At 72.2% G+C, this 53,610-nt stretch carries 52 protein-coding genes; 17 read left to right on the plus strand and 35 right to left on the minus strand.

Features of this window, described 5'->3' with window-relative positions:
* Positions 1 to 67 precede the first annotated feature (67 nt).
* The 5 genes from Msi02_RS44690 to Msi02_RS38235 form a co-directional block, all read right to left on the minus strand.
* The gene (locus Msi02_RS44690; protein WP_204052652.1) at positions 68 to 433 is read right to left on the minus strand and encodes a ClpX C4-type zinc finger protein; all 366 of its coding nucleotides are present in this window, start codon (positions 431 to 433) and stop codon (positions 68 to 70) included.
* A gap of 117 nt (positions 434 to 550) precedes the next feature.
* Entirely contained in the window at positions 551 to 835 is a 285-nt protein-coding gene (locus Msi02_RS38220) for a hypothetical protein (RefSeq protein WP_204052653.1), read from the minus strand.
* Positions 836 to 1,040: 205 nt separating this feature from the next.
* A complete protein-coding gene (locus tag Msi02_RS38225) occupies positions 1,041 to 2,474 on the minus strand; it encodes an MFS transporter (protein ID WP_204052654.1) in 1,434 nt (477 codons plus the stop codon).
* 76 nt (positions 2,475 to 2,550) lie between these two features.
* The gene (locus tag Msi02_RS38230) at positions 2,551 to 3,036 is read right to left on the minus strand and encodes a MarR family winged helix-turn-helix transcriptional regulator (RefSeq protein WP_204052655.1); all 486 of its coding nucleotides are present in this window, start codon (positions 3,034 to 3,036) and stop codon (positions 2,551 to 2,553) included.
* 68 nt (positions 3,037 to 3,104) lie between these two features.
* Positions 3,105 to 3,971, minus strand: coding sequence for a 4-hydroxy-tetrahydrodipicolinate synthase family protein (locus Msi02_RS38235; RefSeq protein ID WP_204052656.1), 867 nt, complete (start codon positions 3,969 to 3,971; stop codon positions 3,105 to 3,107).
* 103 nt (positions 3,972 to 4,074) lie between these two features.
* On the opposite strand from Msi02_RS38235, the gene Msi02_RS38240 reads away from it, so the two are divergent.
* Positions 4,075 to 4,974, plus strand: a complete 900-nt coding sequence (locus tag Msi02_RS38240; RefSeq protein ID WP_204052657.1) for a LysR family transcriptional regulator — start codon at positions 4,075 to 4,077, stop codon at positions 4,972 to 4,974.
* 15 nt (positions 4,975 to 4,989) lie between these two features.
* Here Msi02_RS38240 and Msi02_RS38245 read toward each other — a convergent pair whose 3' ends face one another.
* Positions 4,990 to 6,012 carry a hypothetical protein gene (locus Msi02_RS38245; RefSeq protein WP_079315752.1) on the minus strand — a complete coding sequence of 341 codons (1,023 nt, stop codon included), beginning with the start codon at positions 6,010 to 6,012 and terminating at the stop codon, positions 4,990 to 4,992.
* Between the two features lie 81 nt (positions 6,013 to 6,093).
* Positions 6,094 to 7,047 carry a DMT family transporter gene (locus Msi02_RS38250; RefSeq protein ID WP_204052658.1) on the minus strand — a complete coding sequence of 318 codons (954 nt, stop codon included), beginning with the start codon at positions 7,045 to 7,047 and terminating at the stop codon, positions 6,094 to 6,096.
* On the opposite strand from Msi02_RS38250, the gene Msi02_RS38255 reads away from it, so the two are divergent.
* The 5 genes from Msi02_RS38255 (at position 7,046) to Msi02_RS38275 (ending at position 11,607) form a co-directional block, all read left to right on the plus strand.
* A complete protein-coding gene (locus Msi02_RS38255; protein WP_204052659.1) occupies positions 7,046 to 8,461 on the plus strand; it encodes an aminotransferase-like domain-containing protein in 1,416 nt (471 codons plus the stop codon). The genes Msi02_RS38250 and Msi02_RS38255 overlap by 2 nt on opposite strands.
* Positions 8,462 to 8,527: 66 nt before the next feature.
* On the plus strand, positions 8,528 to 9,340 hold the full coding sequence (locus Msi02_RS38260; protein WP_204052660.1) for a hypothetical protein: 813 nt from the start codon (positions 8,528 to 8,530) through the stop codon (positions 9,338 to 9,340).
* Between the two features lie 44 nt (positions 9,341 to 9,384).
* Complete coding sequence (locus Msi02_RS38265) at positions 9,385 to 9,930, plus strand: CGNR zinc finger domain-containing protein (RefSeq protein WP_204052661.1); 546 nt, start codon at positions 9,385 to 9,387, stop codon at positions 9,928 to 9,930.
* Between the two features lie 38 nt (positions 9,931 to 9,968).
* On the plus strand, positions 9,969 to 10,571 hold the full coding sequence (locus Msi02_RS38270; protein ID WP_030510708.1) for a GNAT family N-acetyltransferase: 603 nt from the start codon (positions 9,969 to 9,971) through the stop codon (positions 10,569 to 10,571).
* Positions 10,572 to 10,734: 163 nt separating this feature from the next.
* Positions 10,735 to 11,607 carry a 1,4-dihydroxy-2-naphthoate polyprenyltransferase gene (locus Msi02_RS38275; protein ID WP_079315756.1) on the plus strand — a complete coding sequence of 291 codons (873 nt, stop codon included), beginning with the start codon at positions 10,735 to 10,737 and terminating at the stop codon, positions 11,605 to 11,607.
* A 12-nt stretch (positions 11,608 to 11,619) separates the two neighbouring features.
* On the opposite strand, the gene Msi02_RS38280 is transcribed toward Msi02_RS38275, so the two are convergent.
* The 3 genes from Msi02_RS38280 to Msi02_RS38290 form a co-directional block, all read right to left on the minus strand.
* Positions 11,620 to 12,846, minus strand: coding sequence for an FAD-dependent monooxygenase (locus Msi02_RS38280; RefSeq protein ID WP_204052662.1), 1,227 nt, complete (start codon positions 12,844 to 12,846; stop codon positions 11,620 to 11,622).
* 35 nt (positions 12,847 to 12,881) lie between these two features.
* Complete coding sequence (locus Msi02_RS38285) at positions 12,882 to 15,782, minus strand: ATP-binding protein (protein WP_204052663.1); 2,901 nt, start codon at positions 15,780 to 15,782, stop codon at positions 12,882 to 12,884.
* Positions 15,783 to 15,849: 67 nt separating this feature from the next.
* Positions 15,850 to 16,629, minus strand: a complete 780-nt coding sequence (locus Msi02_RS38290) for an SDR family NAD(P)-dependent oxidoreductase (protein WP_204052664.1) — start codon at positions 16,627 to 16,629, stop codon at positions 15,850 to 15,852.
* 143 nt (positions 16,630 to 16,772) lie between these two features.
* Between Msi02_RS38290 and Msi02_RS38295 the strand changes: the two genes are divergently transcribed.
* Positions 16,773 to 17,231: a GNAT family N-acetyltransferase gene (locus tag Msi02_RS38295; RefSeq protein WP_204052665.1), complete on the plus strand. Its 459-nt coding sequence runs from the start codon at positions 16,773 to 16,775 to the stop codon at positions 17,229 to 17,231.
* 17 nt (positions 17,232 to 17,248) lie between these two features.
* On the opposite strand, the gene dapB is transcribed toward Msi02_RS38295, so the two are convergent.
* The 13 genes from dapB to rimP all read right to left on the minus strand — a co-directional run bounded on the left by dapB (position 17,249) and on the right by rimP (position 31,471).
* Entirely contained in the window at positions 17,249 to 17,989 is a 741-nt protein-coding gene (gene dapB, locus Msi02_RS38300; RefSeq protein WP_079315759.1) for a 4-hydroxy-tetrahydrodipicolinate reductase, read from the minus strand.
* An 87-nt stretch (positions 17,990 to 18,076) separates the two neighbouring features.
* Complete coding sequence (locus Msi02_RS38305) at positions 18,077 to 19,387, minus strand: M16 family metallopeptidase (RefSeq protein WP_079315760.1); 1,311 nt, start codon at positions 19,385 to 19,387, stop codon at positions 18,077 to 18,079.
* Entirely contained in the window at positions 19,384 to 21,705 is a 2,322-nt protein-coding gene (locus Msi02_RS38310) for a polyribonucleotide nucleotidyltransferase (protein WP_204052666.1), read from the minus strand. The genes Msi02_RS38305 and Msi02_RS38310 overlap by 4 nt, the downstream gene beginning before the upstream one ends.
* A gap of 314 nt (positions 21,706 to 22,019) precedes the next feature.
* Positions 22,020 to 22,289: a 30S ribosomal protein S15 gene (gene rpsO / locus Msi02_RS38315; RefSeq protein ID WP_204052667.1), complete on the minus strand. Its 270-nt coding sequence runs from the start codon at positions 22,287 to 22,289 to the stop codon at positions 22,020 to 22,022.
* A gap of 193 nt (positions 22,290 to 22,482) precedes the next feature.
* Positions 22,483 to 23,427, minus strand: a complete 945-nt coding sequence (locus Msi02_RS38320) for a bifunctional riboflavin kinase/FAD synthetase (RefSeq protein ID WP_204052668.1) — start codon at positions 23,425 to 23,427, stop codon at positions 22,483 to 22,485.
* A 125-nt stretch (positions 23,428 to 23,552) separates the two neighbouring features.
* Entirely contained in the window at positions 23,553 to 24,452 is a 900-nt protein-coding gene (gene truB, locus Msi02_RS38325; protein ID WP_204052669.1) for a tRNA pseudouridine(55) synthase TruB, read from the minus strand.
* The gene (locus Msi02_RS38330; protein WP_204052670.1) at positions 24,449 to 25,465 is read right to left on the minus strand and encodes a DHH family phosphoesterase; all 1,017 of its coding nucleotides are present in this window, start codon (positions 25,463 to 25,465) and stop codon (positions 24,449 to 24,451) included. Before Msi02_RS38330 ends, truB begins: the two co-directional genes overlap by 4 nt.
* Complete coding sequence (rbfA, locus tag Msi02_RS38335) at positions 25,462 to 25,950, minus strand: 30S ribosome-binding factor RbfA (protein WP_204052671.1); 489 nt, start codon at positions 25,948 to 25,950, stop codon at positions 25,462 to 25,464. Before rbfA ends, Msi02_RS38330 begins: the two co-directional genes overlap by 4 nt.
* Before the next feature lie 48 nt (positions 25,951 to 25,998).
* Positions 25,999 to 26,298: a DUF503 domain-containing protein gene (locus tag Msi02_RS38340; protein ID WP_079315765.1), complete on the minus strand. Its 300-nt coding sequence runs from the start codon at positions 26,296 to 26,298 to the stop codon at positions 25,999 to 26,001.
* 69 nt (positions 26,299 to 26,367) lie between these two features.
* Complete coding sequence (gene infB, locus Msi02_RS38345) at positions 26,368 to 29,460, minus strand: translation initiation factor IF-2 (RefSeq protein ID WP_204052672.1); 3,093 nt, start codon at positions 29,458 to 29,460, stop codon at positions 26,368 to 26,370.
* Positions 29,461 to 29,644: 184 nt separating this feature from the next.
* Positions 29,645 to 29,947, minus strand: coding sequence for a YlxR family protein (locus Msi02_RS38350; RefSeq protein ID WP_079319843.1), 303 nt, complete (start codon positions 29,945 to 29,947; stop codon positions 29,645 to 29,647).
* The gene (gene nusA / locus Msi02_RS38355) at positions 29,931 to 30,920 is read right to left on the minus strand and encodes a transcription termination factor NusA (RefSeq protein ID WP_204052673.1); all 990 of its coding nucleotides are present in this window, start codon (positions 30,918 to 30,920) and stop codon (positions 29,931 to 29,933) included. The genes Msi02_RS38350 and nusA overlap by 17 nt, the downstream gene beginning before the upstream one ends.
* A gap of 23 nt (positions 30,921 to 30,943) precedes the next feature.
* On the minus strand, positions 30,944 to 31,471 hold the full coding sequence (gene rimP, locus Msi02_RS38360; protein WP_204052674.1) for a ribosome maturation factor RimP: 528 nt from the start codon (positions 31,469 to 31,471) through the stop codon (positions 30,944 to 30,946).
* Positions 31,472 to 31,646: 175 nt separating this feature from the next.
* Here rimP and Msi02_RS38365 point away from each other — a divergent pair, with 175 nt between their 5' ends.
* Positions 31,647 to 32,174: a hypothetical protein gene (locus tag Msi02_RS38365; RefSeq protein WP_204052675.1), complete on the plus strand. Its 528-nt coding sequence runs from the start codon at positions 31,647 to 31,649 to the stop codon at positions 32,172 to 32,174.
* A complete protein-coding gene (locus Msi02_RS38370; protein WP_204052676.1) occupies positions 32,167 to 32,748 on the plus strand; it encodes a ferritin-like domain-containing protein in 582 nt (193 codons plus the stop codon). The genes Msi02_RS38365 and Msi02_RS38370 overlap by 8 nt, the downstream gene beginning before the upstream one ends.
* A 51-nt stretch (positions 32,749 to 32,799) precedes the next feature.
* Here the strand turns inward: Msi02_RS38370 and Msi02_RS38375 are convergent, their stop codons facing one another.
* Positions 32,800 to 34,542 carry a proline--tRNA ligase gene (locus Msi02_RS38375; RefSeq protein WP_179155494.1) on the minus strand — a complete coding sequence of 581 codons (1,743 nt, stop codon included), beginning with the start codon at positions 34,540 to 34,542 and terminating at the stop codon, positions 32,800 to 32,802.
* 132 nt (positions 34,543 to 34,674) lie between these two features.
* Positions 34,675 to 35,208, minus strand: coding sequence for a hypothetical protein (locus Msi02_RS38380; RefSeq protein ID WP_204052677.1), 534 nt, complete (start codon positions 35,206 to 35,208; stop codon positions 34,675 to 34,677).
* A gap of 224 nt (positions 35,209 to 35,432) precedes the next feature.
* Between Msi02_RS38380 and Msi02_RS38385 the strand changes: the two genes are divergently transcribed.
* Entirely contained in the window at positions 35,433 to 36,755 is a 1,323-nt protein-coding gene (locus Msi02_RS38385; RefSeq protein ID WP_204052678.1) for an FAD-dependent oxidoreductase, read from the plus strand.
* A gap of 45 nt (positions 36,756 to 36,800) precedes the next feature.
* Here the strand turns inward: Msi02_RS38385 and Msi02_RS38390 are convergent, their stop codons facing one another.
* Positions 36,801 to 37,445 carry an NYN domain-containing protein gene (locus Msi02_RS38390; RefSeq protein WP_204052679.1) on the minus strand — a complete coding sequence of 215 codons (645 nt, stop codon included), beginning with the start codon at positions 37,443 to 37,445 and terminating at the stop codon, positions 36,801 to 36,803.
* 186 nt (positions 37,446 to 37,631) lie between these two features.
* Between Msi02_RS38390 and Msi02_RS38395 the strand changes: the two genes are divergently transcribed.
* Both Msi02_RS38395 and Msi02_RS38400 read left to right on the plus strand, forming a co-directional pair.
* A complete protein-coding gene (locus Msi02_RS38395) occupies positions 37,632 to 38,822 on the plus strand; it encodes a DUF6986 family protein (RefSeq protein ID WP_204052680.1) in 1,191 nt (396 codons plus the stop codon).
* 99 nt (positions 38,823 to 38,921) lie between these two features.
* Positions 38,922 to 40,508: an FAD-dependent oxidoreductase gene (locus tag Msi02_RS38400; protein WP_204052681.1), complete on the plus strand. Its 1,587-nt coding sequence runs from the start codon at positions 38,922 to 38,924 to the stop codon at positions 40,506 to 40,508.
* A 17-nt stretch (positions 40,509 to 40,525) separates the two neighbouring features.
* Here Msi02_RS38400 and Msi02_RS38405 read toward each other — a convergent pair whose 3' ends face one another.
* The 3 genes from Msi02_RS38405 to Msi02_RS38415 all read right to left on the minus strand — a co-directional run bounded on the left by Msi02_RS38405 (position 40,526) and on the right by Msi02_RS38415 (position 42,889).
* A complete protein-coding gene (locus tag Msi02_RS38405) occupies positions 40,526 to 41,206 on the minus strand; it encodes a copper homeostasis protein CutC (protein ID WP_079319836.1) in 681 nt (226 codons plus the stop codon).
* Between the two features lie 51 nt (positions 41,207 to 41,257).
* Positions 41,258 to 41,920 carry a GNAT family N-acetyltransferase gene (locus Msi02_RS38410; protein ID WP_204052682.1) on the minus strand — a complete coding sequence of 221 codons (663 nt, stop codon included), beginning with the start codon at positions 41,918 to 41,920 and terminating at the stop codon, positions 41,258 to 41,260.
* A gap of 216 nt (positions 41,921 to 42,136) precedes the next feature.
* Positions 42,137 to 42,889 carry a GntR family transcriptional regulator gene (locus Msi02_RS38415; protein ID WP_030510734.1) on the minus strand — a complete coding sequence of 251 codons (753 nt, stop codon included), beginning with the start codon at positions 42,887 to 42,889 and terminating at the stop codon, positions 42,137 to 42,139.
* Between the two features lie 525 nt (positions 42,890 to 43,414).
* Between Msi02_RS38415 and Msi02_RS38420 the strand changes: the two genes are divergently transcribed.
* From Msi02_RS38420 to Msi02_RS38430, 3 genes are read left to right on the plus strand one after another with little or no spacing between them, the layout of a single operon-like run.
* Complete coding sequence (locus Msi02_RS38420) at positions 43,415 to 43,948, plus strand: flavin reductase family protein (RefSeq protein WP_204052683.1); 534 nt, start codon at positions 43,415 to 43,417, stop codon at positions 43,946 to 43,948.
* 32 nt (positions 43,949 to 43,980) lie between these two features.
* Positions 43,981 to 44,736 (plus strand): SDR family oxidoreductase, encoded by a 756-nt coding sequence (locus Msi02_RS38425; RefSeq protein WP_204052684.1) that lies wholly within the window; start codon positions 43,981 to 43,983, stop codon positions 44,734 to 44,736.
* 26 nt (positions 44,737 to 44,762) lie between these two features.
* Entirely contained in the window at positions 44,763 to 45,254 is a 492-nt protein-coding gene (locus Msi02_RS38430) for a TIGR00725 family protein (protein ID WP_204052685.1), read from the plus strand.
* On the opposite strand, the gene Msi02_RS38435 is transcribed toward Msi02_RS38430, so the two are convergent.
* From Msi02_RS38435 to Msi02_RS38445, 3 genes are all read right to left on the minus strand, one after another.
* Complete coding sequence (locus tag Msi02_RS38435; protein WP_204052686.1) at positions 45,244 to 46,068, minus strand: ATP-grasp domain-containing protein; 825 nt, start codon at positions 46,066 to 46,068, stop codon at positions 45,244 to 45,246. The two genes, Msi02_RS38430 and Msi02_RS38435, sit on opposite strands and share 11 nt — an antisense overlap.
* Before the next feature lie 46 nt (positions 46,069 to 46,114).
* Positions 46,115 to 47,602 carry a glycoside hydrolase family 3 protein gene (locus Msi02_RS38440; protein WP_204052687.1) on the minus strand — a complete coding sequence of 496 codons (1,488 nt, stop codon included), beginning with the start codon at positions 47,600 to 47,602 and terminating at the stop codon, positions 46,115 to 46,117.
* Positions 47,603 to 47,676: 74 nt separating this feature from the next.
* Positions 47,677 to 49,053 (minus strand): alkaline phosphatase D family protein, encoded by a 1,377-nt coding sequence (locus tag Msi02_RS38445; protein ID WP_204052688.1) that lies wholly within the window; start codon positions 49,051 to 49,053, stop codon positions 47,677 to 47,679.
* Positions 49,054 to 49,139: 86 nt separating this feature from the next.
* On the opposite strand from Msi02_RS38445, the gene Msi02_RS38450 reads away from it, so the two are divergent.
* Both Msi02_RS38450 and Msi02_RS38455 read left to right on the plus strand, forming a co-directional pair.
* Positions 49,140 to 49,820 carry a TetR/AcrR family transcriptional regulator gene (locus Msi02_RS38450; protein WP_079319830.1) on the plus strand — a complete coding sequence of 227 codons (681 nt, stop codon included), beginning with the start codon at positions 49,140 to 49,142 and terminating at the stop codon, positions 49,818 to 49,820.
* A complete protein-coding gene (locus Msi02_RS38455) occupies positions 49,817 to 50,497 on the plus strand; it encodes a DNA alkylation repair protein (RefSeq protein ID WP_204052689.1) in 681 nt (226 codons plus the stop codon). The genes Msi02_RS38450 and Msi02_RS38455 overlap by 4 nt, the downstream gene beginning before the upstream one ends.
* Positions 50,498 to 50,512: 15 nt before the next feature.
* Here the strand turns inward: Msi02_RS38455 and Msi02_RS38460 are convergent, their stop codons facing one another.
* The 3 genes from Msi02_RS38460 to Msi02_RS38470 form a co-directional block, all read right to left on the minus strand.
* Positions 50,513 to 51,910: an aldehyde dehydrogenase family protein gene (locus Msi02_RS38460; protein ID WP_204052690.1), complete on the minus strand. Its 1,398-nt coding sequence runs from the start codon at positions 51,908 to 51,910 to the stop codon at positions 50,513 to 50,515.
* Between the two features lie 10 nt (positions 51,911 to 51,920).
* Complete coding sequence (locus Msi02_RS38465) at positions 51,921 to 53,324, minus strand: NAD(P)/FAD-dependent oxidoreductase (RefSeq protein WP_204052691.1); 1,404 nt, start codon at positions 53,322 to 53,324, stop codon at positions 51,921 to 51,923.
* Positions 53,321 to 53,610, minus strand: a 290-nt coding sequence (locus Msi02_RS38470; protein ID WP_275414214.1) for a nucleotide disphospho-sugar-binding domain-containing protein, incomplete at its 5' end; no start/stop codon positions are given. The genes Msi02_RS38470 and Msi02_RS38465, both read right to left, overlap by 4 nt.

The raw sequence follows: 53,610 nt of genomic DNA on the forward strand, positions 1-53,610 counted from the left end.
TTCGCGCCCCCGACATTTCAGTGTCGCTCGCAGAGCCGATCAGGCCTTGGACGGATCTTTAGCGAGCTCACTCCTCGCCGGAGAACCTCTCCCAGGCGGACTGGCGGGTCATGCCGAGCGCGGCGCCGATCCTGGCCCAGGTGGCGCCCCGGTCGCGGGCCCGATGCACCCACACCCGCAGGCTGTCCTCGACCTGCGCGCTCACCTCGGCGACGCGCGGAAGGAGCTCCAGGATCTGCTCGACGGTCATGCTCTCGGTGTAGGAGATCTCCGGAGTCCCGACGGACTCCGCCGCCAGGATCTCGGCGCAGAGCCCGACACACTCGTTGCAGATGTAGACGCCGGGGCCGGCGATCACCTTGGCCACCTCGGTCTTGGACTTCGAGCAGAACGAGCAGCGGATGTCCTGTTCCGCCAGAGAAGGAGCCGGCATGTCGCCTCCAGGGGATGTCTTGTCAGGCTGTCCTTGACACTCAACGGCAAGACTAGACCGTCAGGAGCAGCCTGACAATGGCTCATCCGGAAAGCGGGCTTTCCCGCGCCCTATAGCTCAGCTCTTGGGGCCGAAGGCGTGCGGGACCTCTCCCTTACGGCCGCAGCGCGGGCAGGGCCGGTATCGCCCGGACCACCAGGTGGCCTTGAGCGTGCCGCTCCCCTTGCACTTGGGGCATTTGGACAGGTAGTTGCGTACGTAGTCGGAGACGAGCCAGATGCCGAAGAAGGCTCCGGCGAGGACGATGAAGGTCTGGGAATCCACCATGGCTCCGTAGTCGGGGGACAGATCGGCGACGAACGCGTCGCCGTACGGAAGCCGGTCGCGCGGGGGCGCGGTCACCGTCACTCACCGGCCGGGCGAGCCCGTGCGGGAGGCGGGCGCGGTTCGTCACCCGCACCGAAGGTGCGCGCATGGCCTGCGAGGGGACGCGCATCACTGCCTCCGTGAACACTGGTCGCACGGGAGAGGACGCCGCACGGCCTCCGGCCGGTGACAGCCGGGGGCCGTTTGGTTGGAGTCACAGGACCCTGGGTCGCGGCGGCCCTCAGACCCGCTCGGGCTGGAGCTCCGCCGCCTGCTCCACACCACCCGTCCGAGGCCGGCGCAGGACGACGTACGCGGCCACGAGGGCGCTGACCAGCAGGACCAGGGAGACCGTGAAGGCCAGCCGGTAGCCGCCGGTCAGCGCGACCGCCTCGCTCGCGCCGCCCGCCAGCAGCCCCTCCGTACGGGAGGCGGCCAGCGTGGACAGCAGCGCGACGCCGGCGGCCATGCCGACCTGCTGGGTCGTGTTGAAGAACCCCGAGACCAGGCCCGCGTCGTCGGGGCGGGCGTCGGACATGCCGAGCGTGGTCAGCGCCGGGAGCACCAGGCCGCCGCCCATGATGAGCACCATCACGGGGAGCAGGTCGGTCACGTAGCGGGCGTCGACCGGGACGCGGGTGAGCCAGGCCATCGCGCCGATCAGGAGCGCCAGGCCGCCCAGCAGCACGGCACGCGCGCCGAAGCGGGTGCTCAGCCGCGGGGACACGAACAGCGACACCCCGGCGATGGCCAGCGCCGCCGGGAGCATGGCCAGACCGGTGTCGAGCGCGCCATAGCGGAGCACCTGCTGCATGAACAGCGCCACCATGACCTGGAAGGCGAACATCGCGCCCAGGGTCAGGACCTGCACCAGGTTGGCCCCGGCGACGGCGCGCGAGCGGAGGATCCGCAGCGGCATGAGCGGGGTCCTGGCGGTCGCCTGACGGACGAGGAACGCACCCAGCAGCACGAGCGACACCGCGCCGAACCACAGGGAGCGCAGGCCGTACCGCTCGATCTGGACCACGGCGTAGATGCCCAGCATGAGACCGGCCGTGACCAGCAGGGCGCCCAAGGCGTCCGCGCCCGCCGACAGGCCGAGTCCCCGCTCGGCGGGCAGCGCCCGGACCGCCAGCGCGATCGTGACCACGCCGATCGGCACGTTGATGAGGAAGATGTAGTTCCAGCCCAGCGCGTCGGTGAGGATCCCGCCGAGCACCTGGCCCAGCGACGCCCCGGCGGCGCCGGTGAAGCTGAAGACGCCGATCGCCTTCGCCCGCTCCCCCGCGTCCGTGAAGGTCGTCACCAGGATGCCGAGCACGACCGCCGAGGCCATGGCGCTGCCGACGCCCTGGAGGAACCGGGCGCCGATCAGCATCCCCGGACTGGCGGCGGCTCCGGCCAGCAGCGACGCGGCGGCGAAGACGGCGTTGCCCGCCAGGAACATGGCCCGGCGCCCGATCAGGTCGCCCAGCCGGCCGGCCAGCAGGAGCAGTCCGCCGTACGCGATGAGGTAGGCGTTGACGGTCCAGCTCAGCTCGGCGGGCGCGAAGCCGAGATCCCGCTGGATGGCGGGCATGGCCACGGTCACGATGCTGCCGTCGAGCACCGTCATCAGCATCGTGGCGGACAGCACGCCCAGCACGAGCCAACGAGATCGGGATATACGCGACATGGGTCGCCTCCTGTTCATGAGGAACAGGAACGACCGTAGCAGATAGTTCCGTTACAGACGATCCCTTATGGACCTATCAGCCTCGCTGACGCGCCCTCCGCACCGCCTGCGGCATCTCCACCGGAGTGGCCAGATGCCCCGTGACCAGCCGGTTGAGCGCACGCACGAGCACCTCCGCCTCCTCCTCCGGCAGCGACCCGAGAGCGGCCCGATGGACCCCGTCGACGATCTCCTGGCTCCGTTTCGCGACCTCCGCGCCCTTCTCCGTGACCGCGACGATCCGGGCGCGCCGGTCGGTGCTGGACGGCCGGCGCTCGGCGAGGCCGGCCTTCTCCAACGCGTCGATCGTGACCACCATCGTGGTCTTGTCCATGTCGCCGAGCTCGGCGAGCTGGATCTGCGTACGCTCCTCCTCCAGGGCGTGGACGAGCACGCAGTGCATGCGGGCCGTCAGGCCGATCTCGGCGAGGGCCGCCGCCATCTGCGTTCGCAGCACGTGGCCGGTGTGGTCGAGCAGGAAGGACAGGTCGGGCTCGTCACGCGAGGGTGCCATGGCGGTCATGCACCCAGGCTATCAATTCGTCCGCTTGCGGATTATCTTCAAAAGACCTTGCCGGCGACCGCCAGAAGTCACAGTGTCCGCAGGGCCGCCTCGATCGACGCCTGACTCGCCGGAACGAGCGGGAGCCGTACGGCGGCGGTGGGAATGCGGCCCCGCGCGTGCAGGACGCCCTTCAGGACGGTCGGGTTGGGTTCGGCGAACATGGCCGCCGACATGAGCGACAGCCGGTTACCGAGGGCACGGGCGTGCTCGACGTCTCCGGCCCGCCACGCCTGGACGAGCTCGGCGAATTCGCCGGTGCGCAGGTGTGCGGAGGCGAGGATGCCGCCGGAGGCGCCCAGGGCGAGCAGTGCGGACAGGAACGGGTCGTCCCCGGCCAGCACCGCGAAGTCCGCCGGTGGGTCGGCGAGCAGGGCGACCGTGTCGAGGTCGACGCCGCCGACCGCGTGCTTGACCCCGGCCACCATGGGCAGCTCGCCCAGCCGCCGCAGCGTGGCCGCGCCCACCGACTGCCCGGTCCGGTAGGGGATGTTGTAGACGACCAGCGGCACCGGGGTCTGCTCGGCCAGCGCGGTGAAGTGGGCGAGCACGCCGGCCTCGGACGGGCGGACGAACGCCGGAACCGTCACCAGCGCCGCGTCCGCCTCCCCCTTGAGGGCGCGCAGCGCCTCGGCCGTGCTCCGCGTGTCGGCCGATCCCGCGCCGACGGTGAGCGTGGCGCCCCGTTCGCGGCAGACGCGGCCACAGATCTCGATCACCGCGCGCCGTTCCTCCTCGGCCAGCGTGGCGACCTCCGCGGTGGTGCCGAGCGCGACGAGCCCGGACGCGCCGTCGTCGAGCACGGCGTGGGCCAGGTCTTCGAGCGCCTCGAACGCGATCTCGCCGTCCTCGGCGAACGGGGTGATCAGCGGGACATGGATGCCGGAAAGAGTCATACCGCGATCCTTCCGGCGAGCGACCATGTAGGTCCAGTTCGCCTTTCTGTCGAAACCGTTAAGCTGTACTGATGCTCGATGTCCGCAGACCCCTTTTGCACTGATGCTTGACGTACGCAGGCTCCGCCTGCTTCGTGAGCTCGCCTACCGGGGCACGATCGCCGCGGTGGCCGAGGCGCTGACGTTCACCCCCTCGGCCGTCTCCCAGCAGCTCGCCGCGCTGGAACGCGAAGCGGGGGTCGCCCTGCTGGAGCGCACCGGACGCCGGGTCGTGCTCACCCCCGCCGGGGTGGCGCTGGTGCGGCACGCGGAGGCCGTGCTCGAACGGCTGGAGCAGGCGGCGGCGGAACTCGCCGCGGCCAGGACCGACCTGTCCGGAACCAACCTGGCCGGGACCGTGCGGATCGGCGCCTTTCCCACGGCGACCCGCGCCATCCTCCCCTCGGCCCTGGCGGCGCTCGCCCGCAGTCACCCGGGCCTGGATCCGATGGTGGACGAGGTCGACCCGGCCGAGGTCGCGCCGCGCCTGCGCGCCGGTGAGCTCGACGTGGCCCTGGTCCACGAGTACGACTTCGTCCCGGCCGAGCCCGACCTCGCCCTGGACGCCGTCCCTCTCCTCGACGAACCCATGTACCTGGCCACCATCCGCCCAGTCACCGGAGAGGGGGACGCGGCCACGCTCCTCGCCTGCCGCGACGCGCCGTGGATCGTCTCCACTCCGGGCACGCTCTGCCACGCGATGACCGTGCGCGCCTGCCAGGCGGCCGGTTTCTCCCCTCGCGTACGCCACCACATCGACGACTTCGCCACGGTCCTCGCGATGGTCGCCGTCGGGCAGGGCGTGGCGCTCGTGCCGGAACTGGGAGCCGCCGACCCGCCCGGAGGCGTCACGCTGACCGCGCTGTCCATGCGCCGCCGCACCCGCGTCGCCTTCCGCCGGGGCGCCGGAGGTCACCCCGCCGTCGTCGCCCTGATCGCGGCCCTGCGTTCTGCCGTCGAATAGAACGTCGAATAGGACTCAGAAGACCGGGATGATGTCCTCCGGGTCGATGACGTCGACGTTCACGCCGTCGATGTCGAGTTCGGGGATCGCGGGGAACTCGATCCCCCACCGCTCGACGATCGCGCGTACGCGGGCCATCGCCAGCCGCCAGTTGTCGGCCTGCTCCTCGTACGAGAGCACGCCGAGGCCGCCCTCCCGCGCGTGGTCCATCAGCACCCGATGGTTGTGCAGGAAGTACGGCGGAAGCTCCCAGAACCCCTCGGGCGGCTCCCAGAGGATCATCGACAGGAACACGAACCCGGCGCGCAACTGCCGCGTGATCAGGCCGCGTACGTCGTCGGTGAGGCCGGGCCACTCGTTCTCCAGGATCGTCATGCAGATCTGGAGGTGCCGCGACTCGTCCCGTCCGATCTTGTGGAACATGTCCGAGAACAGGGGGTGCTCGGTGCCCGAGGCCATTCCCCGGAACAGCGTCGAGGCCGCCATCTCCCCCATCATGAAGCTCGTGAACAGCACGGCGAGCGAGTACTTGCCCACGGCCGCGTTGTAGCCGTTCCAGTAGCGCCCGCCGTTGTGGTAGAGCCAGCCGATGTTGTTGTGCGCCGCGCGCTCCAGGTCGGTGGAGGGCTGCCAGTCGAGCGGGCCCCCCGGCCACAGCCGCGCGATCGTACGCTGGCAGCACTCCTCGTGGTTCATCTCGTCACGGGTGATCGAGAAGAAGCACTTGCGGACGGGATCCTCCTCGTGCTTCTCGAACGCCTGGATTGTGGCGCGGGCGAAGACCGCCGGACCCGAGGCGTCGAAGTTGGCCAGCACGGAGAACCAGTACATGATTCCCAGCCGCTGCTCGGCCGTGAAGTCCCCGGGGTCGAGCAGGTCCCACGGCAGGTCGGCGGGGTTCCAGACCATGCGCTTGGACTTCTCGTAGATCGCCGCGAGCTTCTCGGTCTCCACCCGCCACTCCATCGGGTAGATGTTGGGCTGCGGGATCTCGGGAGCCGGCCAGAAGCCACCCTCAGGAACCACGACGTCCGACATCGCCTCACCATCCCGCGTGCGTGTGACCCGCCTCACCTTGTAACACCGTCAGCCTCATCCTGCGCCGTGCCGTCACACCAATCAAGTGCCCACACCGCGCCGCCCGCGGCTGGCTTGCGTGACCGCCACGCACACGAGCACGGCCAGGGCCGCCGTGATCGTCGCGACGCCGATCTCCTCGTGCAGCAGCAGCCAGGCCCACACCAGCGTGATCAGCGGCTGGGCGAGCTGGATCTGCCCGGCACGGGCGATCCCGCCCATCGCGAGCCCGGCGTACCACGGGATGAAGCCGAGGAACATCGACACCAGCCCGACGTACGCGAACCCGGCCACCGACTCCGCCGAAGGCTCCATGGGCGTGGTGACCGCCAGCACCGCCGTCACGGGCACGGTGAGCGGGGCCGCGAGCACCAGGGCGTACGAGATGACCCGCCAGCCGGGCGTCTCCCTGGCCAGGCGCCCGCCCTCGGTGTAGCCGACGGCGGCCGACAGCAGGGCGAGCACGAGCAGCACGTCGGCCCCGGCGAAGCGGCCGGTCCCCCGGGTCAACGTGAACATGGTGATCGACAGCGCGCCGGCCGCGCAGGCCACCCAGAACAGGGGTCTCGGCCGCTCCCCCGCCCGCAGCACGGCGAACGCGGCCGTGGCGGCCGGGAGCAGGCCGATGACGACGGCCGAGTGGGCCGTGCTCGCGCCGCCGTCCAGGGCCAGGCCGCTGAACAGCGGGAAGCCGAGGACCACGCCCAGCGCGATCATCGCGTACGACCGCAGGTGGGCGCGGGGCGGCAGGAGCGGCGCCCCTGCGGCCTTGAGGCAGATCACCGCAGCGAGCGCCGCGAGCGCCGCGCGCCCGATCGCGACCAGATACGGATCGAACCCCCGCATCGCGAACACGGTCGCGGGAAACGACCCCGAGAACGACAGGACACCCGCGCCCGCCAGGAGGCTGCCCCGCCACGCCAGGCGGCGAGGGGCATCCGCGGCGGGGGCGTCCGCTATCGGGAGGATGTCGATAGCGCTATCGTCAGCTTTCATGCACGACGATAGCAGTATCGCGCGTCTCGCCGCGATACTCCGGGAGGAGACGGAACGGTCGCGGCCGGGCGAACGCCTGCCGTCCAGCAGGGAGATCATGCGCCGCCACGGCGTGGGCCCGGTGACGGTCTCGCGGGCGATCGCGCAGCTCGCGGCGGAGGGGCGCGTCGTCACCCGTCCCGGCGCGGGCGTGTTCGTGGCCCCGGCCCGGCGGCCGGTCGCGGAGACGCCCGACCTGTCGTGGCAGACCGTGGCCCTGGGCGACCGGGTGGTGGACGACTCGGCGACGGCGAGCCTGCTGGCCCAGCCGCCCGACGGCGTCGTGCCGCTCACCGGCGGCTATCTCAACCCCGAGCTGCGCCCGGTGAAGGCGCTGGCCGCGGCGGCGGCGAGAGCCGTACGCCGGCCGGAGACGTGGAGCATGCCCCCGCTGAACGGTCTGCCGGAGCTGCGCCGGTGGTTCGCCACGGAGGTCGGCGGCGCGGTGACGCAGAACGACGTGCTCGTGGTGAGCGGCGGGCAGTCGGCGCTCACCCTCGCGTTCCGCGCGCTGGCGGCTCCCGGCTCGCCGATCCTCGTCGAGACCCCGACCTACCCGGGAGCGCTCGCGGCGGCCAGAGCGGCCGGACTGCGGGCGAGCGCGGTGCCGATCGACCGGGACGGCGTACTGCCCGACCTGCTGGCGGAGGCGTTCGCGATGACGGGGGCGCGGGTGTTCTACTGCCAGCCGACCCTGCACAACCCCACGGGGGCGACGCTGACCCGCGAGCGCAGGGAGCAGGTGCTCGCCGTGGCCCGGGCGGCGGGGGCGTTCGTGATCGAGGACGACTACGCGCGATATCTGGCCACAGGACCCATCCCGCCGCCCATGGTGGCCATGGACGCCCACGGCACGGTGGTCCACATCCTGTCGCTGAGCAAGATCACCTCACCCAGCCTGCGGGTGGCGGGCCTGACCGCGCGGGGCCCGGCCGCCCACCGGCTGCGGGCCTGCCAGGTGGTGGAGTCGTTCTTCGTCGCCCGGCCCCTGCAGGAGACGGCCGTCGAGTTCGTCGGCTCCACCGCCTGGCGGCGCCACCTCGGCACCGTCCGCCAGGAGATCGGCGTACGGCAGGCCGCGCTGCTGGCGGGGCTCGCCCGCCACGCGCCCGCCGCCGAGGTGCACCTGGCGCCTCCCGGCGGCCTGCACGTCTGGGTACGGCTGCCGCCCGGCGCCGACGAGGCGGAGGTGGCCGAGGCGGCCCAGGCGCGGGGCGTGCTGGTGAGCCCGGGGCGCATCTACTACCCCTCCGAGCCCCCGGGGCCACGGCTGCGGCTGACCCACACGGCCACGACCGGCCTGGCCGAGCTGGAAGAGGGCATCCGCCGCCTCGCCCCGGTCCTGTCCCATCAGCCACATGAGTCCCAGCAGTGAACCTTCGCCCCGGTTGAACCGTCTTTTCTCTGTCGCCCTTCATCCCCCCTTCACAGAGGAGACATTGTGCGCATCCGTTCACTGCTGATCGCGTTATGCGCCGTGCTCGCGTCAGCCGGCCTGCTCGTCGTCCCGTTCGCCGCCGAGGCCGCCTCCGCCGGGGCCTCCTCCGCCTCGGCGGGCTGTTACCGCCAGGTCGGGGATCACTGGGAATGCGTCACTCCCGGCGCGTTCTGCCCGGCGGCGGCCCACGGCAGGAACGGAACCTCGGAGGACGGCGACTCCTACCGGTGTGTGCAGGACGGCTCCTCCTGGCGGTGGAAGCCGGCCGGCTCGTCGGGCGGCTCGGCCCCGGAGCCGACGGCCAAGCCGACCCCCAAGCCGACACCGACTTCGAAGCCCACACCGACCCCCAAGCCCACGGCGACTTCGAAGCCGACGGGGGCGAAGTGCTCCCGGAGCTACCTGCCGCTGCCGGACCCGAAGTGCCAGCCGGGGGCGCGTAACCCCGCCGTCACCCAGGAGACGATCAAGTCGACGATCTGCGCGCCCGGCTACAGCAGGAAGGTGGCGCCTCCGGCGAGCTACACCAACGCCCTGCGGGTCACGCAGATCGCCCAGTACGGCTACGCGGACAGGAAGCCGTCGCACTACAAGGAGGACCACCTCATCCCGCTGTCCCTGGGCGGGTCGCCGAAGAGCGTGAAGAACCTGTGGCCCCAGCCGGTTCTCGCGGGCAAGGGGAAGACCCCGGCCGACAAGGACGCGGTCGAGCTCACCCTGTGGAGGGCCGTGTGCCACGGCGAGGTGTCGCTCGCCAAGGCGCAGCAGGCTGTCGCCAAGAACTGGCGGACCGCGGTGCGGCGGCTCGGGCTCTAGGCCACCTCCGACTGTCGTACAGTGGTCACGAGGGGTGATCGATCATGACGGGCCCGGCGGAGCTGCTCCGCGACTTCGTGAACACCTACGACGTCGAGGGAGACGCCGACGAGCTGGCCTCGCCGGCCGAGCTGTCCGTCTGGCTGCGCGAACGCGGGCTGATCGGCGACGACGACCGCGCCGCCGACGAGGACCTCGCGGTGGCGACCCAGCTGCGCGAAGGACTGCGGGCCGCGCTGCGCGGCAACCACGACGGGGGTCCGTACGAGGTTCCGGAGGGGCTGGACGCGGCGCTGGCGGGACTGCCGGTCCGCGTAACGCTCTCGGCGGGGACGCCGGCGCTCGATCCCGTGGGGTCCGGAGTGGCGGGCGGGCTCGCGCGGCTCGCCGCGCTGATCCCGGCCGCCCACGCCGACGGCACCTGGTCACGGCTGAAGGTCTGCGCCGAGAGCACCTGTCAATGGGCGTTCATCGACTCCTCGAAAAACCGGTCTCGCTCCTGGTGCTCCATGCGCGTCTGCGGAAACCGCACAAAAACCCGGGCATACCGGGCACGACGCCAGGCGGAAGGTACGCCGAGGCCCTCCTGACCAGTACGGTGTTACAGGCTAAGAAAGGAGCCCGCCGAATGGGTGTTAGAGCTGCCCGCCTCGAGGACGTCGACGCGGTGACCAGCACCCAGATCCGGGCGTGGAAGGCGGTTTATCGCGACTTCCTGCCACCGATCCCGTTGGAGCAGATGACTGGGCCGGCGGCGGAGAAGATGTGGCGCCGCCAGTGGGAGGAGGCGATCCTCTCGCCGCCCACGCCGCGTCACCGTCTGCTCGTCGCCGTCGAGCGGGTGGTGCCCGACACCGACGCGTTCACCGCGCTCGGCCCCGGCGGCATCCTGGCGACCGCGGCGCAGCGTGCCTCCGACCGGGTCGTGGGGCTGGCGTCGCACGGACCCGCCGAGGACCCCGATCTTCACCCGGCCACGACGGCCGAGTTGATGACGTTGCTCGTCGATCCCAACCACATCAGGCGCGGACACGGCAGCAGGCTGCTCAACGCGACCGTCGACCACCTGCGCGAGGACGGCTACAACACGGTCGTCACCTGGGTCTTCGCCGACAACCACCCGATGATCGGCTTCCTGGAGTCGGCCGGCTGGGGCGAGGACGAGGCCGAGCGCGTCCTCGACATGGGCCGCCCGATCAGGATGATCCGCCTCACCACCGACATCAGCTGAGTCCGCACCGGACCACGATCCTCTGCCTCCCTTCCCGCCCGTCCGTACGGCTTTCGCCCCCGGCGGTGTCGCCTCCGCCAACCCCGCTGTCACGAGAAGACGGGGGATTGGCCAAACTAGGTACGCCTTCACCGGCTACGCACAGGTAGGAAAAGGGAGTCTCGTGGCCACCCCAGCTCAATGGTTAGCGGGCGCACGCCCCCGTACGCTGCCCGCCGCCGTCGTCCCGGTCGCCGTCGGCACCGGAGCCGCCGTCGCGGAGGACGGCGCGGTCTGGTGGCGAGCGCTGCTCGCGCTGTTCGTCGCGCTGGCGCTGCAGGTCGGCGTCAACTACGCCAACGACTACAGCGACGGCGTGAAGGGCACCGACAAGGACCGGGTGGGGCCCCTGCGGCTGGTCGGCTCGGGCGTCGCGGCCCCGAAGCAGGTGCTCGCGGCCGCCCTCGGGTGCTTCCTCGCCGCCGCCGTCGCCGGGCTCGTCCTGGTGGTGGCCACCCGCGCCTGGTGGCTGCTGCTCGTCGGCCTCGCGTCGATCCTGGCCGCCTGGTTCTACACCGGAGGCTCCCGCCCGTACGGCTACCGCGCGCTCGGGGAGATCTCGGTCTTCGTGTTCTTCGGCCTCGTGGCCGTCGCCGGGACGACGTACGTCCAGGTGGAGCGGCTGACCTGGCTCTCGCTGGCCGCGGCCGTGCCCGTCGGGCTGCTGGCCTGCGCGCTGCTCATGGTCAACAACCTCCGCGACATCGTGACCGACGGCCCCTCCGGCAAGCGCACGCTCGCCGTGGTGCTGGGTGACAGCCGCACGCGCCTGGCCTACTCGGCGACCCTGGTGCTGCCCTTCGTGTTCGCGCTCGCCCTGGTGCCGGTGCGGCCCTTCGCCGCGCTGACCGTGCTGGCGCTCCCCCTCGTGGTGGCCCCGATCAGGACGGTCCGCTCGGGGGCGACCGGTCCCGCGCTGATCGCGACGCTCCAGCAGACCGGTCGCCTGCAACTCGTCTTCGGCGCCCTGTTCACCCTCGGCCTGGCCCTGTTCTGACCGGCGTCCGTCCTACCGTGAGCGGACACTGTTCACCGGGTAGTCGCGGAGGGTGATGTTCTCGGCGGTCTTCCGGGCGATCTTGGCGGCCATGTTCTTCCCCGGCAGGTAGGGCATGACCTTGTAGTAGCGGTTGAGGACCGAGGCCAGGAAGCGGCTGCCGGGGACCATGAGCTTGGCCACGCCGTCGCCCATCTTCTGGCAGCCCTCCGCGTACGCGCGCATCTCCCGCTCGTAGGCCGCGAACGCGACACGGTGGTCACCGTGCGCGGCGGCCAGTTCGCCCGCCAGGACGTACGCGCCGACCAGGGCGAGGCCGGACCCCATGCCGGACAGGGAGGACGGGCAGTAGGCGGCGTCGCCGACCAGGGCCACCCGCCCTCGGGTCCAGGCGTCCATGCGGACCTGGCCGACCGAGTCGAAGTAGAAGTCCGGCGCCAAACGCATGTCCCGCAGCAGCCGATCGCTCTGCCAGCCGTTGCCGGCGAACTGCTCGGCGAGGACGGCCTGCTGCCGGGCCACGTCACGGCGGTCCAGGTCCAGGATCGGCGAGCCGAAGTAGAAGACGGCCTTCGCCTCGGTGTTGTGACGCGCGCTGTACATCGCCACCAGCCTGTTGGCCGTGCGGTAGGCGTGTCCGATGTGGTCGAGGCCGAGGTGGTTGGCGGTGGTGAAGATCGCGCAGTAGAGGCCCAGGTGCCTGACGTAGTCCTCCTCAGGGCCGAAGGCCAGGCGACGGGTGGTCGAATGCAGGCCGTCGGCGCCGACGACCAGGTCGAACCTGCGCGGCGCGCCGCGCTCGAAGGTGACGGTCACCCCGTCGGCGTCCTCGCTGAGCGAGGTGATGGAGTCGCCGAAGACATACTCGGTGTGCTCCTTGGTGGCGTCGTAGAGGACGCGGGCCAGGTCGCCGCGGAGGATCTCGACGTCTCCGGCGAACAGGTCGGCGGGCAGCGTGGCCAGCGGCTTGCCGGCGCTGTTGACGTACGACATGGAGCCCATGCCGGTGCGGGCGCGTTCGATGTCGCCCAGGATGCCCATCCGGCGCAGGATCGACAGGTGCGCCTCACCCCGGAAGTCGACGGCGTAGCCGCCGTCGCGCAGGGCGGGAGCGCGCTCCACGATGGTCGGGGTGAAGCCGTGGCGGTGGAGCCAGTAGGCGAGGACGGGGCCGGCGACGGAGGCGCCGGAGATCAGCACGCTGCGGTTGGTCGTTGCGTTGTTCGTTGCGTCGTTCATGGCAGAGAGCCTGCCGGGGAGGGCTCACCGGAGCCTCACCGCCCGCTCACCGCCTCTGCCAGGGCATCGGACAGGGCACCGGGAAGCCCCAGCAGGCGCAGCGCGTCCGGGGTCGAGCCGCCCGCCGCCGCGGCCTCGGCGGCCTCCCGGTAGCGTGTCCGGGCAGTGGCCTGGTCGCCGCGCGCTTCGGCGACCCGGCCCAGCCCGGCGAGCGTGCGCACCCGGTTGCCGAGGCTTCTGATCCAGTGCGGATCCAGCCGTTGCGCGGCCTCGGCGTACAGGCGTTCCGCCTCGTCCAGGTCGTCCTCCCCCAGGGCGATGTCGCCGAGCCCGCGCAGAGCCGCCCCCAGGCAGGTGGTGCTGCCGGCGCGGCGGGCCAGATCGGCGGCTTTCGCATAGTCGGCACGGGCCGCCTCCGCGTCGCCGGCGGCGGCGAGGTAGTCGGCCCGGTTGACCAGCAGGTCGGCGGCGTCCTCCTGAGCGCCGAGTCGGCCGGTCAGGGTGAGGGCCTCATCGGTCAGCGCGATCGCCCGGGCGTGGTCGCCGCGTCCGCCCGCGAGCCCGGCGAGCATGTCCAGGGCCAGTGCGGTGCCCCATCGGTCGCCCAGGACGCGGAACTCCTCGGCGGCCGTGCCGAAGTCCCGCGCCGCCGCTTCGACGCCCCTCACACCCAGGGTGCCGAAGCCCGACACGTATCGGGCGACGGCGCGCGCCCACGGCTCGGGACAGTCGTGCTGGGCCGTCAGGAGCGTGAACGCGGCCTGTGGGTCGCTTTCGCCGGCGCTTCGCAGCATCCACAGCAGCAGGGCCGCAGGGTGACGGCCCGCCCGGTCGCCGGGCCAGGCGGCGGCCAGTGCCCTCCCCGCCGTCGCCCGGTGGCGTCGCCACGTCTCGCGGTCGGACGAGGCGAGCAGCACGGTTGTCGCGTACTCCTCGCCGAGGCCGGGAGGGGGCTGGTCGCCGATCGCGTCGAGCAGCCTGATCGCGTACGGCGCGGCCGCGGCCGACGCGCCCCGGATCCACAGGTAGGTCGAGGCCGAGGCGAGCAGTTCCAGGGCCGTCGCGGCATCCTGAGCCTCGACCGCCCAGCGCACGGCGGCCAGCAGGTTCTCGTGCTCGGCGACGACGATCGGCAACCATTCCAGTTGCCCGGCTCGCCGCAGATGCGGATCGGCGGTGCGCACCAGTTCCAGGACGTGCCGGGCGTGGGCGCGCCGTGCGGAGTCGTTCTCGCCCGCTTCGTCGAGCCGCTCGGCGCCGTAGGCGCGAATCGTCTCCAGCATCCGGTAACGGCCGTGGGAGACCTCCAGGAGCGACTTGTCGACCAGCGATTCCAGCGTCTCGGCGTCCGTGCCGCACACCCGCCGCGCCGACTCCGCCGTCGCGCTCCCGGCGAAGACGGTGAACCGCCGTGCGGCTCGTCGCTCCGGTTCGGTGAGCAGGTCCCAGCTCCACGCGACCACCGAGCGCAGCGTCCGGTGCCGGCCGTCGGCCGGGCGGCTGCCGCGGGCCCCGACCCCGAGCCGGTCGTTCAGCCGTCCCTCGAGTTCGCCGAGGTCCAGCGCGCGCAGCCGCGCCGCCGCGAGTTCGATGGCCAGCGGCAGGTCGTCCAGGGCCGCGCAGATTCGCCGTACGCGCCGAGGGTCGGCGGCGAAGCCGCGCCGCACCGCGCGGGCGCGGTCGGTGAACAGCCGCACCGCCGCGTCGCCGTCGAGCGGACGCACCTGGTGGAGGTGTTCGCCGATGACACCCAGCGGTTCGCGGCTGGTGGCCAGGACCCGCAGCCGCGGGCAGGCCGCCAGCAGCCGCGCCGCCAGCGCGGCCGTTTCCTCGATCAGGTGCTCGCAGTTGTCCAGCACGAGCAGGAGCACCCGGTGGGACAGCGCCGCGATCAGGCGGTCGACCGGCGTCTGCGGGCCGTCCCCCACCTGCAGCCCGCGCTCGCGCAGGCCGAGCGCGCCGAGCAGCGCCGGTGCCAGCCCTGCCCCGTCGCCCAGCGCGGCCAGCTCCACGAAGCACACTTCGTCGGCCACCGCCCCTGCCGACTCGACCGCCACCTCGACCGACAGCCGGGTCTTTCCGACGCCCCCGGGACCGAGCAACGTGACCAGCCGGGCCACCCGAAGCAGGCCGGCGACCTCGGCCACCTCCTCGTCGCGGCCGACGAAGGAGGTCAGCTGGGCGGGCGGCGCGGACGGCGACGGCGAAGAATCGGCGCTCAGCAACTCCCGGTGCAGCGCGACCAGCTCGGCCGAAGGATCGGCGCCCAGTTCCTCCGCCAGGTGCCGCCTGGTCTCCTCGAACACGACCAGCGCCTCGGCCTGCCCGCCCTCCGCGGACAACGCGCGCATCAGCAACCCGGCCGGCCGTTCCCTGAGCGGATGGCGGCCGACCAGCTCGCGCAGCTCCGGAACCATGGCGCGGTGCTCGCCGAGCCGCAGTTCGCCCTCGATCCGGTCTTCCATCGCCGCCAGCCGCAGTTCCTCCAGCCGCGTCGCGGCGGCCCGGGCCGTCTCGCTCTCGGCGAGCTCGGCCAGCGCGGGCCCGCGCCACAGGTCCAGCGCCTCGCGCAGCAGCGTCACCGCTCGTTCGGTCTCACCGTCGCGCAACGCCGTACGGCCCTGCCCGGCCAGCCGCTCGAACCGGCAGGCGTCCACGTCGTCGTCCGCGACCACGATCCGGTATCCCGGTCCGCTCCGCTCGATCGCGGCCGTCGGCCCCAGCGCGGCGCGCAGCCGGGACACCTGCGACTGCAGCGCGTGCGCCGACAGCACGCCGTCAGGATCGATCTCCTCGGTCAACCGGTCGGACGGCACGACCTGACCGGGGCGGATCAGCAGCAGCGCCAGCAGCGCACGCCGCGCCGGTCCGCCCAGCGGAACCTCGGTCCCGTCGTCGCGCCACGCCCGGGTCTCGCCGAGGATTCCGAACCGCATACCCGCGATTATCCCGCGATGTCCCCCGGTGGCCCGCCGACGCTCACAGAGGTGATCACAGCGGCGATCACGCGGGCACGATGGGCCCCAGGTAGGTCCCGCCCGACACGTCGACGGTCTGCCCGGTCACCCACCGGCCGCGTGGACCCGCCAGGAATCCCACCACGTCCGCGACGTCCTCCGGCTCGCCGAGCCGCCCCAGCGCGACCATCGCCTCCAGCCCCGCCACCACCTCGGGAATCGAGGTGTAGCCGGCGGTCATGTCGGTCCGGACCGCGCCGGGCGCGACCGTGTTCACGGTGATGCCGCGCCTGCCCAGCTCGTTGGCCAGCGACGGGGCCATGGACTCCAGCGCCGCCTTGCTGATGGTGTAGCCGATCTGTGTGGTGACGGCGAACCGGCTGGCCGTCGAGCCCATGTTGATGATCCGGCCGCCGTCGTTCAGCAGCGGCAGTGCCCGCTGGATCACGAAGAACGGCGTGCTCACGTTGATCGACAGCAGCCTGCCGAACTCCTCCTCGGTGACCTGCCCGACAGGGCTGACGGACGCGACGCCCGCGTTGTTGACCAGGATGTCCAGACCGTTCGCGCCGTGTTCCGCCAGCCCGGCGGTCAGCCCCTCGAACAGCCTGTCCACCGCGCCGTCCTCGCCGAACCGGGCCCGTACGGCGAACGCCCGGCCACCCGTGTCCCGGATCCGCGCCACGCTCTCCTCGGCCGCGTCCTCGTTACCGCCGTAGTGGACGCAGACCAGAGCCCCCTCACCGGCCAGCCGCAACGCGACCGCACGCCCGATCCCCCGCGATCCACCCGTCACCAGCGCCGTCTTGCCGCTCAGCTCGCCCATCGTCGTGTTCCCTCTCCGAGGCCGGTCCCCGGTGGATCCGGCACCGGCTCAACACTGGCGACGACCGCTCACCGTTCCCTCACCGTCGGCTCACCGGCCCGGCATCGCTCGCAGCGCCCCCGCCGGTCCGGTAAGGAGGTCGTATGACCGTCATAGGGTTGCGCCCGGCGACTCAGGCCGACAGCGAGTTCTGTTTCCGGCTGCACAAGGCAGCCCTGGGCGAGTACGTCGCGGCGATCTGGGGCTGGGACGAGCAGGACCAGCGGGGTCATCATGCGCGCGTGTTCGACCCCGGCAACACGCGGATCGTCACTGTCGACGGCGTCGACGCCGGCATGCTCAGCGTCGACTACCGGCCCACCGAGATCTACCTCGGCCGCATCGAGATCGACCCCGCCTATCAGGGGCGCGGGATCGGCACCCACCTCATCACCGCACTGCTGGACGAGGCCCGCCGACGAGGTCAGGACCTGCTCCTGGACGTTCTGACGGTCAACCACCGCGCTCACGCCCTCTACCGGCGACTCGGCCTGGAGGACGTGGCGCGTCATGGCGACGGCGACATCAAGATCAGGATGCGCTACACCCCGCCGCCTCGATGATCGGAAACGCGGCGTGACTACTGCAGGTCGAGAAGGCGCTCCAGGCCCACGGTGAGGCCGTCGAGCCCCTGCACGCGGCGTACGCCCAGCAGGACGCCCGGCGTGAACGACGCCCGGTTCATCGTGTCGTGCCGGATCGTGAGGGTCTCCCCCTCGCCGCCCAGGATGACCTCCTGGTGGGCGATCAGCCCGGCGAGCCGTACGGCGTGCACGTGGACGCCGTCGACGTCCGCGCCCCTGGCGCCGTCGAGCGCGGTGGTGGTCGCGTCGGGAGAGGGGCCGAGCCCCGCCTCGCGCCGCGCCCGTGCCACCAGTTCCGCCGTACGGCGGGCGGTGCCGGAGGGGGCGTCGGCCTTGTGCGGGTGGTGCAGTTCGACGATCTCGACCGACTCGAAGTGCTTGGCCGCCTTGGCGGCGAAGTGCATCATCAGCACGGCCGCGATGCCGAAGTTGGGGGCGATGAGCGAGTTCGTGCCGGGGTTGGCGGCCAGCCAGCCCCGCAGGGTCTCCAGCCGTCCGGCGTCGAAACCGGTCGTGCCCACGACGGTGTGGATGCCGCGGGAGACACACCATTCGAGGTTGCCCATGACGACGTCGGGGTGGGTGAAGTCCACCACCACCTCGGCGCCGGTCAGCGCGTCGAGCGGGTCGCCCTTGTCGACCTCCGCCACGAGCTCCAGGTCATCGGCCGCCGCGACGGCCTTGCACACTTCCACACCCACGCGCCCGCGGGCGCCCAGAACACCGACCTTAATCACGCGCCCAAGGCTATACGTGCCCGCGCCCGTGGAACGACGAGGCCGCGCCGGCCCGGAAGGGCACCGGCGCGGCCTCCAACGGCACGGTCAGGCGATGGCGGAGCCGAAGTCCTTGTCGGAGTAGGGCCCGATCACCGCGAGCGTCAGCGGCCGGTTGAGGATGTCCTCGGCGACCGCGGCGATCTCCTCGGGGGTGACCGCCTCGATGCGCCCGAGCACCTCGTCGACCGTCATGAGCCGCTCGTACACGAGCTCGCTCTTGCCGATCCTGGACATGCGCGACCCGGTGTCCTCCAGGCCGAGCACCAGCCCGCCGCGCATCTGGCCCTTGCCGCGGGCGATCTCCTCGGGGGTGATGCCCTCGGCCACGACCCTGGCGACCTCGTCACGGCAGATCTTCAGCACGTCGTCCACCTTCGAGGGCAGGCAGCCCACGTAGATGCCGAACTGGCCGGTGTCGGCGTACTGCGAGGTGTAGCTGTAGGCGCTGTAGGCCAGGCCGCGCTTCTCCCGGATCTCCTGGAACAGGCGCGACGACATGCCGCCGCCGAGCGCGGCGTTCAGGACGCCGAGGGCGAAACGCCGGTCGTCGTTGCGGTGGAAGGCGGTCATGCCGAGGACCAGGTTGGCCTGCTCGGTGGGCCGGTCGAGCACCCGGACGCCGGTCCGGACGTCCACACCGGGGCCGCCGATGCGCGGGGGCGCGGGCGCGGCGGAGCCGCCCAGCGCGCCCGCCCGCTCGTACGCCGCCGCGACCAGCGCGACCACCCGCTCGTGGTCCACGTTGCCCGCCACGGACACGACCGTGCGGGGCGGCACGTAGAACCGCTGGTAGTACTCGCGGATGCGGTCACGGGTGAGCGCGTTGATCGACTCCTCGTTGCCGAGGATCGGGCGGCCGATCGGCGTGTCGCCGTACAGCTCGGCGGAGAACTGCTCGTGCACCACGTCGGAGGGATCGTCGTCGTGCATGGCGATCTCCTCAAGGATCACGCCGCGCTCCGACTCCACGTCCTCCTCGGTGATCAGCGAGGAGGTGACCACGTCGGCGAGCACGTCGATCGCCAGCGGCAGGTCCTCGTCGAGCACCCGGGCGTAGTAGCAGGTGTACTCCTTGGCGGTGAACGCGTTGATCTCACCGCCGATGCCCTCGATGGACGCCGAGATCTCCATGGCGTCGCGCGTGGGCGTGCCCTTGAAGAGCAGGTGCTCCAGGAAGTGCGTGGCCCCCATGTGCTCGGGGGCCTCGTCACGCGACCCGATGCCCACCCACAGGCCGACCGCCACACTGCGCACGGTCGGCATCGTCTCGGTCACGACCCGCAGGCCGCCGGGAAGGACGGTGCGGCGGATGACCCCCGCACCGTCCTTGCCCGGGAACAGTGTCTCGGTCGTCACGAGTTGCGCTCGTCCCGGCCGCCACGGGTGCGGCTGCGGCTACGGCGCGGAGTCCGCGGCTGCTCCTCCTCCGCCGGCGCGGCGGCGGCCTCCGCCGGCGCGGGCTCGGCCTCGCCGTTCTCGGCCGCGGCGGCCTTCTCGGCGGCCTCCTTCTCGACCACCTCGACCGGGACCAGCGAGAGCTTGCCACGCGAGTCGATCTCGGCGATCTCCACCTGGATCTTCTCGCCGACGTTCATGACGTCCTCGACGTTCTCGATCCGGCGGCCGCCGTGCAGCTTGCGGATCTGCGAGACGTGCAGCAGGCCGTCCTTGCCCGGCAGCAGCGAGACGAACGCGCCGAAGGCGGCGATCTTGACGACCGTGCCCAGGTAACGCTCGCCGACCTCCGGCATGTGCGGGTTCGCGATGCCGTTGATCAGCGTACGCGCGGCCTCGGCGGACGGGCCGTCGGTGGCGCCGATGTAGATCGTGCCGTCGTCCTCGATGGTGATCTCGGCGCCCGTGTCGTCCTGGATCTGGTTGATCATCTTGCCCTTGGGGCCGATGACCTCGCCGATCTTATCGACCGGGACCTTGATCGTGATGATGCGCGGCGCGGTCGGGTTCATCTCCGCCGGGCTGTCGATGGCCTCCTGCATCACGTCGAGGATCGCCAGCCTGGCGCCCCTCGCCTGCTTCAGCGCGGCGGCGAGCACGTGGGCCGGGATGCCGTCCAGCTTGGTGTCGAGCTGGAGCGCGGTGATCAGGTCCTTGGTGCCGGCGACCTTGAAGTCCATGTCGCCCATGGCGTCCTCGGCGCCGAGGATGTCGGTCAGCGTGACGTAGGTGTCGCCCTCGCCGATGAGGCCCATCGCGATGCCGGCGACCATCTCCTTGAGCGGGACGCCCGCGTCGAGCAGGGCCATCGTGGAGGCGCAGACCGACCCCATGGAGGTCGAGCCGTTCGACCCGATCGCCTCCGACACCTGGCGGATGGCGTACGGGAACTCCTCGCGCGACGGCAGCACGGGGATCAGCGCCCGCTCGGCCAGCGCGCCGTGGCCGATCTCGCGGCGCTTCGGCGAGCCGACGCGGCCCGTCTCGCCCGTGGAGTACGGCGGGAAGTTGTAGTTGTGCATGTAGCGCTTGGTCCGCTCGGGATTGAGCGTGTCGATCATCTGCTCCATGCGCAGCATGTTCAGCGTCGTGACGCCGAGGATCTGCGTCTCACCCCGCTCGAACAGGGCCGACCCGTGCACCCGCGGCACCACGTGGACCTCGGCGTTGAGCTGCCGGATGTCCTTCGGCCCACGGCCGTCGATGCGGACGCCCTCGTTGATGACGCGCTCGCGCATCAGCTTCTTGGTGAGCGACCGGAACGCGGCCCCGATCTCCTTCTCGCGGCCCTCGAAGTCGGGCAGCAGCTTCTCCGCCGCCAGCATCTTGACGCGCTCGATCTCCAGCTCGCGCTCCTGCTTGCCCGCGATCGTCAGCGCCGAGGCGAGCTCGCTCTTGACGGCGGCGGTCACGGCCTCCAGGGCGTCGTCCTGGTAGTCGAGGAAGATCGGATACTCGGCGGTCGGCTTGGCGGCGACCTCGGCCAGCTTCGACTGGGCCTCGCAGAGCACCTTGATGAACGGCTTGGCGGCCTCCAGGCCCTGGGCCACGGCCTCCTCGGTCGGAGCGACCGCGCCCTCGGCGACCAGCTTGAGCGTGTCACGGGTCGACTCGGCCTCGACCATCATGATCGCGACGTCGCCGTCGGCCAGGACACGCCCGGCGACGACCATGTCGAACGTGGCGCGCTCCAGCTCGGTGTGGGTCGGGAACGCCACCCACTGGCCGTCGATCAGCGCGACGCGCACGCCGCCGATCGGCCCGGAGAACGGCAGCCCGGCGAGCTGCGTGGACATGCTCGCGGCGTTGATCGCGATCACGTCGTACAGGTGCTCGGGGTGCAGGGCCATGACCGTCGCGACGATCTGGATCTCGTTGCGCAGGCCCTTCACGAACGACGGGCGCAGCGGCCGGTCGATGAGGCGGCAGGTGAGGATCGCGTCCTCGGACGGCCTGCCCTCCCGGCGGAAGAACGAGCCGGGGATGCGGCCGGCCGCGTACATCCGCTCCTCGACGTCGACCGTCAGCGGGAAGAAGTCCAGGTTCTCCTTGGGATGCTTGGACGCGGTGGTCGCGGACAGGATCATCGTCTCGTTGTCCAGGTACGCGACGGCGCTGCCCGCCGCCTGCCGGGCCAGCCGCCCGGTCTCGAACCTGATCGTGCGCGTGCCGAAGGGACCGTTGTCGATAACGGCCTCTGTGCTGTGGACACCCTCCACGGGGGACCTCCTCTTCGGGTCGGTCTCCCCACGTCCTCGGTCGCCGGGCTCCCCGTTCAGGTGCAGTGCCGGTCTTCGATCGAAGCGCCCGGTCCGTCCACACGGCTGTCGCCGTGCCGACCGGGGGCCACTACCGAGGACCGGCCCTCTCACGCCGCGGGATCGCGCTGCGGCTTGCTTGCGGACGCGGGGCACTGTGTCTCGGCTATTCAGTTGTCTCGGCTGTTCGATTGTTTCGCTCAGCCCGTTGGACCGGTTCCATTGTGGCCGGTTATGGAAAAGGAGCGGCGAAGAATCGCCGCTCCTTCCTCACCTTATCGGCGAAGGCCCAGCCGCTCAATGAGGGAGCGGTAGCGGGTGATGTCCTTGGCCTGCAGGTACTTCAGCAGCCGGCGCCGGCGGCCCACCAGCAGGAGCAGACCACGGCGGCTGTGGTGGTCGTGCTTGTGGGTCTTCAGGTGCTCGGTGAGGTCGCTGATCCGCTTGCTCAGAAGCGCGATCTGGACCTCCGGCGACCCGGTGTCACCCTCGCTGGTGCCGTACTCGCCGATGATGGCCTTGGTGGTAGCGGCGTCAAGCGACACTGCTTCTCCATTCTGGTGAAATGGCACGCGCAACGGTTCCGAGCCCGCGAACGACCGTGCGTGCCTACAGTCGCCGTGACAGGACAGCCGGGGTGGCTTTACGCCACCTGAGCATGGCTGACATACAACCCTACCAGCTCGTCGGACACACCCTGTCACGACGCGCCACGCAGAAGGTTCGGAAGCGGCAGGTTCAGGAGGTGAACTCGCGGGCCCTGGCCACGTCGTCGTGCATCTGCTCGATCAGCGCCTCGATCGAGTCGAACCTGAGCGTGTCGCGCAGCCGCGCGCCGAAGTCCACGGCCACGTGCGCGCCGTACAGGTCTAGGTCGTCGCGGTCCAGCGCGTACGCCTCGACCGTGCGCTCCACCCCGTCGAACGTGGGGTTGGTCCCGATCGAGATCGCGGCCGGCCACCGCTCCCCCTCGTACGGCGAGGGGCTCTGGGTGCACTGCAGCCATCCCGCGTAGACGCCCTCGGCGGGGATGGCGGTGTGCTGCGGCGACTCGACGTTGGCGGTGGGGAAGCCGAGCGCCCGGCCGCGCTGGTGGCCGCGGACCACCACGCCCTCCACCCGGTGGGGACGGCCCAGCAAGACGGCCGCGCCCGCGACGTCACCCACGGCCAGCCGCTCCCGGATCACCGTGGAGGAGATGGCGTCGCCGTCGCTGACCAGGGGCACGCCCTCGGCCTGGAAGTCGTACTTCTCCCCCAGTGTCCGCAGGGTCTCCAGGTCGCCCGACGCCTTGTGGCCGAAGCGGAAGTTCTCCCCCACCACGACCCCCGCCGCGTGCAGCCGGTCGACCAGAGCCGTCTGGACGAACTCGTCCGGCGACATCCGGGAGAACTCCAGCGTGAACGGCAGCACGCACACCGCGTCCACGCCCAGCGCGGAGAGCAACTCGGCCCGGCGGTCGGTGGTGGTCAGCCGCGGCGGGTGGCTGCCCGGCCGTACGACCTCGTCGGGGTGCGGGTCGAAGGTGACCGCCACGGCGGGCAGCCCCAGATCGCGGGCCATCTCCACCGCCCGGGCCACCATCCGCTGGTGACCGAGATGCACGCCGTCGAACACGCCGATCGTGACGACGGACCTGCCCCAGTCCTGCGGGACCTCGTCCAGCCCGTGCCAGCTCTGCACCTCGACCTCGCTTCTGTGTCCGATTGCCGTGCCTTCGGGTAAGGCGGCTGAGTCGCCTCGCCTGGGAAGCGCGCAGTAGACAAGACTGCCATGCCCCCGGGGGTGCCGGGGAACCAGCCCCGGCGTCAGGAGGCGAAGACCACCAGCGGCCTGGCCGTCCCGCCCCGCTCCTCGGCGAGCGCGAGCAGCGCGCCGTCCGGCCCGAAGACGCCGATCGGGCCCGGCCCGAGGCCCGCCGCCCGCAGCCTCCCGCCGTGCGCGACCAGCCGCGCCTCGTCCTCACCCACGTCCCTGCGGGGGAAGGCCGCCGCCACCGCGTCGGCCATGGGCATGATCACGCACTCCCGGGCGAGGTCCTCGATCGTGCGCGCCGCCTCGATGCCGTACGGCCCCACCCGGGTGCGGCGCAGCCGGGTGAGATGGCCGCCGACACCGAGCGACGCGCCGAGATCGCGGGCCAGCGCCCGGATGTAGGTGCCGCTGGAGCAGGTGATCACGGCGTCCAGGTCCACCGTCTCCGGGGTCCGCCGGATCTCCACCACGTCGAACGCGTGGATCGTGACCGGCCGGGCGGCCAGCGCCACCTCCTCGCCCGCGCGGGCCCGCTTGTAGGCCCGCTGCCCGTCGACCTTGATGGCGCTCACCTGCGGCGGCACCTGCATGATCTCGCCGGTGAGCGCGGCGACGCCCTTGCGCACCTGCTCGTCGGCCACGTGCCCGGCGGGGGTGGCGGCGACCACCTCGCCCTCGGCGTCGTCGGTGTTCGTCGTCACGCCAAGGCGGATCGTCGCCTCGTAGACCTTCTCGGTCAGCGCGAGGTGCCCGAGGAGGCGGGTCGCCTTCTCCACCCCGATCACCAGCACCCCGGTGGCCATCGGGTCGAGCGTGCCCGCGTGACCGACCTTGCGGGTGCCCGCGATGCCGCGCATCTTGCCGACGACGTCGTGCGACGTCCAGTCGGCCGGCTTGTCCACGATGATCAGACCGCTCGGCGGCGGAGTCCTTCTGGCTCTGGCCGTGCTCATGGCCGGCTCCCTTCCGGGGCGAGGAGGGGGCGCAGGGCGGCCATCGTGTCCGCCGCGGACAGCGCCGAGGAGAACCCGGCGGCACGCGGGTGGCCGCCGCCGCCGAGCGCGGCGCAGGCGCGCGCCATGTCCACCGCGCCCTTCGACCGGGTCGAGACGTTCCAGCCGCCCTCGTCGTCCTCCTTGAGCACGACCGCGACCTCCGCCTCGTCGACCCGGCGCACGACGTCGATCACGCCTTCCACCTCGTCGTACGGCAGGCCCTCCGCGGCGCGGTCGGCCCGGGTCACGTAGGTCCACACCAGCCCCAGGCCGCCCGCGGCGTCCGGCTCCAGGGTGGCCCGCCCGAGCGCCGTGCCGAGCACCCGCAGGTACGCGAATGGCGAGCGGTCCCACAGTTCCCTGGCGATCTCCTCAGGGCGCAGCCCCGTGGCCAGCAACCGGCCGGCCATGGCGTGCGCGGCCGGAGTGGTGATGGAGTGCCTGAAGGAGCCGGTGTCGGTCACCAGACCCGCGTACAGGCAGGTGGCGACCTCCCGGTCGATCGTGAGGCCGAGCCGGTTCATGAGCTCCTCGACGACCATCGTGGTCGAGGCCGCCGCGGGATCCACGAGGTGGACCGTCCCGAAGCCGGTGTTCGACACGTGGTGGTCGATCACGACGAGTTCGCCGGCCTTGCCCGCGTGGGGCGCGAGCAGGCCCAGCCGCTCCATCGTGGAGGCGTCGAAGGTGATCATCAGCTCGGGCTCGGCGGGGTAGGCCGAAGGCTCCGCCAGCAGGTGCTGTCCGGGCAGGAACCGCAGCAGCCGGGGCACGGCGAAGACCCGGTCGCCGAAGGACGCGACGACCTTCTTTCCCGTACGCGCGAGCGCCAGCCCGAGGCCCAGCATCGAGCCGAGGGCGTCCGCGTCCGGGGACACGTGACAGGCGAGGGCCAGCGTGCCGGCGGCGCGGATCAGTTCGGTCGCGCGCCGCCAGTCCGCCTCGCTTATGGCGCTTTCGTTCGCGGTCACCGGGCGGGGTGCCCCGCCCGGCCGGTGGGCTCGTCCTCGCCCTCCTCCTCGGCCGCCTCGGCGTCGAGGTCCTCCTCGAAGCGGTAGGGGTCGGCGTCCCCGGCGAACTGCGCGCCCTCCGCCTGGCGGGCGATCTCCGCGTCCTTCGCCTTCGCCAGCGCGAACAGGTCGTCCATGTGGCGGGCGTTGTCCGGGAGCGGGTCGTGCACGAACGTGAGGCCGGGGGTGTGCCGGAGGCCGGTCTGCCGTCCGACCTCGGACCGGATGATGCCCTTCGCGCTCTCCAGGGCGGCGGCCGTGTCGGCCCGCTCCGCCTCGGAGCCGAAAACCGTGTAGTAGACGGTCGCGTCGCTCAGGTCCGCGGTGACTCTCGTGTCGGTCACCGTCACGAACCCCAGCCGCGGATCCTTGATCCGCCGCTCCAGCATCTCCGCGACCACCTGCTGGATGCGATCGGCCAACTTCCTGGCACGCGCTGCGTCCATGCTCACGCTCCCTCGTATCTGTACGGCTGACGCGCGGGCCCCGGCCGTCTATTCCTCGTGGTCGTTGAAGAGCCGCCGCCGCGCGGACAGCAACTCGATCTCGGGGTGGTAGGCGACCAGGCGTTCGCAGGCGTCCAGCACCTCGTCGCAGTTGGCCGCGGACGCCGACACCACGGCGACGCCGATCTCGGCGCGCCGGTGCAGGTCGTGGTGGCCCGCCTCGGCGACGGCGACGGCGGGGTACTTGCGCTGGATCTCGGCGATGATCGGCCGGACCACCGACCGCTTCTGCTTCAGCGAACGGACGTCGCCGAGCAGGATGTCAAGAGTAAGAGCACCGATGAACATGGGTGTGTCACCACGTCACGGACGACCGGCCGCCGCCCCCGCACGTGGCGGGGGCGGCGGGACGGCGCGTCAGACGCGCGGCTTCTCCTGCATCTCGAACGTCTCGATGACGTCCTCGACCTTGATGTCGCTGTAGCCGATACCGATACCGCACTCGAAGCCCTCGCGGACCTCGGTCGCGTCGTCCTTGAAGCGACGCAGCGACGAGACGGTGAGGTTGTCGGCCACCACGACGCCGTCGCGGATGAGCCGGGCCTTGCTGTTGCGGGTGATGACGCCCGAGCGGACGATCGAACCGGCGACGTTGCCGATCCGCGGGACCTTGAAGACCTCGCGGATCTCGGCGGTGCCGGTCCTGACCTCCTCGAACTCCGGCTTGAGCATGCCCTTGAGGGCCGCCTCGATCTCCTCGATCGCCTGGTAGATGACCGAGTAGTACCGGATGTCCACGCCCTCGCGCTCGGCCAGGTCGCGCGCCCGCACCTCGGGCCGCACGTTGAAGCCGATGATGACGGCGTTGTCGTCGCCCATCGCCAGGTTGACGTCGTGCTCGGTGATGGCGCCGACCGCGCGGTGGAGCACCCGCAGGCGCACCTCCTCGCCGACGTCGATCTTGAGCAGCGCGTCCTCCAGGGCCTCGACGGAACCGGAGACGTCACCCTTGATGATGAGCTTGAGCTCGTCGACCTGGCCCTTCTCGAGGTCCTTGAACAGCTCCTCGAGGGTGCGCCGGCGGCCGGACTTGGCCATGTCGGCGATCCGCTGCCTGGCCGCCCGCTGCTGGGCGATCTGACGGGCCATACGGTCGTCGGTGACGACGATGAAGTTGTCACCGGCGCGCGGGACGGCCGTCAGACCGAGAACCAGGACCGGACGCGACGGGTCGGCCTCCTCGACCGTCTCGCCGTTGTCGTCCAGCATCGCGCGGACGCGGCCGAACGCCTCGCCACAGACGATCGAGTCGCCCACCCGCAGCGTGCCGCGCTGCACGAGCACGGTCGCCACCGGGCCGCGGCCCTTGTCGAGGTGCGCCTCGATCGCGAGGCCCTGGGCGTCCATCTCCGGGTTGGCCCGCAGGTCGAGCTCGGCGTCCGCGGTCAGCAGGATGGCCTCGAGCAGGTTCTCGATGCCGATGCCCTGCTTGGCGGAGATGTCCACGAACAGCGTGGAGCCACCGAACTCCTCGGCCACCAGGCCGTACTCGGTGAGCTGGGCCCGCACCTTGGTCGGGTCCGCGCCCTCCTTGTCGATCTTGTTGACCGCCACCACGACCGGGACGTTCGCCGCCTGGGCGTGGTTCAGCGCCTCGATGGTCTGCGGCTTCACACCGTCGTCGGCCGCGACCACCAGCACCGCGATGTCGGTGGCCTGCGCACCACGGGCACGCATGGCGGTGAACGCCTCGTGACCCGGGGTGTCGATGAAGGTGATCTTCCGCGGCTCGCCCTCATGCGTGGTCGCCACCTGGTAGGCGCCGATGTGCTGGGTGATGCCGCCTGCCTCGCGGGCCACCACGTTGGTGTGGCGGATCGCGTCGAGCAGCTTCGTCTTACCGTGGTCGACGTGACCCATGACGGTCACGACCGGCGGGCGCGGCGCGAGGTCGGCCTCGTCGCCCTCGTCCTCACCGAACTCGATCTTGAAGGACTCGAGGAGCTCGCGGTCCTCCTCCTCCGGGCTGACGACCTGGACGTCGTAGTCCAGCTCGGCGCCGAGAAGCTGCAGCGTCTCCTCGTTGACCGACTGGGTCGCCGTCACCATCTCGCCGAGGTGCAGCATGATCTGCACGAGCGAGGCGGGGTTGGCGCCGATCCGGTCGGCGAAGTCCGACAGGGACGCGCCACGCGGGAGGCGGATGGTCTGGCCGCCGCCACGCGGAACCTGCACGCCGCCGATCGCCGGGGCCTGCATGTTGTCGAACTCCTGGCGCCTCTGGCGCTTGGACTTGCGGCCACGGGTCGGACGGCCGCCCGGACGCCCGAACGCGCCCGCCGTGCCGCCACCGCGGCCACGGCCGCCGCCGCCACCCGGACGGCCGGCGAAACCGCCGCCGCCACCGCCAGGACCGCCGCCGGGACCACCGGGGCGACCGGCACCCGTGGCGCCGCCGGGACGCGGACCGCCGAAGCCCCCACCGGGACGACCGCCGCCGCCACCCGGACGGCCACCGCCGCCGGGACCACCGGGGCGACCGCCGCCGCCGCCGGGACGCGGACCACCGCCGCCCGGCGCGGCCGGACGACCCTGCGGCATCATCATCGGGTTCGGACGCGGACCACCGGGACGCGGACCACCTGCGCCGGGGCCCGGACGCGGACCGCCCATGCCCGGCCCGGGACGCGGACCCGCGGGTCCGGGACGCGGGCCGCCGGCGCCCGGAGCGCCGGAACGCGCGCCCGGCGGACGCGGCATGGCGCCGTCGCGCGCGCCGTCACGACGCGGCTCGCGGGGGGCGCCGTCGCCACGCTCGGGACGGTCCCCGCGGTCGGGACGACCGCCGTCACGGCCACCGGGCCGCGCGGGGCGCTGGCCCATGCCGCTTGCGGTCGAGGAGAACGGGTTGTTGCCCGGACGCGGGCCGCGCGGACCCGGCTTGGGCGCGCCGGGGCGCGGAGCGCCACCGGTGGGCGCGCCGGGACCGGCGGGTGCGCCACCCGGGCGCGGGGCCGGGGCCGGCCTGGGACCCGGCTTGGGCGCACCGGCACCGGCGCCGGGGCCGCCCGGCCTCGGGCCTGCGGCCGCGGGACGCGGGGCCTCCGGACGAGGCGCCTGCGGACGGGCGGCCTCGGGGCGCGCCGCGTCCGGCTGGGACACCGGCGGGTGAGGCATCGGAACCGGACGCGGAGCGGGCCGCGGACCGGGCTTCGGGCCCGGCTTGGCCACCGCGCCGGTGGACTGGGAAACGGGCGCCTGCGGGGCGCCCCCGTTGGCCTGGCTCTCAGCCGGCCTCGGCGCAGGCTTCGGCTGCGCCGGACGGGCGGGCTTGCCCCCGCCCTTGGAGGCGTCACCCTTGAACGCCTCGGTCAGTTTGCGGACGACCGGCGCCTCGATTGTCGAGGACGCCGACCTCACGAACTCGCCCATTTCGGTGAGCTTGGCCATGACGACCTTGCTCTCGACCCCGAACTCCTTGGCGAGCTCGTATACCCGGACCTTCGCCACTGCACTCCCTAACTCGGCCCGGGAGGCTCGCAGTGCCGCCGGACCGTCGCTACCTGAACGTACTCATCGCCGCGTGCTCATCAGGCGCTCATAGCAATCTGACTCCGCCCATCAACTCGGCGTCCTACATGACAATTTCGTGCCCTGGCTCCCGGAGCCGATACCGAGGGCCAGCGGTAACCATTCACCCGGACCGCTCCGGCGTCAACCCCTCCAAGTGAGCTTGCAAGAGCGACGTGTCAAGCGATCCCTCCGCGCGGAACGCGCGTGGGAACGCCCGGCGGCGCTCTGCGAGCTCCAGACAGCGCGGGGACGGGTGCAACGAGGCACCACGTCCCGGGAGCCGTCCTCGCGTGTCGGGGACGATCACGCCCTCGACCACGACCAGGCGGAGCAACTCGGACTTTACCGTGCGAACCCGGCAGCCCACACATGTTCTCAGCGGGGCTGCCTGGTAACCATATTCCAGCTTACCTTGCCGACGCATCAGCGGGATCAGCAGGTGCCTGCTCGGTGTCCGGCCGGATGTCGATCCGCCAGCCCGTCAGGCGGTTGGCGAGGCGGGCGTTCTGGCCCTCCTTGCCGATCGCCAGGGACAACTGGTAGTCGGGCACGATCACCCGCGCGGTGCGGCTGTCGGCGTCGACCACCTCGACACGGGAAACACGCGCGGGCGACAGGGCATTCCCGACGAACTCGGCCGGATCCTCCGACCAGTCGATGATGTCGATCTTCTCGCCGTGCAGCTCCGTCATGACGTTGCGCACGCGCGAGCCCATCGGGCCGATGCAGGCGCCCTTGGCGTTGACGCCGGGCTTGCGCGACCTCACCGCAATCTTGGTGCGGTGGCCGGCCTCGCGGGCGATGGCCGCGATCTCCACCGTGCCGTCGGCGATCTCCGGCACCTCCAGCGCGAAGAGCTTCTTCACGAGGTTGGGGTGCGTGCGCGACAGGGTGACCGAGGGCCCCTTGGGACCCTTCTTCACCTGCACCACGTAGCAGCGGATGCGCTCGCCGTGCGCGTACTCCTCGCCCGGGACCTGCTCGTTGTGCGGCAGGACCGCCTCGATCTTGCCGAGGTCGACCAGCACCACCCGCGGGTCCTTGCCCTGCTGGATGACGCCCGCGACCAGCTCGCCCTCGCGGCTGGCGAACTCGCCGAAGTTGACCTCGTCCTCGGCGTCGCGCAGCTGCTGAAGGATCACCTGCTTGGCCGTGGTGGCGGCGATCCGGCTGAAGTTGGACGGGGTGTCGTCGTACTCCCGCACGACCTCGCCGTTCTCGTCCAGCTCGGCGGCCCAGATGATCACGTGGCCCGTGTCGCGGTCCAGCTCGGCCCGCGCCTTCTGCGCCGCGCCCTCCGTGCGGAAGTACGCGATGAGCAACGCGTCCTCGATCGCCTTGACGACCAGGTCGAAGGAGATGTCCTTCTCCCGCTCCAGGCTGCGCAGGACGCTCATGTCAATGTCCACAAGGCTCCCCCCTAGCCCTCGTCGTCGGCGTCGTCGATGTCTTCGTCGACATCGAGGTCCTCATCAAGTTCGTCGTCGAGCCCGGCCTCGCGCCGGTTGAACTCGACCTGCACCCGGCCGCGCACCAGCTCGCCGTACGCGATGCGGCGCGCGCCGTCCAGCTCCACACCGGTCTCGTCGGCCTCGGTCACGCGGCCCTCCGCGGAAGTGCCGTCACGCAGCTCCGCCTTCACCAGCCGCCCACGCGCCCGGCGCCAGTGGCGCGGCTCGGTGAGCGGCCTGTCGACGCCGGGAGAGGTGACCTCGAGGACGTACGGGCTGCCGCCGAGGACGTCCACCTCGTCCAGCCGTTTGGAGACGGACTGGCTCACGTCTGCCACGTCGTCCAGGCTCACGCCGCCGTCCCGGTCCACCACGACGCGCACCAGCCGCCGGCGACCCGCCGGTGTGACCGTGACGTCCTCCAGGTCGAACCCCTCGGCGGCGACCACCGGGCCGAGCAGCTCAACCAGGCGGCCGCGTCGAGCGTCGCTGCCCATGCCGACCTCCCAATGACCGTGTGGCTGTGACCGTGTGCCTAGCCCGATGTGCCAACAGCCTATCGACACCGGGAGGTGGAAACAGCGCCACACCCGAGCGGCGATCCGACACGTGCACGATCATCACGGGTCACGGGCGATGACCAGTGGGCGGCGCGCCGTACGATGCTGTGTCGTGAGACACAGCGGCGGGGCACAGGTGACGAGACGCGCGTTGCTGGGCTCCGCCGCCGCGGCCGGTCTGGCCGCGGCCGGCTGCTCCTCGGCCCCGCGGAAACCCGCCGCGCCGGCCCCTCCGGATCCGCAGACCGTGCTGATCACCTCGCTGATCGCGGGCAAGGAACAGCTGGTGTCGCTCTACGGGCGCGCGGTCGCCGCCCTGCCCGGCCGGGCCGCCGCGCTTGAGCCGTTCCGTCAGCGTCACGCGGCCCATCTGCAGGCCCTGCGTGCGCTCCTGCCCGCCGGGAGCGGCACGGGAACGTTCCCCGCGAACTCTGCGCCTCCGCCGGCGTCGCCGTCAGGGTCGCCGTCCGAAAGCCCGTCCGCGGTCTCCGTCGGGGCGCTCAGGGACGCCGAGCGGCGCGCCGCGTCGGCGCGGCCCGCGCAGATGGCCATGGCCTCCCCCGCGCTCTCCCAGCTCCTGGCGAGCATCGGCGCGTGCGAGGCCGTCCACGTCGTCGCCCTGGGGAGGGTGCGTGACTGAGACCTCGGCCGAACCCGCCCGGGCGCCGGCCGGAGACGCGCTCGCCCGGGCCCTGGCCGCCGAGCACGCCGCCGTGTACGCGTACGGGGTGATCGGCGGGAGGACGAGCGGCGCGCTGCTCAGGCGCGCCACCGCGGGGTTCGACGCCCACCGGGCGCGGCGCGACCAGCTACGCGCGCTCATCACCCAGCGGGGCGGCACGCCCGCCGAGCCGGGCCCCACCTACAGCCTGCCCTTCGAGGTGCGCAAACCGGCCGACGCGGTGCGCCTTGCCGTGCTCGTGGAGCAGCGGGTGACCACCGCCTACCTGGAGCTCGCCGCCGACCGCGACCCGGCGCTGCGGCGGATCGCCGCACTGGCCGCGCAGGAGTGCGCGACCCGGGCGTACGGCTGGCAGCCGAAGATCGGTGACCCGTTCCCGGGCATGGGCCGAGGCGGCGCCGACTTCGACGTCGCCGTCCCCAACCAGGGGGCCGAGACCCCCGCGCCGGACTCCTCCGGATCGGACGGGCCCGCGGGAACGTCCGCTTCTGAGGAGGCCCAGCCGGAGCCGTCCGCGCCTGAAGGACAGTAACGCGCCGCCGCCCCGTGTGAGCACGGGACGGCGACGCAGGGTGCCCGGTGATCAGGCCCGGCAGGCGGCCAGCACCCGCTCGACGGCCTCGTCCAGCGGGATCTCCTCCTTGGTCCCGGTCGCCCGGTCGCGCAGCTCGACCACGCCGTTGGCCAGGCCCCGGCCGACGATCAGCACGGTGGGCAGGCCGAGCAGCTCGGAGTCCTTGAACTTGACGCCGGGCGACACACCGGGCCGGTCGTCCACGAGCACGCGCAGCCCCCGCGCCTCAAGGGTCTCGGCGAGCGTGCTGGCGACCTCGATCTGGTTCTCCTTGCCGGTGCCCACGATGTGCACGTCGGCGGGCGCCACCTCCCTGGGCCACACCAGGCCCAGCTCGTCGTGGCGCTGCTCGGCCAGCACGGCCACCGCCCGGGACACGCCGATGCCGTACGAGCCCATGGTGATGCGGATGGGCTTGCCGTCGGGCCCGAGCGCGTCGAGCTGGGCGGCGTCGGCGTACTTGCGGCCGAGCTGGAAGATGTGGCCGATCTCGATGCCCCGGTCGATCGACAGCGGGTGCGCGCAGCGGGGGCAGGCGTCGCCCGCCCGCACCTCGGCGGCCTCGATCGTGCCGTCGGGCTGGAAGTCGCGGCCCGCGACGACGTGCGCGGCGTGCTTGCCCGGCTCGTTGGCGCCCGTCACCCAGGCCGAGCCCTCGACCACGCGCGGGTCGACCAGGTAGGTGATCCCCAGGTCCCTGAGCACCTGCGGGCCGATGTAGCCGCGCACCAGGCCGGGGTGGCGGGCGAAGTCCTCGGCCTCGAAGATCTCCGGCACGCCGGGCGAGAGCGCCGCCTCCAGGCGCTTGAAGTCGACCTCGCGGTCGCCGGGCACGCCGACGATCACCGTCTTGACCTCGTCGGAGCCCGGCGTGCGTACCTTGACGACGAGGTTCTTCAGCGTGTCGGCGGCCGTGATCCCGAGGCCGTGGTGCTCGTTGACGTACGAGACGAGCGACTCGATCGTCGGGGTGTCGGGCGTGTCGAGCACCTTCATGGGCGGCTGCGTGGCGGTGACGGCGGGCGGCGCGGGCGTGACGACGGCCTCGGCGTTGGCCGCGTATCCGCAGTTATGGCAGGCCACGAAGGTGTCCTCACCGGTCGGGCAGGGGGCGAGGAACTCCTCGGAGGCCGACCCGCCCATCGCGCCCGACATCGCGAAGCAGATCCGGTAGTCGATGCCGAGACGCTCGAAGATCCGGATGTACGCCTCGCGGTGCATCTCGTAGGACCGCTTCAGGCCGTCGTCGTCGAGGTCGAAGGAGTAGGAGTCCTTCATGACGAACTCGCGGCCCCGCAGGATGCCCGCCCGGGGACGTGCCTCGTCGCGGTACTTGGTCTGGATCTGGTACAGCGTGACGGGGTAGTCCTTGTAGGAGGAGTACTCCCCCTTCACCATGTCGGTGAACATCTCCTCATGGGTCGGCCCGAGGAGGTAGTCGGCGCCCTTGCGGTCCTTCAGCCGGAACAGCGTGTCGCCGTACTCGGTCCAGCGGCCCGTGGGCTCGTAGAAGTCCCGGGGCAGCAGCGCGGGGAACAGCACCTCCTGCGCGCCCATCCGGTCCATCTCCTCGCGCACGACCCGCGCGATGTTCTCCAGCACGATCTTGCCGAGCGGCAGCCAGGAGTAGATGCCGGGCGCGACGCGGCGGATGTAGCCGGCGCGGACGAGCAGCTTGTGGCTCGGCACTTCCGCGTCCGCCGGATCCTCACGCAGGGTGCGCAGGAACAGGGTCGACATACGCAGCAGCACGGCTACTCCTTGCTCGTGAGAGGTCTCCGACCTGAGAGACGAGACGAAGACGATGTGCTCCCAAGGCTATCGACTCCCAGGGCCCCACCGCCTCACGTAAACGACGGGCGGGTCGATATCAGTCGCCGATAATCAGCCACCGAGCAGTTCCTCCCAGTGCTGACGGGACCGCCCGCCGGTGCCGACGGGGCCGGCCGGGCCGTCCAGCGCGGCCGACAGCCGCCACAGGCCGGGCCTGGTCCGCAGCCGCTCCATGCCGAACGGGTCGATGGCCCGCAGCACGAAGGTGACGCCCATCACGTTCAGCATCGCCGTCGACGTGGTCGCCGGGCCCGCGGGCGCCGCCCGCACGGCGCCCGGGCCCGGCTCGCCGATCCGTTCCAGGAGCAGCGCCGCCACCTCGGCGGCGTACGGGCCGTCGCGCCACTCGATGTGCCAGGAGCGGTCGGTGCCCCGCCACCACGTGAGGTCGCGGCACGCCTCCAGCATCTCCGCCTCACCGGATAAGGCGGCCATGACCCGCCCCAGCGCCTCGTACCTGAGCCCGTCCGGCCCGGAGCCGTGCGGCGACGGCGCGTCGCCGCCGTCCTCGTGACCGTTCTGCGGGCCGTGCGCCGTGGCCGGTGAGGCCCCGGGCTCGTCCCGCCCCCCGCGGAGTCCCCTCATGTCAGGGAGGGTGCCACCGCCCGGCCTTCTCGTCCGCGGGTTTCCCCGTCTTTTAGCCCCACTGCCCACGGGCATCACTTTGATCGTGGCCGCCGGGTCGCCGCAACCCCGCGAACCATCACAACACGGATGACAATCCGGCCCCACGGCACGGCGTTCCCCTGGCAGGGCGACCGGCGGTGATAAAGAATCACTGGTAGGGGACGCCGCCGCTGCTGGAGGCCATGGTGACACTGCGCGTCGCGATCGTCGGGTCGGGCCCGGCCGGGATCTACACGGCCGAGGCGCTGGTCAAGCAGTCGCACGATCCCGTCGAGGTGGACGTCCTCGAACGCCTGCCGACGCCGTACGGGCTCGTCCGGTACGGCGTGGCGCCCGACCACACGTCGATCAAGTCGATCGCCGGCTACCTGAGGAGGGTGCTGGAGACCCCGGGAGTGCGCTTCCTGGGCGGCGTCGAGCTGGGCGCGGACCTCTCGGCGGACGACCTGCTGTCCTGCTACGACGCCGTCGTCTACTGCACCGGGGCGATGGTCGACAGGCACCTCGGCGTCCCGGGCGAGGACCTGCCGGGCAGCGTCGCGGCGACCGACTTCGTCAACTGGTACTGCGGCCACCCCGACGTCCCGCCGGACACGTTCTCGCTCGACGCGGAGGAGGTCGTCGTCATCGGCGTCGGCAACGTCGCCGTGGACGTGGTGCGGATCATGGCCAAGACGGCCGACGAGCTGCGCGGCACCGACGTGCCCGAGGAGGTGCTCGACCGGCTGGCCGCCTCCAAGGTGAAGCGCATCCACATGGTCGGACGGCGCGGCCCCGAGCACGCGAAGTTCACGCTGAAGGAGCTGCGCGAGCTCGGCGAGCTGCTGAACGCCGACGTCCTCACCTTCCCCGACGAGATCGCGGTCGCCGACCTGACCACGCTGTCGCGCCAGGTCAGGGGCAACGTGGATGTGCTTCGGTCGTGGTCGGAGCGCAAGCCGGCCGACCGGCCCCGCCGCCTGGAGGTGCGCTTCTGGCTGCGCCCCGTGGAGATCCTCGGCGTGTCCCGGGTCGAGGGCGTACGGCTGGAGCGGACTCGGCTGGAGAACGGGCGTGTCGTCGGCACCGGGGACTTCGAGACGATCCCGGCGGACATGGTGATGCGCTCGGTGGGCTACCAGAGCGTGGCGCTGCCGGGGGTGCCGTTCGACCCGGGGTCGATGACGGTGCCGAACGTCGCCGGCAGGGTGACGGACCGGCAGTACGTCGCGGGCTGGCTCAAGCGGGGGCCGACGGGCGTGATCGGGACCAACAAGTCCGACGCCGCGGAGACCGTGCGCACGCTGCTCGCCGAAGCGGTGCCGGGGACCGCGACCGCCCGGCTGGACGACCTGCTCGCCGCACGCGGGCTGAGCCCGGTGACGTACGAGGACTGGCTCGCGATCGAGGCCGCGGAGGCCGCGCTGGCCGGCAGTCTGCGGAGGGGCGAGCGGGTGAAGCTGGTGGGCAGGGACGCGATGCTGGGCGCCTGCGGCCGGCCGGCCCGGCCGGGGGGCGCGTCTTGACGGGTGTCGTGTCCTGACGGGTGTCGTGTCCCAAGGATGGCGCGGTCAGGACCAGTGGGCCGGCCGGTGGTAGCGCGCTCCCTCACGGCCGGACACACGGTCGGGCAACTGTGACTGCCGGATGAGCGCCTCGCCGAGGGGAAACCAGGCGTCGCTCGCGAGGCGCAGGCCGTCCGAGCGCCTGCCGGGCGGGAAGACGGAGACGACCCGGGTCTTGCCACCGCGCCGGGCGTCCACCTGGCGCACCGCCTCGATGGCCGCGCACAGGTCGGAGTCCGCCGACAGCAGCAGCACCATGTCGACCAGGTCGAGCGCGACGTCGCCGACCATGGCGGCGGCCAGTGCGACGTCGGACTGCTTCTCCTCGTAGGTCCGCCAGGAGACGCCGCAGGCTCGGCAGGAGGCCCGCTGCTCCTGGAACCGCCCGAGCACCACCTCGACCCCCAGGGTCTCCAGGGCCGCCTGATAGGTCTGCTGGCGGGCGAGGGCGCGCGCGTCGCCCCGGACGGGAGCGGTGAAGTAGCGGAGGGCCGTCAGCGTCTGCCCCGGCCTCAGCAGCCGAAGGGCCAGCGCCCGCAGATCGAGCCAGAGATAGCGGCGTCCCCGCAGGGAGCGCAGTCCGTAGTAGAGGTTGAACCCGTCGACGTAGACCCCGACACGCACGACTTCGAGAACGGGGTTGTCGCGCACCGCCACCATCTCCTAACATGGAGTCACCGCGCCCGCGGCTACGTCCCCGGGCTCTACGGCCCCCGACAGGGGGCCGTTTCTTTTTCGCTCATGTGTTCGAGGAAAAGGATAGCCAACGCTGCGTGGTCATGCAGCGACGTTGCGTGATTGCCCTCCCCGTGGCGGGACTCTGCGAGGATCGTCCCCATGGAGACGACGCTGACCGGCCAGGACGGGCCGCTCGACGGTCTGCTCGACGGCTTCGCCGGCGCCCATCGCGAGCAGCTCGCCCGGTTCCCCGAACGGGAACCCGCGTGGCAGCCGGTGCACACGGTGTACGTGCCCGCGGACCGGGTGACGGCGGAGATCGTCCAGCAGTGGCGCCACGCCGCCACCGACCTCCTCCACCGGCTCCTGTTCACTCCCGCCGAGCTGGCCGCGCTGTTCGAGCTCGACCCCGAGCTGGCCCCGCCCGTGCACGACCGCGTACGCAGGAAGCTGCACGCCGAGCCGATCGAGGACCTGCGGATCGACTTCGAGGACGGGTACGGCCTGCGCTCCTCCGAGGAGGAGGACCGGCACACCGAGTCCGCGGCGGCGGCCGTGGCCGCGATGCACGAGGCCGGCACGCTGCCCCGCAGGTGGGGGCTGCGGGTGAAGTCGTTCGCCGACGGCGACCCCCTGCGCTCGGTGCGCACGCTCGACGGGTTCCTGGCCGGCGTCGTACGACGGGCCGGCCGGCTCCCCGACGGGTTCACGGTGACGTTCCCCAAGGTCCTGATGGAGGACTACCTGCGGCAGTTCGCCGGCTGCCTGGAGGCGCTGGAGCGGGCGTTGCGCCTGCCCTCCGGCACCCTGCGCTTCGAGATGCAGGTGGAGGCCCCGCAGACCGTGCTCATGCTCCAGCGGTCGGCCGACCTGGTGCCCTCGCTTGGCGGCCGGCTGGCGGCCGCCCACTTCGGGGTGTTCGACTACACGGCCGCGCTCGGGCTGCCGCCGGACGAGCAGCGGCTCGACCACCCGGCCTGCGACCACGCCCGCCACGTCATGCAGACGGCGCTGTCGGGGACGGGGGTGGAGTTGTCGGACGGCTCGCTGGCCGCGGCCCCGGCCTCGGACGCGGCGGCCGACGTGCACGCCCTGCTGCGCAGGCACTCGGCGCTGGTGTCGCACTCGCTGGCACACGGCTTCTACCAGGGCTGGGACATGCACCCCTCGCACCTCGTCAGCCGGTTCACGACCGTGTACGCGTTCCATCTCGCCTGCTACGAGAAGTACGCCGACCGGGTGCGCGCCTGGCAGGAACGGCGCGAGGCCGCGGGGGGCGTGCTGGACGAGCCCGCGACGATCAAAACCCTGGTCGCCGCGCTGGCCCGGGCCGACCGCACCCTCTGCTGAGATTTGCCAGATCGGCAAAGTTTCTTGCCGCTCTCTCCGCCTGTGCCGCACTGTTCGACGGCAGACATCTGAAGCAGCCGTCGGCACAGGAGGCACGGGGTGGACGAGAAGAAGTACGACGTGGTGGTGGTGGGCGGCGGCCCCGCGGGGCTCGGCGGCGCCCTGGCGCTGGCGCGGGCGCGGCGGTCGGTGCTGGTGGTGGACGCGGGAGAGCCGCGCAACGCGCCGGCCGCGCACATGCACAACTACCTTGGCCTGGACGGCACGCCGCCCGCCGAGCTGCGGGCGGCCGGGCGCGAGGAAGTCATCGGGTACGGCGGCGAGATCGTCGCCGGGCGGGCCGAGACCGCGACGCGGGAGGGCGACGACTTCCTCGTGACGCTGGACGGCGGGCGCGTCGTCCGGGCCCGCCGGCTGCTGGTGACGACCGGGGCCGTGGACGAGCTGCCCGACGTGCCGGGGCTGGCCGAGCGGTGGGGCCGCGACGTCCTGCATTGCCCGTACTGCCATGGGTGGGAGGTCCGCGACCGGCGCATCGGCGTGCTGGCCACCGGGCCACTCGCCGTCGAGCAGGCCCTTCTGTGGCGGCAATGGAGCGAAGACGTGGTGTTCCTGACCCACCACTGCCCCACGCCGTCCGAGGAGGAGGCCGAACGGCTCGCCGCGCGCCGGATCCCCGTCGCCGACGGCCCGGTCACGGGGATCGAGGTGACCGGCGACGCGCTCACCGGGGTGCGGCTGGCCTCCGGCGAGGTCGTCGCGCTCGACGCGCTCGTCGTCGCCGCGCCGCTCACCGCCCGGTCCGGGGTGCTGGAGTCGCTCGGGCTCAAGCCGGTCGAGGTGGAGGCCGGCGGTCACGTGGTGGGCACCCGGATCGCGGCGGAGCCGACCGGGGCGACCGCCGTGCCCGGTGTCTGGGTGGCGGGGAACGTGACGGACGTGCGCGCCGTGGTGATCGCGTCCGCCGCCGCGGGCCTGGCGGCCGGGGCGGCGATCAACATGGATCTCATCGCCGAGGAGACCCGGGAGGCCGTCGACGCCTACCGGCACGAGATACGCACGTTGTTCGAGGAGGCGGCCTGGGAGGAGCGCTACCGCTCCCGGCCGGCGATCTGGAGCGGCCGCCCGAACCCGCAGCTCGTCGCCGAGGCCGCCGAGCTGCCCCCGGGCCGGGCCCTCGACGTCGGCAGCGGTGAGGGGGCCGACGCCGTCTGGCTCGCCGCGCGGGGCTGGCGGGTGACGGGAGTCGACATCTCCGCCACGGCGCTGGAGCGGGCCGCCGCCCACGCCGCCGAGGCCGGCGCGGACGTCGCGGACCGCACCGAGTGGGTGCGCGCGGACCTGCGCGACCACGCCTTTCCCGAGGGCGCGTACGACCTGGTGTCCGCGCAGTACATGCACCTGCCGGGCGAGGCCAGGCGGACGTTGTTCGCCCGGCTGGCCGCCGCGGTGGCCCCGGGCGGCACCCTGCTGATCGTCGGGCACCACCCGTCCGATCTGCTCACCAGGGCCCGGCGGATGCACTTCCCGCAGATGATGTTCACCGCCGAGGAGGTCGCGGCGTCGCTCGATCCGGCCGAGTGGGAGGTCACGGCGGCCGAGGCCCGGCCGCGCACGGCGGCGGACCCGGAGGGGGGCGAGATCACCATCCGCGACGCCGTCCTGGTCGCCCGCCGCCGCGCCTGAGTCTCAGAGCCGGGCGGTCACAACCGGTCGACGATGCGGCGCCAGCGCCTGACCCGGTCGGCGTCCACCGGCTCCCGCCACGAGCCCCGCACGGCGGTGCCCACGTGGAAGGCGCGGACGCCGTAGTCGAGCAGCACCGGGACGTGCTCCTCGCGCAGGCCGCCGCCGGCGAGCACGAGCGAGGCGTCCCCCGCCTCGGCCCGCGCGCGTAACACGCCGAGGCCGCTGCCGACGCCCTCGGGCGAGCCCGACGTGAGGACGGTCGCCAGGTTCGGCAGCAGCCGTACGGCGCGCCAGGCGGCCCGCACGTCGGCGGCGTGGTCCACGGCGCGGTGGAAGGTCCAGGGCAGCGGCGAGACCGCGTGGATCAGCGCGTCCGTCGCCTCCCTGTCGACCGACCCGTCCTCGGACAGGAAGCCGAAGACGAAGCCCGCCGCGCCGGCCTCGGCGAGTTCCTTGACGTGGCCGCGCAGCCGGTCGAGCTCCTCCGACGTCACGGTGAACCCGGCGTTGCAGCGGAGCATGACCATCTGCGGCAGCCCGCACTCGCGCGCGATCGCCGCGACGAGGTCCGCCGAGGGGGTGAGCCCGCCCGAGTCCATGTCGGACACGATCTCCAGGCGGTCCGCTCCGCCCTCCTCGGCGGCCACGGCGTCACGCAGGTCGAGCGCGATCACTTCAAGGAGGGATCCCGTCATGAAGTGAACAGTATCGGGTCCCTTTGCGGTGCCTCACGGCATCCGCCCTGTTCAGCACTCGATCAACTCGTTGTGCGCGGTGATGTCAAGAACCCTCCTGGCTTGCGCCGCATGTCCCGAGCGCTGGGCCGGCACCGCCGGCGTGCGGCGATAGGACAACGCGGCCGGGATCGCGGCGGAGGCGTCCCGCTCGAACAGCGCGCCTGAGGCTCGGTGCGGCAGGTCGACGGTGCGGACGTGCCGGAAGCCCGCCTTCCGGTAGTACGACTGCAGCCGGGCGTTGTCCTTGGCGCAGTCCAGCCGCAGGTACGGCCGGTCGTGCGCGGCGGCCCGCAGGGCGGCCCAGTCGAGCAGCGTCTCCCCCAGGCCCTGGCCCGAGTAGGTCCTGCTCACGGCGAGCTTGTGCACGTAGAGCGCGTCGCCGGGGCGGTCGGCGGGGGTCCAGAACTCCGGGTCGGCATGGCCGTCCACCGCAATCGTGGCGGCCGGCACCCGTCCGGCGTTTTCGCCGGCGTCCAGAAGGTACATGACGCCCTCGGCGATCAGTGGTTCGATGCGCTCGGCCGGAAAGCCGTCGGCGGGCCACTGCCGTACGCCGAGGCCGTTCAGCCACCCGGCGGTGCGCGCCAGCAGGGCGAGGACCCCCTGCAGGTCGGCCGGGGTGGCGCGACGCAGCGTGAGTTCCGTAACAAGATCCAGGGTGTTCGCAGGCATGCCTGATTCCTTTCGTGCCGACGGCGGCGATTTGATCACTGAGAGTGACGGCGGAATGCCGTACAGCGTCCGTCCGGAGACGGCGGACCCCGCTAGGGCGCGCGGGCGCGGCGCGGTCCCCTGCCGGGGTCAGGACGGGAATCGCGGGAACGGCCCTCCGGAGGAGGGCCCGGCGGCCGGGGACGCCCGCTCAGGCGAGGGGGCGTCCGGGCCTCGTCAATGACGTTCCAGCTCGTATCGGATCAGATGCTTGTCTGCGGGCAGCACGGACACGGCGACGCGGACGGGCGTGTCGTCGGCGTCGTAGCCGACCCTGGTGTGGACGACGACCGGAGTGCCGGGCTCGAGCTGGAGCCGCGACGACTCGTCAGAGGTCGGCATGCGGGCCGACAGGTCGTCGATCACGCGAACCTGGAGATGGCCCAGCTCCTCCAGCACCCGGTTGGCCCCGCGCGTGATGTCGCCGGGCCGGGCGATCTCGGAGTCCCCCACGATCTCCAGGGGGAAGTAGGAGTCCAAGGTGTTGTACGGCTGGCCGTCCACGAAGCGCAGCCGGCGGCGCACGACGGCCAGCGCGCCGTCGGCGAGGGCGAGGCGGGTGGCCACGTCCTCGGGCGGCTCGACGATCGAGACCTCGATCCTCTGGTCCGCCGTACGGCCCTCGGAGCGGACCGCGTGGACGAACGTGTCGAACCGCCGCCCCTCCTGGTCGTACGGGAGGAACTCGTCCTGGGGGCGCATGAGGAGGGGGCGGCGCTCGCGTACGAACGTTCCACGCCGGCGCATCCGCAGGATGAGACCCTCGTTCTCCAGCTCGCCCAGGGCCAGCCGTACGGTGTTGCGGCTGACGCCGTGCGCCTCCATGAGGTCGGCCTCGGTCGGGATTTGGTCGCCCGGCGCGAGTTCGCCCGCGTAGATGGCCCTGCGTACCTCAGCGGCCACCTGCTGGTAGAGCGACGATCGTGCCATCTTTCCTCAATCCACCCTTTTGTTCCAACAAATCTAGAGGATCTCGGTCTACCGGGAAACAACCCCTTGACCTGAGCCCACCCAGCCGCGCATTATCCAAACGTTGGTACAAATCCATCCAATGGAGGTGGGCCCGTGAGGGCGGTCGGTGCGGGAACGCCGAACTCGCCCTGGCGCGAGCCCAGACCTGCCAGAGCCCAGACCTATCAGAGCGACGGGAACGACATGTCAGAGCTGTCGGTATCCACCGACATGACCGCCTTGTGCGGGAACGGCGTGACATGCCCGAGCACGCGGTACCACCGCACGCCCGAGCGGCCGGTCGGCCGCTCCCCATGGACTCCGTGCGATTGAACGAGATCTCGACCCCAACCCTCGCCGGGGTCGAGGTCTCGCGCCGGGGCGGAGCGCGTCCTGGCGGGTCCCCCACGCCCGCCAGGACGCGCCACCGTTAATCACACAGGGAATGCATCGACTCCGGGCCTCCTTGACTTATGGGGAGGCGACTGAGGAGGCACGTGCGCGATGAGCACCCCTGTGGCCCGGAGGGTCGGCCATGACGGCACCAGGAGGATTCCGGCCGTCAATCCCCAGCACTTCAGGAACGTCCTCGGCAGGTACGCCACCGGCGTCGTGGCCGTCACCGCGATCGACCCGGAGACCGGGGAGCCGAGCGGCCTGGCGGTCAACTCCTTCACGTCCGTGAGCCTCGATCCGCCGCTGGTGTCGTTCTGCGTCTCGCGGGCCAGCACGAGCTGGCCGCGCCTCAAGGCCGCGACGACCCTGTGCGTCAACGTGCTCGCCGACCACCAGGAGCAGGTGTGCGAGCGGCTCGCCGCGAAGGGCGGGGACAAGTTCTCCGGCCTGTCGTGGGCCCTGTCCCCCGGCGGCGCGCCCGTGCTGGACGGCGCGCTCGCCTGGATCGACTGCACGGTGGACCGGGAGCATCCGGCCGGCGACCACGTGATCGTCGTCGCCCGGGTCACCGGGCTCGACCGGTACGACGACGGCGGCCCGCTGGTGTTCTTCCGCGGCGCGTACGGGAGCTTCACTCCCTGACGCGGGAACCGACCGGTCGGTATGCTGCCCGCATGACTCTGTTCTCGGTGGAAGGCAAGACGGTCGTCGTCACGGGCGGGTCCCGGGGCATCGGGAAGATGATCGCGCGCGGGTTCCGCGACGCGGGCGCCGTCGTCTACATCTCCTCACGGAAGAAGGACGAGCTGGAGGCGACGGCCGCCGAGCTGGGCTGCCACGCCGTACAGGCGGACCTGTCCACCCCCGACGGCGTCGAGGCGCTGGCGCAGGCGGTGTCGGAGCGGGAGAGCCGGCTCGACGTGCTCGTCAACAACGCGGGGGCGAGCTGGGGCGCGCCGCTGGAGGAGTATCCGGAGCACGCCTTCGACAAGCTCTGGAACATCAACGTCAAGGGCGTCTTCTTCCTCACCCGCCGCTTCCTGCCCCTGCTGCGCGCCGCCGCATCGCCTGACGACCCGGCACGTGTGATCAACATCGGGTCGATCGACGGGCTCCGGGTGCCGTTCATGGAGAACTACGCGTACTCGGCGGCCAAGGCGGGCGTCCACATGCTTACCCGGCACCTGGCCCGCCAGCTCGCCCGGGAGTCGATCACGGTCAACGCGATCGCGCCGGGGCCGTTCGAGTCGAAGATGATGGCCTTCGCGCTCGACGACCCCGAGATGCGCGGCGCGATCGAGAGCAACGTCCCGCTGGGCCGGATCGGCAGGCCCGACGACATGGCCGGCGCGGCCGTTTTCCTCGCCTCACGCGCCGGGTCGTACCTGACCGGCACCGTGATCCCGGTGGACGGCGGCATCTCCGCCTAGCCTCGTCCCCGCATAGCCTGGTGCGCATGTGGCAGGTGGCGGTGTGCGGGCCGGGCGAGTGCACCCCGCAGGAGGCCGAGGCGGCCCGTGACGTGGGCCGCCTGCTGGCCGAGGGCGGCGCGGTCGTGCTGTGCGGCGGGTACGGCGGGGTGATGGCCGCCGCGGCGGCGGGCGCGCGAAAGGCCGGAGGCGTCGTGGTCGGCGTCCTGTCCGGCCGGGACCGCGCCGGGGCGAGCCCGGACCTCACCGTGGCCCTTCCCACCGGCCTCGGCGAGGCCCGCAACGCGCTGATCGTGCGGGCCGCCGACGCGGTCGTCGTCGTGGGCGGCTCCTGGGGCACGCTGTCGGAGCTGGCCCTCGCCCAGCGGGCCGGCACGCCGGTCATCACCCTCGGCGGGTGGCGGGTCCTCGACGCCGAGGGAGGTCCCGTACCCGGTCCGGTGGCCGCCGCCGGCCCGGCCGACGCCGTACGGCTGGCGCTCGCCGCCGCCGAGCGGGCCCGCCCGCTCAGCCCTTGAGCATCTCGGCGAGCGTCTCGGCGAACAGGTCGGGCGCGGCCAGTTCGTCCCGCAGGAACAGGTAGGGCTCGGTGAGCTCCAGCTCGATCAGGACCGGCTCGCCGTCCGGCATCCGCACCAGGTCCACCCGGGCGTACAGCAGGTTCTCCGGCACGGCGGCCAGGACCCGCTCGGCGAGGGCGAACTGATCGTCGTCCGGGTCACGCAGCGTGGCGCGGTTCTCCGCGGTCTCCGCCACGCCGGTGAGCATCGGGTGCCGCCGTACGGCGTGGCTGAACTGGCCGCCGAAGTACAGCAGCGACAGCTCCCCCTCCTGCTCGACGGACGGGATGTACGGCTGCACCATGACCGTGCGGCCCGCGGCGAGCAGCGCGGCCGCGTGGCCCGCGGCGGCGTCCCGGTCCCTGGTGCGGATGGTGTCCCGGGCCCCCGCGGAGACGGCGGGCTTGACCACGTACTCGTCCCATTCGGGCAGATCCGTTCCGGATTCGGCCCAGTGGGTGGGAACCGTGGGCACGCCGAGCGTGCGCAGGTAGGTCTTGTCGGTGTTCCATTCGATCACCGACGCCGGGTTGAACAGCCGCGTCACCGACTCCACCCGGTGGGCCCACGCGACGAACTCGTCACGACGCTCGATGTAGTCCCAGGCGGAGCGGACGACCGCCGCGTCGAAGTCCGACCAGTCGACGCGGGGGTCGTGCCAGCTCACCGGCGAGCCCTCGATGCCGGCCCCGAGCCAGGCGGCGAGGACGATCTCCCGCTCGTCGTCCTGCCCGGCGGCCGGATGGTCCGTGGTGACGTAGGCGACCTTCATGACGCTCCCATTCGCATGTCAGCAGTGACCAATGCTATGGGAGATGTCAGGCGAGGCCGGCCAGCACCTCGGCCGCCGCCTGGCCGCAGACCCGGGCGGCGCCGTGCGTGGCGATGTGGACCGCCCCCAGGTCCGTACGGCCCGGCAGCCCCATCTCGATCACGACGCCGTCCGGCCGGGCGGCCAGCAGGCGCTCCAGCAGGTCGGTCTGCCAGGGGTGGCGGTGGGCGTCCCGCACCACGATGACGAGGGGCCGGTCGGCGGCCTGGCTCAGCACGGTGCCGGCGACGCCGTTGTGGACGTCCGGCTGCCGCAGCCGGGCGACCGTGGTGCCGGGCAGCAGCTTGCTCAGCGGCTCCCCCGCGCCCCACGGCATGCCCTTGTCGATCGCGAGGTTGGTCTCCGGCGCGAGCTCCACCACGTGCGGGGCGGCGGCCAGCGGCAGCACGCCGTCCGCCCCGTGCCGGGTCACCCGCAGGGCCCGGCGGGCGGCGACCAGCCCGATCTCGTCCTGGCGATCGTCCAGGGGCGGGGCCTGCATCTGCCAGGCGGTCAGGGCGCGCACCCGCGCGGCCGCGTCGGCGAGCCGCTCCTCCGACAGCCTGCCCTCGGTCACCGCGTCCGCGACGGCGTCGCGGATGTGCTCGTGGGTCGCCTCGTCGGCGTTCTCCCCGCCCACGCAGACCGCGTCGGCCCCCGCCGCCACGGCCATCGCGCTCGCGCCGCCCAGGCCGTACCGGCCGGAGACGGCGGCCATCTCGATGCCGTCGGTGACGATCAGGCCCTCGAAGCCCAGCTCCTCGCGCAGCAGGCCGGTGAGGACGCGGGGGCTGAGCGTCGCCGGCAGGTCCTCGTCGTACGCCGTGACCAGCAGGTGACCGGTCATGATCGAGCGCACGCCCTCGGCGATGGCCACCCGGAACGGCCACAGCTCGACCTCGGCCAGTTCCTCCCGGGAGACCGTGACGCGCGGGACGCCGTGGTGGGAGTCGACCGACGTGTCGCCGTGCCCGGGGAAGTGCTTGGCGCAGGCCGCCACGCCGGTGGACTGCAGGCCGCGGATCCAGGCGGCCGTGTGCCGCGCGACGAGCAGCGGATCGGCGCCGAACGACCGCAGGCCGATGACCGGGTTGTCCGGGTTGGAGTTGACGTCTGCGGCCGGGGCGAAGTCGATGTTCACCCCCGCCGCCCGCAGGTCCCACCCGATGTCGCGGGCCACCCGCTCGGTCAGCTCCACGTCGTCCACGACGCCCAGGGCGTAGTTGCCCGGCCGTGAGCTGCCCGTACGGGCCTCAAGCCTCGTCACCTCCCCGGCTTCCTCGTCGATGCCGATCAGGATCTCCGGATTCTCCGCGCGCAGGGCCGAGGTGAGTGCGGCGAGCTGGGCCGGGGTGTCGACGTTCCGGGAGAACAGCACCACACCGGCGAGCCCGCCGGCGAGCCGCCGCCGCACCCAGTCGGGGGCGGTGGTCCCGGTGAAGCCGGGCAACAGGACCGTGTCGGCCAGACGGAGCAGGTCAGGGCTTCGCTTCATGCTGCGCCCGCAGGGCATCGCTCAGGCATGCCCCGCAATCTAATAGGAAAGTTTCCTATTTGCTAGAGGGAAGGTCACACATCGACGCGGTGGAGCCTGTTCTCCTTCACCTCGAAGCCGGCGATCGTGGTCAGCGGCGCGCCGGGACGGTCCACGAAGGCCACGGCCCGGTAGTCCGCCCGGAAGTTCTCCATGTCGGCCACGCAGGACACGTAGCCGTGGCGGCTGTCGAAGAACGCGATGTGCGGGTTCAGCTCCAGGATCGCGCTCGCGTCGGTGACGCCCGGCATGCTCGTCACCGACGGCCCGACGAACTCGACCCCGAGGGCGCGGGAGGCCGGATCCGCCCAGTCGGCGCGCACGTCGGAGGCGTACGCGCTGTGCACGTCGCCGCTCAGCACGACCAGCCCGTCGGGGGCGGCGGCGAGCACGCGGGCGCGCGAGTCGGGGTAGCCGTCCCAGGCGTCGGCGCTGACGGGTTCGAGCGGGAACCTGCGCTGGGAGAAGAACACCGCCTGGGCGAGCACCTTCCACCGGGCCGTCGATCCATGCAGCCGGTCGGTCAGCCACTTCTCCTGCTCGGCGCCGAGCATGTCGCGCCCCTCGCGATACTGCCGCGTGTCGGCGAGCAGGAAGTCGGCCACCCGGCCGTACGGCCGCCGGCGGTAGTTCTGCAGGCCGGACCCGGACGGGCGGACGCGCAGCGGCTGGTGCTCGTAGTACGCCTTGAACGCGGCGGCCCTGCGCTTGAGGAAGGCGGCGGGGCTGCCGCCGTCACCGGGCAGCGCGCCCGCCCAGTTGTCGCGGACCTCGTGGTCGTCGGGGATCGCGATCCACGGCGCGGCGGCGTGGGCTGCCTGCAGGTCCGGGTCCATCTTGTAGCGGGCGTAGCGGTCGCGGTAGGCGCCCAGTGTCGTGCACTCGGCCGTCGACTCCAGCGGGCGCACCCAGCGGCCCGGCTTGGGGTTCTTCGGCTTGCCGTACTCGTAGATGTAGTCGCCGAGGTGGAGGACCAGGTCGGGCCGCTCGCCGGCGAGGTGGCGCAGCGCGGTGAAGTAGCCGTGCTCGTAGCGCTGGCAGGAGACGAAACAGAACCGGACGGGGGCGGTCGAATCCGGGCCGGGCGCGGTCCTGGTGCGGCCCACCGGGCTGACGTGGCCCTCGATGGAGAAGCGGTAGAAGTAGTCGGCCGCGGGCCGCAGCCCGGTCACCCGTACGTGCACGCTGTGCGCCCAGTCCGGCTGCGCGGGGGCCGTGCCCGACTGGAGGACCTTCGTGAACCCCTCGTCCTCGGCGAGCTCCCACCGTACGGTCATCGCCCGGCTGGGCATGCCGCCGGGCTGTGTCGGATGCAGCGGCTCGGGGGCCAGACGGGTCCACAGGATCACGCCGTCGGATAACGGCTCTCCTGACGCCACCCCCAAGGTGAACGGATACCCCATTTTCGCCATGGGTTCGATCCTGCCCTACAGATCCCGGTCGTGCGGGGAGGTCGGCCGAGGCGAGAATGTGAACAAGCTCTTGCTCGACGGCCATAATGGGAGCCGTGAACCAGCGTAAGGACTCCGGCGGCACGGCCGCGCCGGTCAAGGCGAAGCGGGGGACGGCCGGTTCGGCGTCCGAACGGCGCGACCACCTCGTCAAGCTCGCCGCCGAGTTGTTCGCGCGCAAGGGCTTCCAGGCCACCACGGTGCGGGAGATCGCGCTTGAGGCCGGCATCCTCTCCGGGAGCCTCTACCACCACTTCGACTCCAAGGAGACGATCGTCGACGAGGTGCTGCGCACCTTCCTCGAGGATCTGATCACCCGCTACCGCGCGGCGCTGACCACGCACGCCGACCCGCGTTCTGTCCTGGCGGAGATGGTCCGCATCGGCTTCGGCACGCTGGAGGACCACCGGGCGGCCATCACGGTCATGCAGAACGACTGGAACTACCTGCGCTCGCTGCCCGGCGACCGGTTCGACTACCTGGTGCGGGCCGAGGACGAGGTCGAGCGCATGTGGGTGGAGCAGATCACGAGCGGCCAGGCCGCCGGCCAGTTCCGCCCCGACGTCGATCCCAAGCTCACCTACCGGATGATCCGCGACACGATCTGGGTGACCGTGCGCTGGTTCCGCCCGGGCGGCAGGCTCGACACCGACGCCCTGGCCGACCACTTCGTCAAGCTGCTGTTCGACGGCCTGGCGACCGGCGAGCGGGCGAGCCAGCCGTCATGACGCTACTCAAGGCCGTACGGCACGCGCTGACCGAGCTCGCCGACCCCGCGCGCGCCGCCTCCATGCGGTCGTACATGAAGTCGGAGATGCCGTTCCTCGGGGTGACGGCCGTGCCGCGGCGGGCCGCGCTGCGCAAGGTCTTCGCCGAGCACCGGCTGGACAGCGCCCCCGAGTGGCGCAGGGCGGTGCTGGCGCTGTGGCGCGAGGCGGAATACCGCGAGGAGCGCTACGCCGCCATCGAGCTGTCCGCGCACCGCTTCTACCGGTCCTGGCAGACGCTCTACACCATCCCCATGTACGAGGAGATGGTCGTCACCGGGGCCTGGTGGGATCTGGTCGACGACATCGCCGTGCACCGGATCGGCACGCTGCTGCGCCTGTACCCCGAGAGCATGCGCCGCCTGGTGCTGGAGTGGGCGCACGACCCCGACCTGTGGAAGCGGCGCACCGCCATCCTGTGCCAGAACTCGTTCAAGGATCGGACCGACGTCCACCTGCTCTACGCCTGCATCGAGCCGAGCCTGTCGGACACCGACTTCTTCGCCCGTAAGGCGATCGGCTGGGCGCTGCGGGAGTACGCGAAGACCAACCCGCAGGAGGTGCTCCGCTACGTGAAGCACCAGGGCATCAGCGGGCTGAGCCGCCGCGAGGCGCTGCGCAACATCCCTGACGCGTAGAGCAGGCGGGGCTGGTCAGGCGGGGCGGAACGAGTCGCGCGCCTGCGGGGCCGCGTGCTTGATCATGAGGTGCCGGGTGACCGAGTACTCCAGCACGGCCTCCTGGCTCATGTCCTTGCCGAACCCGCTGCCCTTCACGCCTCCGTGCGGCGCCTCCGAGGCGATCGGCAGGTGGTCGTTCACCCAGGTCACGCCCACGTCCAGCCGGTGGGAAACGCGCAGGGCGCGGGCCACGTCCGTGGACCACACCGACGAGGCCAGCCCGTACGGCGTGGCGTTGGCGAGCCGCACCGCCTCGTCCTCGCCGTCGAACGGCATCGCCACCAGCACCGGGCCGAAGACCTCGCTCCGCACGATCTCGCTCGCCGGGTCGGCGTCGGCGATCAGCGTCGGCGCGTAGTGGAAGCCGGGGCCGTCGATCGGCGCGCCCCCGTGGACGACGCGGCCGGACGCCCTGGTCACGAAGCCGTGCACCCGCTCCCGGTGCTCGGCGCTGATCAGCGGGCCGATGTCGGCGTCCGGCGCCCAGGGGTCGCCGGGCCGGACGCGGGCGACGGCCTCCCGCAGCGCCTCGACCGCCTCGGCGTACCGCGACCTCTCGACGTACACCCTCGTCGCGGCCGTGCAGTCCTGGCCGGTGTTGTAGGTGGCGCCCATGACCACCCCGGCCGCCATGTCCTCAAGCGAGGCGTCGGCGAACACGAGCGCGGGCGCCTTGCCGCCCAGCTCCAGATGGACCCGCTTGAGGCCGTCCACCGCGCCGCGCATGACCTCGCGGCCGGTGGCGGTGGACCCGGTGACGCTGACCATGTCCACGCCGGGGTCGGTCACCAGGGCCCGCCCCACGTCCGCGCCGCCGGTCACCACCCGTACGAGGCCCTCCGGGGCCCCGGCCTCGGCGAACAGCTCGGCGAGCCGCAGCGTGGTGCGGGGCGTCCGGGGAGCCGGCTTGATCACGACGGCGTTCCCCGCGGCGACGGCCGGGCCGATCTTCCAGACCGCCATGATGAGGGGGAAGTTCCACGGCGCGATCGCCCCCACGACCCCGATCGGCCGCCTGATCAGCACCGACGTGTATCCGGCGCTGAACACGCCGGCGCCCGTGCCGTCCAGGGACCTGGCCGCGCCGGCGAAGAACCGGAGGTTGTCGGCGGCGAAGGTCAGCTCGCCGTCCCGGAACACGGCGGCGGGCTTGCCGGTCTCCTCGACCTCCAGCCGGGTCAGCTCCGCGGCGTCCCGCTCGACGAGGTCCGCCAGGCGCAGCAGCACCCGCGCCCGCTCCCCCGGCGTCGTCTCGCGCCACTGCTCGAAGGCCTCCCGGGCTCCGCGGACGGCCCGCGCCACCCCGTCGAGCGGGGTGTCGGGCACCTCCTCGATGACCCGGGCGTCGGCGGGATTGATCAATGTCGTCATGAGGTCGTCCTCAACTGTCGAAGCCGATGCCGAAACGGTCGAGTGACCGCAGCCAGGGCCCTCTGCGGCCCTCGTTCTGGTCGGCGCGGGCGAGTTCGCGGCGGGTGAGCTGCACCACAGGCCAGCGCAGCGGCTCGGGCGGGAACGGCACCGGGTGGCGGCGGACCATGCCCAGCCGCGTCCGCGCGGTGGACCGCCGGGCCAGCAGGTCGAGGCCGGTCAGCGCGCCGAACCTGGATGCGCCGACGCCGAGGCCGGTGTATCCGAGGGCGTAGGCCAGCCGCCCGCCCATCGCCGTGCCGAAGAACGGGGTGAACCGGCTGGTCGAGTCGATCATCCCGCCCCACCTGTGCGTGAAGCGCAGGCCGCGCAGCTGCGGGAACGTCGCGAAGAAGTGCCGCGCGAGCCGCTCGTGCGTGGCGTCGCGCTGCTCGGAGCCGCCGCCGCCGAAGTTGTAGATCGCGTCGTACCCGCCCCACAGGATGCGATCGTCGCGGGTGAGCCGGTAGTAGTGGAACCGGTTGCCCGCGTCGGTCAGTCCCTGGCCCTCCGGCCACCGGAGCGACGCCCGCTGCTCGGGCGACAGCGGCTCGGTGACGAGCACGTAGTCCCAGACCGGCAGCACGAACAGGCCCAGCCTGCGCAGGGGGGAGGGGAAGGCGTTGGTGGCCAGCAGCACCTGCCCGGCGCTCACCGCGCCGCTCACCAAGCCGTGGCCTCTCGTCCCGGCCTCCACGCCGGTTCGCGTCCGGGTCAGCGTGGTGACCTCGGTGCCCTCGTGGATGCGCACCCCGAGCCGCGCCGCGACGCGGGCCAGGCCCCACGCGAGCCCGGCGGGGTCGAGGACGCCGCCGGTGCCGCGCAGGCGCAGCCCCGCGAGATAGGTGGGCGAGTCGACGTCCGCGCGCATCTCGTCGCGGCCGAGGAACACCGCGTCCTCGCCGTGCTCGCGGTGCAGCTTCTCGGCCCGCCTCAGCTCCTCCACCTGGTGGGGCGCCACCGCGACCGTGGTCTTGCCGACCAGGCGGAGGTCGGCGTCGATGTCGTGGTCGTCGGCGAAGCGGGCGATGGCCGCGAGGTTCGCCCGCCCCAGCGCGAGCAGGGCGGCGTTCTCCGACGGCCACAGGCGCGTCCCCTGGGCGAGCCCGTGGGTCAGGGAGTCGGAGACGAACCCGCCGTTGCGGCCGCTCGCGCCGTACGCGATCGACCGCGCCTCCACGAGGACGACGTCGCAGGCCGGGTTCTCCTCCTTGGCCAGCACGGCGGCCCACAGTCCGGTGAAACCGCCGCCGACCACCAGCAGGTCCGCCGTGGTGCGGCCGTGCAGGGGCTCGTACGGGCCGGGCGCCCCGGGCCGGTCGGTCCAGAAGACCCGTGGAGCGGCGTCCTCGATCAGACGGCTGCCCTTGGTCATTTGGCCGCGATGTTCTCGATGACGTCCGCGGCCACGCGCAGGCCGTCACGGCGGCGGATCTCCTCGCCGGCCGCCGCGAGCCGGTCGCGCAGGTCCTGGTCGCCGAGCAGCCTCTCGATGGCCCCGGTCAGCTCCTCGTCGGCGAATCCGTAGGTGTCCAGGCGGACGCCGTACCCGGTCTCGTGCACGCGCTGGGCGTTGTCGTACTGGTCCCAGAACAGCGGCATGACGATCATGGGCTTGCCGAAGTGGAACGCCTCGGTCGTCGTGTTGTTGCCGCCGTGCG

The organism is Microbispora siamensis, from assembly GCF_016863095.1.
Taxonomy (GTDB): Bacteria; Actinomycetota; Actinomycetes; order Streptosporangiales; family Streptosporangiaceae; genus Microbispora; species Microbispora siamensis.

Excerpts from the sequence above, each read along its gene's own strand:
- Msi02_RS44690 (WP_204052652.1), bottom strand. The coding sequence starts at position 433 with ATGCCGGCTCCTTCTCTGGCGGAACAGGACATCCGCTGCTCGTTCTGC.
- Msi02_RS38225 (WP_204052654.1), bottom strand. The coding sequence starts at position 2,474 with ATGTCGCGTATATCCCGATCTCGTTGGCTCGTGCTGGGCGTGCTGTCC.
- Msi02_RS38230 (WP_204052655.1), bottom strand. The coding sequence starts at position 3,036 with ATGACCGCCATGGCACCCTCGCGTGACGAGCCCGACCTGTCCTTCCTG.
- Msi02_RS38235 (WP_204052656.1), bottom strand. The coding sequence starts at position 3,971 with ATGACTCTTTCCGGCATCCATGTCCCGCTGATCACCCCGTTCGCCGAG.
- Msi02_RS38240 (WP_204052657.1), top strand. The coding sequence starts at position 4,075 with ATGCTTGACGTACGCAGGCTCCGCCTGCTTCGTGAGCTCGCCTACCGG.
- Msi02_RS38245 (WP_079315752.1), bottom strand. The coding sequence starts at position 6,012 with ATGTCGGACGTCGTGGTTCCTGAGGGTGGCTTCTGGCCGGCTCCCGAG.
- Msi02_RS38255 (WP_204052659.1), top strand. The coding sequence starts at position 7,046 with ATGCACGACGATAGCAGTATCGCGCGTCTCGCCGCGATACTCCGGGAG.
- Msi02_RS38250 (WP_204052658.1), bottom strand. The coding sequence starts at position 7,047 with ATGAAAGCTGACGATAGCGCTATCGACATCCTCCCGATAGCGGACGCC.
- Msi02_RS38265 (WP_204052661.1), top strand. The coding sequence starts at position 9,385 with ATGACGGGCCCGGCGGAGCTGCTCCGCGACTTCGTGAACACCTACGAC.
- Msi02_RS38270 (WP_030510708.1), top strand. The coding sequence starts at position 9,969 with ATGGGTGTTAGAGCTGCCCGCCTCGAGGACGTCGACGCGGTGACCAGC.
- Msi02_RS38280 (WP_204052662.1), bottom strand. The coding sequence starts at position 12,846 with ATGAACGACGCAACGAACAACGCAACGACCAACCGCAGCGTGCTGATC.
- Msi02_RS38285 (WP_204052663.1), bottom strand. The coding sequence starts at position 15,782 with ATGCGGTTCGGAATCCTCGGCGAGACCCGGGCGTGGCGCGACGACGGG.
- Msi02_RS38290 (WP_204052664.1), bottom strand. The coding sequence starts at position 16,629 with ATGGGCGAGCTGAGCGGCAAGACGGCGCTGGTGACGGGTGGATCGCGG.
- Msi02_RS38295 (WP_204052665.1), top strand. The coding sequence starts at position 16,773 with ATGACCGTCATAGGGTTGCGCCCGGCGACTCAGGCCGACAGCGAGTTC.
- truB (WP_204052669.1), bottom strand. The coding sequence starts at position 24,452 with ATGAGCACGGCCAGAGCCAGAAGGACTCCGCCGCCGAGCGGTCTGATC.
- rbfA (WP_204052671.1), bottom strand. The coding sequence starts at position 25,950 with ATGGACGCAGCGCGTGCCAGGAAGTTGGCCGATCGCATCCAGCAGGTG.
- Msi02_RS38340 (WP_079315765.1), bottom strand. The coding sequence starts at position 26,298 with ATGTTCATCGGTGCTCTTACTCTTGACATCCTGCTCGGCGACGTCCGT.
- Msi02_RS38350 (WP_079319843.1), bottom strand. The coding sequence starts at position 29,947 with ATGCGTCGGCAAGGTAAGCTGGAATATGGTTACCAGGCAGCCCCGCTG.
- nusA (WP_204052673.1), bottom strand. The coding sequence starts at position 30,920 with ATGAGCGTCCTGCGCAGCCTGGAGCGGGAGAAGGACATCTCCTTCGAC.
- rimP (WP_204052674.1), bottom strand. The coding sequence starts at position 31,471 with ATGGGCAGCGACGCTCGACGCGGCCGCCTGGTTGAGCTGCTCGGCCCG.
- Msi02_RS38380 (WP_204052677.1), bottom strand. The coding sequence starts at position 35,208 with ATGAGGGGACTCCGCGGGGGGCGGGACGAGCCCGGGGCCTCACCGGCC.
- Msi02_RS38385 (WP_204052678.1), top strand. The coding sequence starts at position 35,433 with ATGGTGACACTGCGCGTCGCGATCGTCGGGTCGGGCCCGGCCGGGATC.
- Msi02_RS38395 (WP_204052680.1), top strand. The coding sequence starts at position 37,632 with ATGGAGACGACGCTGACCGGCCAGGACGGGCCGCTCGACGGTCTGCTC.
- Msi02_RS38405 (WP_079319836.1), bottom strand. The coding sequence starts at position 41,206 with ATGACGGGATCCCTCCTTGAAGTGATCGCGCTCGACCTGCGTGACGCC.
- Msi02_RS38410 (WP_204052682.1), bottom strand. The coding sequence starts at position 41,920 with ATGCCTGCGAACACCCTGGATCTTGTTACGGAACTCACGCTGCGTCGC.
- Msi02_RS38415 (WP_030510734.1), bottom strand. The coding sequence starts at position 42,889 with ATGGCACGATCGTCGCTCTACCAGCAGGTGGCCGCTGAGGTACGCAGG.
- Msi02_RS38420 (WP_204052683.1), top strand. The coding sequence starts at position 43,415 with ATGAGCACCCCTGTGGCCCGGAGGGTCGGCCATGACGGCACCAGGAGG.
- Msi02_RS38425 (WP_204052684.1), top strand. The coding sequence starts at position 43,981 with ATGACTCTGTTCTCGGTGGAAGGCAAGACGGTCGTCGTCACGGGCGGG.
- Msi02_RS38430 (WP_204052685.1), top strand. The coding sequence starts at position 44,763 with ATGTGGCAGGTGGCGGTGTGCGGGCCGGGCGAGTGCACCCCGCAGGAG.
- Msi02_RS38435 (WP_204052686.1), bottom strand. The coding sequence starts at position 46,068 with ATGAAGGTCGCCTACGTCACCACGGACCATCCGGCCGCCGGGCAGGAC.
- Msi02_RS38440 (WP_204052687.1), bottom strand. The coding sequence starts at position 47,602 with ATGAAGCGAAGCCCTGACCTGCTCCGTCTGGCCGACACGGTCCTGTTG.
- Msi02_RS38445 (WP_204052688.1), bottom strand. The coding sequence starts at position 49,053 with ATGGCGAAAATGGGGTATCCGTTCACCTTGGGGGTGGCGTCAGGAGAG.
- Msi02_RS38450 (WP_079319830.1), top strand. The coding sequence starts at position 49,140 with ATGGGAGCCGTGAACCAGCGTAAGGACTCCGGCGGCACGGCCGCGCCG.
- Msi02_RS38455 (WP_204052689.1), top strand. The coding sequence starts at position 49,817 with ATGACGCTACTCAAGGCCGTACGGCACGCGCTGACCGAGCTCGCCGAC.
- Msi02_RS38460 (WP_204052690.1), bottom strand. The coding sequence starts at position 51,910 with ATGACGACATTGATCAATCCCGCCGACGCCCGGGTCATCGAGGAGGTG.
- Msi02_RS38465 (WP_204052691.1), bottom strand. The coding sequence starts at position 53,324 with ATGACCAAGGGCAGCCGTCTGATCGAGGACGCCGCTCCACGGGTCTTC.